Genomic DNA, 56409 nt, shown 5'->3' on the forward strand with positions numbered 1-56409 from the left:
ACATACAGATCTACCTGCGCTTTTACAAATTCGTAAACTTTTTTCAAAAAAGTGCTTGCACAGTTCTCGAATCATAGGTTATTATCTTCCTCGTTGAACGCGCGGGTCTAACAAAGCGAACCGCGGCTCAACAACATAGCATGTCGGAGTGGCGGAATTGGCAGACGCGCTAGCTTGAGGTGCTAGTGACCGCTTTTTGGTCATGCGGGTTCAAGTCCCGCCTCCGACACCATCGCATCTGAGAAGCCTCTTCGGAGGCTTTTTTGTTACCGATAGACGGTGGGGTCCACGATGGAAACGCTTGAACGCAACGAGTGGGCAGATGTTGCCCAACTAGTCGAGATCACGAGCGATGCTGTCATCATCTGCGAACTCGACGGAACCATTCTGCATGTGAATAATCGCTTACTTGGCTTGATGTGCGAGGAACGCGCCGATGTCATCGGTGGAGACGTTAAAGACGTCCTGTACTCGTCCGCTTTTGAACGTGCGACGGAACATCGTCTGCCATTTGAAACTGATGGCTCAGAGAACGAACTGATGCTCAAGCTGAGTGATGGCTCTTTTATCCCCGTCTTGGTTCGCGCGGGCTCCGTAACGCCTCCACGCATCTTTGGGCGCCGCGCAACACGTGTCCTAGTGGCGCTTCACAGTATCGAGGAACAGTATTCTCACGACCGTCAACTTAAGCGTGCGTTATCGGAGCTTAGAGTGGCGAACAAGCGTCTCTCTGGCACGCTCTCGGTCATTATGAGCACTGTGGGCTCCGATGAGTTGCCCAGCCTGCTTGATACCGTTTTGAACCAGCTTGTAGGAACGCTCGATGCTTCGGGTGCCGCTATCTATTTTTCTGAGAGCGGCGGTTTTAAGCTACGCGGTGTTTCCAAGGAGCTGTACGATAGCTACCTGCCCGAGTTTTTGCCGTATGGCGCTGGCATTCCGACGTATGTTCTTCGCGAGTCGCGTGCCTGTCGCTTGTCGATTCAACAGGACCTTGAGGGCGATAGGGCCGCCTCCGGTATGTTCATGGACTTGGATAATCGTTCAAAGCACCTGTTGCGCATGCAGGATATGCCTCCGTACCGCAGCGAGATCTGTCTTCCCGTTTTTTACGGTACGCAGATCCTCGGCGTGCTGGAAGTTGGTTGGAAACGCCCCCAGGCACCGCTCGCCTATGACGTTAATGTGCTCGAGGTCATTTGCGATTACCTGTCTATCCAGCTGGTCGGCATGGCATCGAGCCTTCGCTCCCGTCGCACGGCCGAGCTTGGCCGCTCGCTCAATGTCTTGCGTGATGAGTTGTTTACCTTTCTAGACGATTCCGCCGCGGCTACCCAGGCGGTATCGTCCGAGATCTGCAATATGCTCAACTGCCATTTTTGCCCTATTGAGTATGACGCCAGTCTGGATTCCTACGTCATAGATTTTGAAGGCGGCAGCCGCGTTGCTTTGCCGGACGATCCCGAGAAGCTTTTCTTTTCCACGACGGCGCCAGCAGCACGTCTGGGGGCTGGCCCTGATGGCTTTGAGGCATCTGTTTTGGGCGGCACGAGTGCCGAGGACCTTAAACACGTCCGTATAACTCGCGTTGACGAATCGATGCCTATGGGAGGCTGGCTTAGGGCGCATGGCTTGCCTTGCCAGGGTCTCTACGTCGACGCCGGCATCGAGGCGGGGCGTCCGCGCTCTAAGGGCGATGGCAAGCACAGTAACGACGCGATTGTTCCTGCTTCTGTTGCGAAGGGCCCGACGACGCGCGCGCTGCTGCTTCGTGATGGTAGCCAAGAGCCGATTGATGACCTCGAATATGACTACTTGGTGCACTTGGCGCATGACTTTGAACTGATCTACGAAGGCGAATCTCAAAAGCGCGAGGAGCGCCATATCGCTCAGACCCTTCAGATTGGCATGAGAAATTCCCTGGGGGATGTTCCGGGTATCGCAACCGATTCGGTGTACCTGTCGGCCACGAACTCGGCGTTGGTCGGCGGCGATTTCTATACGCTCATCCGTCTTCCCGACGACTGCGCCGTCATGATTCTGGGTGATGTGTCTGGCAAAGGCATTGAGGCCGCATCGATGTCCGCGCTCGTCAAGACGGCCCTGACGGCATATGCTTGGGAGGGCGCTGGACCGGCCCGCATGGCACGCTCCCTTAACAGCATGCTCATGGGCTTTTCGAGGGTCGAGACGTTCGTGACGGCCTTTATCGCCAAGATTGACCTTAAAGCCGGACGCGCAACGTATTGTTCGGCGGGACATCCTCCGACCATGGTCATCAGGCCAGAGTCGATGCCGCTGGGTGGCGGCGAGGCCCGTGGGGGAGAGGTCGAGCTGCTTGGATGCCAATCGGGCGTAATCGGTGCCTTTGAGAGCATGGTGTACGAGACAGGCGTGTTTACGTTCGCCCCCGGCGACATGCTCTTCATGTATACGGATGGAACGATTGAGGCCCGCGACCGCACCGGAGCGTTCTTTGGCGAGCAGCGCTTGCGCGACCTTCTGCTTTCTGTTTCGGGGGAGGGCGTGTCGGGCATTTGCGGCAAGGTCTTGGGCGAGCTTGACCGATTTACCGAATCGGCGCTGGACGATGACATTGCATTGGTGTCCCTTGAGTTTTTACGGGGTCGTTCATAGACGACGCTGGGCGGGCTGAATCCGTACGGTTGGGGAAACGAATGCATCGAGTGGGCTTTTTTGGGGAACCATGGTCGTATGAATGAGTGGAATGACATAGCGGTTTTGACGCCACCAGGCGATATCGACATCGCCACGGTGCCTGCGTTGCGTCGGCGGTTGGATGCTTTGATTGGCCGCGGCGTGCGTCGTGTCGTCATCAACTGTCAGGCTGTTAGCTTTATCGATTCGACGGGCTTGGCATTCCTGCTTACGCGCGCTCGTGAGCTCATGAGGCGAGAAGGCTTGCTTTCGCTCGTCAATGCATCAGGTGAAGTTGTTCGCTTTTTGGAGATTGCTCGTCTTGTCGATATCCTTCATGTCGCGGGGCCGGCACGGGAGTCTATTCCCGCTATTCCGGTGGGGGAGCTGCCTCGCTGGAGTAAGAGCGTCGAGGTCCGTCAGGGTATCGAGAATCTTCCGTACTACCGACATCGCATCGCCGAACTCCTTGAATCGCTTCCGTTGCGCCGTGACGAGCGCTACGATGTCGCATTGGCGTCGGGGGAGGCGCTGGGTAATGCCTATGACCATGCGGGCGGTATCGGGTGCGTCCTGACGGTTCAGGCCTATGGCGATCGCGTTGTGGTTGAGGTGCTTGATCGAGGTGCCGGCTATTCTATCGATGAAACGAGCGAGCCGGTTGCATCTGAGGAACGCGGCCGTGGTATCAAGCTTATGCGTATGCTCGTCGATAACGTGGAGGTTGCTCGTCGTACGGACGGCGCCGGCACGCGCGTGCAGATGGTGAAGCTGTTTAGCGGAGCGCTGGAATCGTGTGCCTAGCCAATCGCTTTAGCGCGTTTAGCTACTAAGAACATGCGGCAGACAAGTTTTTTGAAAAAAGTACTTGCGTCTTTTGGACAACTCGCGTAAATTAATAACCCGCAAGCGGACATGGCTCAGTTGGTAGAGCACAACCTTGCCAAGGTTGGGGTCGCGGGTTCGAGCCCCGTTGTCCGCTCCATTGCATTTCCGGACCGTTTAGGCGGTCCTTTTCCGGCGAAGTGGCCAAGTGGTAAGGCAGAGGCCTGCAAAGCCTTTACCCCCGGTTCGAATCCGGGCTTCGCCTCCAGGCAACATCCGGGCGCTCCGGCGCCCGTTTTGTTTTACATATGCGGACATGGCTCAGTTGGTAGAGCACAACCTTGCCAAGGTTGGGGTCGCGGGTTCGAGCCCCGTTGTCCGCTCCAAGCACAACAGCCCGGCTACTACGGTAGCCGGGCTTTTTTGTATCAATCGCATGGGTTCGAACCTGAGAGGGAGCGAGCGTTTTGGGGCGTGGCCGTGGCGCTGTTTGCCGCGAATGTTCGCTTTGGGCGTATCATCGTGGGCATCTCGCAAAACCTCGTTGCAAGGGAGACTCGTCCCATGGCTACAGAAAAGTCTTCTTCGCGCTCATGGATGTCCGACGCCGCGATCTATCAGATCTACCCGCGCTCGTTTAAGGATTCGACTGGTTCGGGTCTGGGCGATATCGCGGGCATTACCCAGCAGATGGACTATCTTGAGCAGCTGGGTATCGAGGCCATCTGGCTGAGCCCGTTTTACCCATCGCCTCTTGTCGATGGTGGCTATGATGTGGCGGACTACTGCGATGTCGACCCACGTCTCGGCTCGCTTGACGACTTCGATGACATGATCGCTGCGGCTCATGCGCGCGGCATCAAGGTCATCGTCGACATCGTGCCTAACCATTCATCCAACCAGCACCCCTGGTTCAAAGCCGCTCTTGCCGCCGGCCCCGGATCGCCCGAGCGCGCCCGTTATATCTTCCGCGATGGTCGCGGCGAGCACGGCGAGCTGCCTCCCACCAATTGGAATGCCAACTTTGGCGGCCCCGCCTGGACGCGTGTTGCGGACGGTCAGTGGTATCTGCACATGTTTACGCCCGAGCAGCCGGACTTTGACTGGTCATGCCCCGAGGTTCACACGTTCTTTTGCGACGTCCTGACATTTTGGAGCGATCGAGGCGTCGATGGCTTTCGCATTGATGTGGCGCACGGTCTTGCCAAGGATCTCGACCGCGATGACCTCGACCGGTGGCATCTCGCCGAGGGCGATGACATGGTTGACGACGGCACTCATCCGCTGTGGGACCGCAACGAGGTCCACGAGATCTATCGCGAGTGGCGCCGCGTGTTCGACCGCTATAATCCGCCGCGCAGCGCCGTTGCCGAGGCGTGGGTGCTGCCCGAGCGCCAGTATCTCTACGCGCGTCCCAACGAGCTTGGCCAGACATTCAACTTTGAGTTCGCCAAGGCCACTTGGACCTATGATGACATGCGCGCTGCAATCGAGGAGGGCTTGAAGGCAGCCATCGAATCCGATTCCGCCTCGACCTGGGTACTCTCCAACCACGACGTGCCGCGCGTGGCGACGCGCTATGCCCTGCCGCAGATCAAGGCGACGCGCTACCACCAGATTGCGCTCGACTGGCTCTTACGCGACGGGTCGTCTTATTACGAGGACCGTGAACTCGGCGAGCGCCGCGCGCGGGCGGCCCTTTTGCTTGAACTGGCGCTTCCGGGCTCGGCATACGTGTATCAGGGTGAGGAGCTCGGTCTTTTTGAGGTGGCTGACATTCCGTGGGCTGCACTCGAAGATCCTACTGCGACCAATACGCACGGACCGAAGCGCGAGAAGGGGCGCGACGGCTGTCGTGTGCCCCTGCCATGGGTAGCGGCGGACGATCCCGCGCAGGGCGGATCGTTTGGGTTTTCGCCTGCGGACGCCGATGCGGCGCCCCATCTGCCGCAGCCTGCATGGTTTTCCGATTACGCTGCCGATAGGGAAGAAGCGGATCCGACATCGATGCTTGCGCTCTATCGCGACGCCCTCTGGCTGCGGCGCAAGCTGCGCGGGTGCGCCAACGATCTTGCGTGGCTCGATCTTGACGGGCGCACCGGCCTTGCGGATGGTGCCGAGGGCGCTGAGGGTGGCGTCATCGCCTATCGCCGCGACAACGGCTGGGCGTGTGTGACGAACTTCGGCGCAGCACCCGTGGAGCTGCCGGCGGGTAGGGTCCTGCTCACCTCATCACCGCTTGTAGACGGTGGGCTCGCGCAGGACAGCTCTGCCTGGATCATGCTCGGTGAGATGTAAGGGCCTCTTGCGGCGAGCTTGCGTTTGCCTACACCTTCCGTGGTGGCTGATGTCTTCGCGAGGTTCGCGAGGGTATCGCAAAACTTTTCAAAAAAGTTCTTGCATAGGATGCGGGCATCACGTAAGATTAATCCTCGTAAGCGGACATGGCTCAGTTGGTAGAGCACAACCTTGCCAAGGTTGGGGTCGCGGGTTCGAGCCCCGTTGTCCGCTCCATTTGGGCGTTTAGCTCAGGGGGAGAGCGCTTCCCTGACACGGAAGAGGTCAGAAGTTCAAATCTTCTAACGCCCACCAAATGTTCGCAGCCCAGAGGCTTAGCCTCTGGGCTGTTTTGTTTTGCCACCAAGCACGCCGCCAAATAAGCCGCCAAATATTGATCCAAGGTCTGTACGCGATGGTCTTCGCATCCCGTGGGGACGCCGACAGATTGCATGTGTTCTGGTCCATCGTGACCGCAACATGTTGGTCAAGCATAATCTTTTGGATTCTTTTGGCGTGAGCGGCTTGGTTTTGGTAGGATTTGTCAGCGGCTTGACTAAGGGGGTTTTATAACTGCCATGCAGGTAGCCGTGTTGGTAACGTTTTACCGACTTGTCCAATGCCCCTCATTTTTAATGCGTCTGCAAAATGACCAATTGCTTTGACCTGCTGAAACACTATATGTTGTGTTTGACCTAAAAAAAGAATACAGGATATAGATGCGTCTTTGTCGTATGATAGATGGCGGACAGAGAACGAAGACCTTAATCGTCCCATTTGGACACGCCTTTGAGCCGCTTGATCGGCCGCGAGGATTGTCCGCATGAGGACCTATGGTTTATCGAGAACACAGATTGCGCGACGGCGCCGCAAGACAGGGGCAAGCCCTGCCGGGCATCGTTTGGCTCTGAAGCGCAATGAGGCTACGACCCGAAAGAGGCAAGAGGATGAAGATCATCAAGCGCAGCGGCACCGAGGTTGTCTTTGACATCGATAAGATCGTCAATGCCATCCGCGCCGCAAACTTGGAGGTCGAGGAGAGCTCTCGTCTAACCGACCGTCAGGTGGTTTATGCGGCACAAAACGTTGCCGAGGCATGTGAGAATGCCGGACACACCGTTTCGGTCGAGGAGATCCAGGATTTGGTCGAGGACGAGATCATGCGTCTCGACTGCTACGAGGTTGCCCGCCACTACATCATCTATCGCTATGTTCAGAGCCTGAAGCGCCAGAAGAACACGACCGACGACAAGATTCTGTCGCTGATCGAGTGCAACAACGAAGAGGTCAAGCAAGAGAACTCCAACAAGAACCCGACCGTCAATTCCGTTCAGCGTGACTACATGGCCGGCGAGATCTCCAAGGACCTGACTCAGCGTGTGCTGCTGCCCCAAGAGATCGTGGATGCCCATAATGAGGGCCTGATTCATTTCCACGATTCGGATTACTTTGCCCAGCACATGCACAACTGCGATCTGGTGAACCTGGAGGACATGCTCCAGAACGGCACTGTTATCTCGGGTACGCTGATTGAGAAGCCGCACAGCTTCTCGACCGCCTGCAACATCGCGACGCAGATCATCGCCCAGGTTGCTTCCTCCCAGTACGGTGGCCAGTCGATTTCGCTGACCCATCTTGCCCCGTTCGTCGAGGTGAGCCGTCAAAAGATTCGCGGCGAGGTCGCCCGCGAGCTCGAGGAGCTCGGCGTTTCCGCATCTCCCGAAAAGGCCCGCGAGGTCGTTGAGGACCGTCTGCGTGACGAGATTCGTCGCGGCGTCCAGACGATCCAGTATCAGGTCGTGACGCTTATGACCACGAACGGCCAGGCGCCGTTCGTGACGGTCTTTATGTATCTTAACGAGGCTCGTACGCCTCAGGAGAAGCACGACCTTGCCATGATCGTGGAGGAGACGCTTCGCCAGCGCTACGAGGGCGTTAAGAACGAGGCCGGCGTGTGGATTACCCCGGCATTCCCCAAGCTCATCTATGTACTCGAGGACGATAACGTTCACGAGAATTCCCCGTACTTCTACCTGACCCAGCTGGCCGCTAAGTGCACCGCCAAGCGCATGGTGCCCGACTACATCTCCGAGAAGAAGATGCGCGAGCTCAAGCTGTCGAAGGGCGAGACCGCGGGCAACGGCGACTGCTATACCTGCATGGGCTGCCGCAGCTTCCTGACGCCTGACCGTTCCGGTAACGGATTTAACAACGTGGCCAACGCGCTGAACTATGATCCGAACAAGCCCAAGTACTATGGTCGCTTTAACCAGGGCGTCGTGACCATCAACCTGCCTGATGTCGCACTGAGCTCGCATCAGGATATGGACAAGTTCTGGAAGATCTTCGATGAGCGCCTTGAGCTGTGCCACCGTGCCCTGCTGTGCCGTCATGAGCGCCTGATGGGTACGCTTTCGGATGCCGCACCGATTCTTTGGCAGTACGGTGCCCTCGCTCGTCTGAAGAAGGGCGAGACAATCGACAAGCTGCTCGTGGGCGGATACTCCACCATCAGCCTGGGCTATGCCGGCCTGTATGAGTGCGTCAAGTACATGACGGGCCACAGCCACACCGAGAAGGAGGGCACGCCCTTTGCCATGGCCGTCATGCAGCGCATGAACGACAAGTGCGCGGAGTGGAAGGCCGAAAGCGATATTGACTTCTCGCTGTACGGTACCCCGCTTGAGTCGACGACCTACAAGTTCGCCAAGTGCCTGCAGCGTCGTTTTGGCATCATCCCGGGCGTGACGGACAAGGGCTACATCACCAACAGCTACCACGTCCACGTGTCCGAGGAGATCGACGCATTCGACAAGCTCAAGTTCGAGGGTATGTTCCAGCAACTTTCGCCGGGCGGTGCCATCTCCTACGTCGAGGTTCCCAACATGCAGGACAACCTCAAGGCTGTCATTCGCGTGATGCAGTACATCTACGACAACATCATGTACGCCGAGCTCAACACCAAGAGCGACTACTGCCAGGTGTGCGGCTACGATGGCGAGATCCGCATTGTCGAGGACGATGGCAAGCTGGTGTGGGAGTGCCCCAACTGCGGCAACCGCGACCAGGAGAAGATGAATGTCGCCCGTCGCACGTGCGGCTACATCGGTACCCAGTTCTGGAACCAGGGCCGAACCGAGGAGATCCGCGACCGCGTTCTGCATCTCTAATAGTCATCCCAGGCCGCCCCGTAGCGAGGCCCCGGACCTTTACTCGCTATTTCGGACAGTCCTGGCTCACGACGGAGGTGCCACTGGCGCCTCCTGTTCGTGCGGAACTCATATCGAGCAAAGGTCCGGGGCCTCGCTATGGGGCGGCCAAGTTGATGTAGCTGAGATGCAGCATGTGGTCTGCTCACTCCTCGAAGTTCTTAGCGGAAATGAGTCGACCTGCAACAACGGTTTGCTTGGAACGACGGTTGAGCTGCAACAGAGTTTTTATTGGACCTCGAACCCTATGCTCGATGTTCGCTTCGTTCATTGAGTGTCGCTCGCGAGGGGTCTGGAGTATATCGTCCCGCCCGCAGTTTCGCAGGCCGCAGGCCGAGAATGTTTGAGGACGGGATGATATGCTCCAGACCCCCAGGAAGGTTACTTATGAACTACGCGAACATTAAGTATTTCGACATTGCCGATGGGGAAGGTGTTCGTACTTCTCTGTTTGTGAGCGGGTGCCGTCGTGGGTGCAAGAATTGCTTTAACTCTGTTGCGTGGGACTTTGCTGCGGGCGAGCCCTTTGATCGTGCCGTCGAGGACAAGATTATCGAGAGCCTCGATCATCCCTTTATTGACGGCCTGACGATTCTGGGTGGGGAGCCCATGGAACCCGAGAACCAGGCGGGGCTCGTTGAGTTTGTCGAGCGTGTTCGTGCCGCTTATCCTGCGGGGTCAGGAAAGACCATTTGGTGTTTTACCGGCGACGTGCTCGAGGAGCTTATGCCGGGTGGTCGTCACCATACTGAGGTGACGGACCGTATCCTTGCCTGCCTCGACATGTTGGTGGATGGCCCGTTTGTTCAGGATCTTTATGATATCTCGTTGCGCTTTAGGGGCTCGAGTAACCAGCGTGTGATCGATATGAACGCTACGCGCGACCGCGCTGTGCGTGAGGGCGTTGCGCTTTGCGACGCTGTGCAGCTTTGGCGGGACGATCCAGTCTATTCGACCCATACTATGTAGCTTGTGGTCGATGCCGGAGGGCGTGGTACCATAGCGCGAACGTGAAATCGGAAAAGTGAGGCCCAGATGGTCGATCAGGAAAAAGTCGAGGCCGCCATTAAGCTGTTGCTTGAGGGCATAGGCGAGGACCCAACTCGTGAGGGCCTGCTGGAGACCCCGGCGCGCGTTGCCCGTATGTATGGTGAGATCGCCGGCGGCATGGACCAGAGTGCCGAGGAGCACCTGTCCAAAACCTTTGCCGTCGCTTCGAACGATTTGGTTATCGAGCGCGACATTACGTTCTACTCGCTGTGCGAACATCATCTGCTGCCGTTTTATGGCAAGGCCGCCATTGGTTATATCCCTAACGGTCGGGTGGCTGGGCTTTCCAAGCTCGCCCGCACGGTTGAGGTTTATGCCCGCCGTCTTCAGCTGCAGGAGCAACTGTGCACACAGGTTGCCGATGCCCTCATGGATTATCTCGCTCCCCAGGGAGCGATTGTGTTGATGGAGGCCGAGCATATGTGCATGACGATGCGTGGCGTGCAAAAGCCCGGCACCAAGACCGTGACGCTTGCTCGCCGCGGCGTCTTTGAGACCGATCCCGCGCTCGAGGAGCGTTTCTTTAGGATGCTGGGCCGCTAACCATGAGAGTCGTCAACGACTTTACATCGAAGACCGATGAGGGGACGTCGCGTCGCGGCTTTATGGCTTCGGGCCTGGCCCCCTTTGGTGCCATGCCTCGCATTGATTACATTTGTGCCAACGGACTGTTCCGGCGGCACCTGGGCAACATTGCACAGTTGGAATCGGGGCGCATCTTCTGCCGCCACGGTATTGACCATCTGCTCGATGTCGCTCGCATTATGTGGATCAAGAATCTCGAGGAACAGCTCGAATTTGACCGCGAGGTCATCTACGCCACGGCACTTCTTCACGATATCGGCAAAGATGAACAGTATGAATCGGGTATATCCCATGATGTTGCAAGCGAACGCGTCGCTGATGCGATTCTCGGCGGCATGCCCGATGACGTGGCGTTTGAGCCGGCCGATGCCGCAGCCATTAAGACGGCCATTCTGGGCCATCGAAAGCTGCGCGTGAACAGCCAACCGCTCGAGCGTCTGCTCTATGCAGCCGACAAAGCGTCGCGCGCCTGCTTTGCATGCCCCGCGCGCAATGCTTGCAACTGGAGCGATGATAAAAAGAACCTGTCGATTCGCGTGTAGTTAGTTTGCGCGGTCGGGGTTCTAAACGAAGGAGACGATCGCGTTGAGTAACAAAAAACTGCCCGAGAATGCAACCAAGACTGAAGGTACTGAGCTCGCCCGCCGTGGAAGGGGCGAAATATCCACCGCAACGGCGGTGCCTCACGTGAGCTATGACGATCTGCGCCATGCCGATCGTATTGTTATTGACGGCCTTGAGGTTTTTGCCAACCATGGCGTGTATCCCGAGGAGAACGCGCTGGGTCAGAAGTTCATCGTTTCTCTGGTGCTCTATGCCGACCTGCGCGCGGCGGGGGAGCACGATAACCTGGACGCCTCGATTGACTACGGCTCGGTGTGCCACGATGTCGATGGCTATCTGCGCGAGCACACGTTTAAGCTCATCGAGGCGGCAGCCGAGGGGACAGCCCAGATGCTGCTGCGCCGTTATCCCTCGCTGCTTGGTGTGCGCATAAAGCTCGATAAGCCGTGGGCTCCTGTTGGCCTGCCCCTGGCAAGCTGCGGCGTCGAGATCGAGCGCGTGCGCTAGTCGACGCTAGAGCTTGTTGAGGGGTGGCTGCTTGAGCCGCTGCGACAGAGCTCTATTGTTAGGGCAGTACGTGTCGAGCAGGGCGTGAAACCGCTGATTGTGGCTTGGCTCGAGCAAGTGGACGAGCTCGTGGGCGACAACCATGTCGAGGCATTCGATGGGATAGGCGGCGAGCTCGCGCGCGATGCGAATGGCGCCGGTTTTGGGTGTGCAGGAGCCCCAACGCGTTTTCATGCTGCGCACGGAGACGCGGGCCACGGTGACGTCCATTGCGATTTCGTACGCGTGCACGATGTCGCGTAGCGCTGCGGTGACCTCGGTCGTATAAAGCTGGTCGATGTGGGCTTGGAGCTCGTCGGACGTTAGGCCGTCGAGGATTGCGCGCCGCTTAGCCTGTGGGCTTTCGTCCGATTCGTCGGTACCCATAAAACTTGCGAAGGTGGCCAGCTTGGGTCGCGGTGCGGGCGATGCAAAGTTGTGATCGAGTGCGTCCTGTACCGTGATGGGCTTGCCCCAAAGTGCAATGATGGACGAGGGACTGAGCGGCTCTCGCGCCGTCGCCTGACGTTGCTCGCGCCGGGCAAGTCGGCTGATAATCCAGGCGCTGTTGCGCTTCACAAACGCTTCGATACGCTCGCGGCTGGCGCCGAGCGGTGCGCTAGTGTGGACCTCACCGCTCGATGTGACGCGTAGGTTGAAGTTCTTGACGCGCTTTTTGGTAACGACGACGGGGATGGGCATCCCATCCGGTCGGGGTACGGAAATCGTGAATTGCTGCGTCAAAAGCGGTCCTTCAGATTGGGGACGGGCCGGCATGTCGCCCGTTCGGCATGCCGGCCCGTTCAAGGGATGTGAAATTAATAACGCTCAAAGAAGGCAAGCGCGTTGTCGCTGCAGAGCTTCTGCATCACGGTCTTGCCAAAGTGCTTGGAGAGCATGTTCTGGAATTCGGGCATCTTGCTGGCATCGGAGAGGAAGGCGGGTACCTTGGCGCCGTCCCAGTCGCCGCCGAGTGCGATGACATCTTCGCCACCCAGGTCGAGCCAGTGCTCGATATGTGCCGCCAGCTGGTCGAAGGTGACGTCTGCGGCGGTTTTGTCGGTTGCGTCGTTGGAAAGGAACTCGCTGCAGTAGTTGAGGCCGACGATGCCGCCCATGTCGCGAATGGTGCGGAACTGGTCGTCGGTAAGGTTGCGCTTGACACCGCAAACCGCACGGGAGTTGGAGTGGCTGGCGACGAAGGGGCGCGTGGCGTGGGCGACAACCTCGTCAAAGCACTCATCGTTGAGGTGGGAGACGTCGAGCACCATACCGGCGTGCTCCATCTGCGTAAGCGCCTCGATGCCGGCGGCGGTGAGGCCGGCGTGGGTGTCGTGGCCACTCGCGAGCGGTCCCTGCGCATTCCAGCTGAGTGACGACATAAGCACGCCCAAGCTCTTGAGCACCTCGATCAGCGCGGGGTCCTCGGCAAAGAACGTGGCGTTTTCGATGGTGTGGATGCAGGCGACCTTGCCGTCTTTGAGCGCAGGGCGAATGTCAGCGGCGCTGCGTACGTTGACCATGCGGTCGTGGTTGAGCATTGCCTGGCCGCTCATGTGCGCCATGATCTGCGCCTGGAAGCGCGCGGCGTGAGCGGTGGGAATCTCGTCGGGGACAAACGTGGCGAAGCACTGTGCCCACGGCGTGTTGCCGATCTTTGCGAGCGAGATGGCGCAGGCGTTGCCCTCGATGAGGTCGAAATCTTGCGGATGCGTTTCGTCGCCGGGGAAATAACCATCGGTGCCGGCGGTAAAGCGCAGGTCGAGATCGAGCGTGGCCCAGCCGATGCGGTCGGCGGTGTCGCAGTGTAGGTCAAATACGGGATATGCCATGGTTCCTCCGGTTGCAGCGTTTCTTTGCAAACTGTCTTTGAATTGTATGACTAGGGTATAGTTAGCGCCATATGTTCATGGCGGCCCGCGTTGTGCGCCGCCCTTATCACGGAGGTTTCCATGTCCAACCAGGGCAAGAAGGTCAAGACTCATTATCGCGGCACGCTCGACGACGGCACGCAGTTCGATAGCTCCTACGATCGCGGCGAGCCGCTGGAGTTCACCTGCGGCGCCGGTCAGATGATCAAGGGCTTCGATGCCGCTGTTGTCGACATGCAGGTGGGCGAGAAGAAGACCGTACACATCCCGGCCGCCGATGCCTACGGCGAGCACAACCCCGAGATGGTCCTGACCTTCCCGGCCGAACAGGTTCCCAACATCGAGCAGATCGAGAAGGGCATGAAGCTCTTCCTGTCCACGCCGAGCGGTATGCCCGTTCCCGCCGTGGTCATCGACGTAACGCCCGAGGCCGTGACGCTCGACGCCAACCACGAGCTGGCCGGCAAGGACCTCAACTTTGATATCGAGCTCGTTGAGGTCGAGGGTTAGAGTATGCCTGAACGCTTGGTTTCGACGACATGCTTGGGAAATCTCAACGATCCGTCCTATGAACTCCTGCTTCGCCGGAAGTTAGGCGGCGTCTTTGAAATTGACGAGTTGCTGCTCGATTGGGACCAGGCTGATGTATGCGCGTTTGCGGGCGTGACGGAGCGGGGGCGCACGGTCGATGTTCGGTTGGATGCTGCCGACGGCGGTCGTCTTGCCGACGGCGACGTGCTCGCCATTGACCGTTCGGGCATGGTGCCCGTGGCGGTTGTCGTGCGCCTGCGCAGCGCCGAGGTTTATTTGGTCGAAGTTGACCGCATGGACCCGATTGCGCTCGCGCATGCGTGCTGGGAGATCGGCAATATGCACGCACCGCTTTTCCGAGGCGACTCGGACGAGCATACCGTGCGCATGTATACGCCGGTGCAGCCTGTTTTGGGCCGCATGCTCCGGGGCGTCGAGGGCGTTCGGCTCTCGACGGTTACCCGTGAACTCGATGCGGACCGGCGCTTTGCGTCGAGTGCGGCGGATGCCGTTGTGAGTATGGCTCCAGACTTTACGATCGTAAAGAAGGCGCGCGGCTAACGTGCGTATGAGTAAGACGGACTTTGAGAGGCAACTATTCAAAGCCCGTCTTTCTGTTGATGAGATGCTGTGGGGGAAAGCATATGGGTCTTGAGGGAATCAAGCTGATTGCATGCGATTTGGATGGCACGTTGCTGCATCCGGGGGAGCGCGAGCCGCGTTCCGAGGCCTTTGAGCTCATCGATGAGCTGCATCGTCGCGGTATCGTGTTTATGCCGGCGAGCGGCCGTCAATATGCGAGCTTGCGCTACCTGTTTGCCCCGGTGGCCGATGAGCTCGCCTACGTATGCGAAAACGGAGCCCTGGTGATGAGCGAGGGGCGTGCCGTTGTCAAGCGTTCCATGGAGCGTTGCCTTGCTATGGATATCGCGAATGCCGTGGTTGCGTATCCCCATGCCGACGTGACCCTTTCGTGTGAGGGGCGCCTCTACACCATGAGCGGCAACGACGCGTTTGTTGAACACCTGCGTTATGAGGTCCACTGCGATGTGGCGGTGGTCGACCGTCCCGAGGACATCGACGAGGACGTCATTAAGATTGCCTTCCAGACGCCCGAGGTGGATCAGCCGGCGGCCCTGGAGTATTTCGAGTGCCTCTTTAGCGACCGTGTCGACGTGATGACGTCGGGAACCGAATGGACGGACTTTATCGGTTTCGGTTCGGGCAAGGGCTCCGCGCTTGCCGATTACGGTCGTGCCCTGGGTATTTCGCCCGATGAGATGATGGCGTTTGGCGATAACGAAAACGACCGCGACATGCTCAACGTCGTAGGCCATCCTTATCTAATGGAGAGCTGCAATCCCTCTATGCGTGGCATCAACGACCGCGTCCGTTACGTGCGCACGGTCGAAGAGGAATTGCATCGCCTGCTTGCTGAGTAGATATTTGGGACATGCCTAGAAATCTATTTTTTGCTGCAAAGCGCGGAAAGGTGGATTTTAAGGCATGTCCCAAACATCTACCGGCAGTCGGGGCAGAGACCCTCGAAGATGGTGTAGTGCGACGTGACGTGCCAGCCGATTTGCTCGGACGCCTTGGCGTCGAGCTGGGCATCGAAGGGGAGCGGTACGTCGATGACGCGGCTGCATGAGGTGCAGATGATATGCGCATGCGGCTCGATCGTGCGATCGAAGCGGCTGCCGCCCGGCGTCTTGATGGAGAGGATTTCGCCGGCGTCGGCCAAGAGATTGAGATTGCGGTAGACCGTACCGCGGCTGATTTTGTCATCCTGCGCGCGCACGACGTTGTAGATTTCGTCGGCGGTGGGATGGTTATAGCTTTGGCGCACGGCGTCAAGAACCAGCTTTCGCTGCCTGGTATTCCTTCTTTGCACCGCCATGCGCCTCGCCTCTTTTCTATTAACGGTCGTAGGTAAATGATACCGTATTTAGCACACAATACTAATAATGAGGACTGAAACCGTCTTCATTGGCAAGTGGGGCTCGGGCCTGGGCGTCTACGAGGCGAAAACGCGTTCCCATGCGCTCGTAGGAGGCATGAAGCGCCTCAAGATGAGATAGGACGTTTGCCGGAGCTCCCTGTATCTCCATCTCGACTGAGCCGTCTTCCATATTACGCACCCAGCCGGTGAGGGAGCGTGCCTGCGCGAGGTTGGTGTTGGTAAAGCGAAAACCAACGCCTTGGACTTGCCCCGCCCAGCGCAGAAAATAGCGCAGGGGAGTGTCTTGAGTGGCCTCGTCGCTTGCGAGCACGGTAAGCCTGCGGCGCAGCTCGAGCTCGACGTTTGATGGTTTTTGAGGCTCTCGACTGCCTCCGGTGACGCTGGAGAAGAACGTATCGAAGAAGCCCATCGCTATGCCTGCTTGCCTGCGTCAGCCGGGAAGGTTATGCCGGCCTGCTGGCGCACGGCATCCATGATGCGCAGTGAGACGAGCGTGACATCGCGGTAGTGTCCGAGCTCGTGGCGTCCCGCCGGGGTCTCCCAAATCTCTTCCTTAACGTTATCGATGCCGCCGATGGCGGTGATAAAGTCTGTGAGTTCGTATTCCATAGTGTTGCTCGATTTGGGCAGGTCGAGCACGCGGCCGTTGTCTCCCTGTTCGCGCGGTGCCTCGGTCGCCGAGCCGCGTACGACGTCGCCGCGATAGTCGATGCGGACGTTGCGGGGCGTGGACAGATGGTCGATCTGGATAGTGCCACGCTCGCCTTCGATCTGCGAGGGCAGCAGGTCATTCGTAATTTTGGAGTGCGCGAGCTCGACGGAGATGCTGCCTCCGCCATAGCTGGCGAGGATGGAACCGCAGCCGTCGATGGGGCCGTGCGTGAGCTGTCGCGTGGTGGGGTCGAGTAGAGTAGTCATGCTCGTAAGGCCGGAGGGCATGCCGAAAATCTCGACCATGGGCTCGACGGCGTAGACGCCAATGTCCATGAGGGAACCCGATGCCATATTGCAGTCGAAGATATTGGTGGCGCGTCCCGCGAGAATCTCGTTGTAGCGCGAGGAATACTTGCCAAAGCGCAATGAGGCGCGGCGGATGGGGGCGATCTCGCCCAGGGCGTCCTCGATGGCGTGGAAGGCGGGATCGTGGAGGGGACGCATGGCCTCGAGGGCCACGACACCTGCTGCCTCGGCAGCGCGGAAGACTTCCAGCGCCTGCGCTTCGGTGGCGCAGAAGGGTTTCTCGACGATGACGTGCTTGCCACCGGCGATGCAGGCAAGAGCCTGCTCGTAGTGAAGTGCGTTAGGGCTGCCGATATAGACGGCGTCGACGTCGGCGGCTGCCGCAAGCTCATCGAGCGACGTAAAGTTTCGCTCGCCACCGCGCTCGGCGGTAAAGGCAGTACCGCGATTGGCGTCGCGTGAAAGCGTGCCCACAAACGCGGCTTGGTCGTTGGCGTTGACGACTTGGATAAAGTCGTCGGTGATCATGGATGTACCGATGGTCGCGATGCGCAGCATACGTCTCCCTTGCGTTGTTTGATCTACAGGATGAGTGTAGCGCGTGGGGATATAAAGCTGCGCGAAAACGCTATTACAGGTCGCTCTCGTTAAAGCCGGTGTCGATATCGAGGTTGCTGCCGTCGGCCGCCGTGGTGGCGAGCTCATCACAGCGCTCGTTGAGCTCGTGACCGGCGTGACCCTTAACCCAGATGAACTCAACCTTGTGCTTGCTTTTGGCGGTGAGTAGGCGCTCCCACAGGTCGCGGTTCTTGACGGGTTGCTTGTTGGCGGTTTTCCATCCGCGCTTTTTCCAGCCGTCGATCCAGTGCTTGTTAAAGGCGTTGACGACATACTGCGAATCGGAATGGACTTCGACCTCGCAAGGGCGGTTGAGCGCCTCGAGCGCCACGATGACCGCCATGAGTTCCATGCGGTTGTTGGTGGTCTTGGCGTAGCCGCGCGAAAGCTCGGAGGTGAAGGTCTTGCCGGCGGGGTTGGTGTATTTGAGCACGGCGCCGTAGCCGCCGCGTCCCGGATTTGATCGGGCCGAGCCGTCGGTATAGATGATGACCTTCACGGGCTTCCTTTCGTTGGGTACGTTTCGTGTGAGTGACCATTGTAGCGCCATGCCCGCCGGGGGCCAGCAATCTACGATTTCTACCCCGTCTTCGGACTGTTAGTTGGCATGGATGATGCGGTTGAGCTCGTCGAGGTATTGCTGCAAGAGGAGAGAGGGCTTGCGCTCGTCGTGCATGATGTAGCCAACGTGCATCGTTGGGGCGTCTGCTAGCGGGATCGATGCCATGCCCCATTGCATTTCATTGGAGAGGACACCGGTCGACAGGGTGTAACCGTTCGACGTGATAAGTAAGTTAGTAAGTGTTCCGCGGTCCGAGATTCGTATGTTGCGGTCGCAAGGGATATAGCTAAAAGGTTCCTCGGCGTAATAGAAGGAGTTTGAGGTTCCCTGCTCAAAGCTGTAGCGCGTATAGGGCGTGAGGTCGGCAAGGGACAGCTGCGGGCGGCGTGCGAGCGGGTGGCGCTCGCTAACGAAGACGTGGACCGTCGCGTCGAATAGGGGATGGAAGCTTGCGCGGGCATCGGCGAAGGCCTTCTGCAGAACGCGGGCGTTAAAGTCATCCAGATACAGAATGCCGATATCGCTGCGAAACGCACGGACGTCATCGATGATCTGCGATGTGGTGGTCTCGCGCATGATGAACTCGAACTTGCTGTCGCGGCAGCGCTCGACTACGTTGACAAAGGCCTCGACCGAAAAGGCGTAGTGCTGGGCGGAAATGGCGAGGCGGGCTTGCGGGGTGCCACCGTCCTCGTAGCGTGCCTCGAGCATGTCGGCCTGCTCTACGACCTGGCGCGCATAGCCCAAAAGCTCGGTGCCGTCGTTGGTGAGCGTGACGCCGCGGCTGGAGCGCGTAAAGATCTCCAGATGGAGCTCTTGTTCTAGGCTTTTGACGGCGTTTGAGATGTTGGACTGAGCGGTATAGAGGCGCTGAGCTGCGGCGTTGATTGAGCCGGACTCTGCCACGGCGATAAGAAAACGAAGCTGCTGGAGTGTCATCGGTGCCCGTCCTTTCGATAGCTATCTAAAAAACCGATAACAGGTTAGCGCTTTTAAGTGATTGACCGAGCGAAACAATGCTCGTACTATTCAAAACACACAAAGGCGGTAGGTAATTAAGCCGACCACGGAACCGGGATGTCAAAAGGAGGACCGCATATGAACTGCTTACCAAGACGAATGCCGGGCTCCTGTTTGCGCCCGTCGGCGTGATCAGGAGACAGCGACTTACTTCTCTCTTATTTATTTACTTTCGTTCGATCAAGGAGATCATCATGAGCCAGTTCATCAACAACCCCGAGCACACCTTTGGTTTCGATACCCTGCAGCTTCATGTTGGCCAGGAGAGCGCCGACCCCGCATCCGACTCCCGCGCCGTGCCTATCTACCAGACCGCGAGCTATGTGTTCCGCAACTCCCAGCACGCCGCCGATCGCTTTGGTCTTGCCGACGCCGGTAACATCTACGGCCGTCTGACCAACTCCACCCAGGGCGTCTTTGAGGACCGTATCGCCGCGCTCGAGGATGGCGTGGCCGGTCTTGCCGTCGCCTCCGGTGCCGCTGCCATCACCTATACCCTGCAGGCTCTTGCCCAGGCTGGTGACCACGTGGTGGCTCAGAAGACCATCTACGGCGGTTCCTACAACCTGCTCGAGCATACGCTCTCCCAGTTTGGCGTCGAGACCACGTTTGTCGATGCTCATAACCTGGAAGAGGTTGAGGGTGCCATCAAGGACAACACCACGGTCATCTATCTCGAGACGCTCGGCAACCCCAACTCTGACATCCCCAACATCGACGCCATCTCCGAGATCGCCAAGAAGCACGGTCTGCCGGTTGTCGTCGACAACACTTTCGGCACCCCGTATCTGTTCCGTCCGCTGGAGCATGGCGCCAACATCGTTGTCCACTCCGCAACCAAGTTCATCGGCGGCCACGGCACCTCGCTGGGCGGTGTGATCGTCGACGGCGGTAACTTCGATTGGAAGGCGAGCGGAAAGTACGCCCAGATCGCTGAGCCCAACCCCTCCTACCATGGCGTCTCGTTTGCCGAGGCTGCCGGTCCCGCCGCCTTCGCAACCTATGTCCGCGCCATCCTGCTGCGTGACGAGGGTGCCTGCATCAGCCCGTTCAACGCCTGGGTCCTGCTCCAGGGCACCGAGACCCTGTCGCTGCGCGTTGACCGTCATGTCGAGAACACCAAGAAGGTCGTTGAGTTCCTTGCCGGCGACAGCCACGTTGCCAAGGTGAACCACCCGAGCCTGCCTGAGCACCCCGATCACGAGCTCTATCAGAAGTACTTCCCCAACGGCGGCGCTTCGATCTTCACCTTTGAGATTAAGGGTGGCCAGGAGGCTGCCTGGAAGTTCATCGATCATCTGCGGGTGTTCTCGCTGCTCGCCAACGTGGCCGACGTCAAGTCGCTCGTCGTGCACCCGGCTACCACCACGCACTCCCAGCTCTCTGCCGAGGAGCTCGCCGAGCAGAACATCACGCCCTCCACGATCCGTCTTTCCATCGGTACCGAGAACGCCGAGGACATCATTTGGGATCTGAAGCAGGCCTTCGCCGTGCTGGACGAGTAAGGCGACTTGTGCAAGGACCCCTTGCGACTCGATAGGTATAACTGCATAAATGCCTGCTCAAGGCGCCTGCGCAAGCAATGGTTGCGCAGGCGTCTTTTTTGCATAGGAAGGGCGCTATTACAGGGTTTTTGGCATGCTTTATGCATTTGAGTTGTGGAAAACTCCTGTTGAGAGGATGTGAGTTTTACGCAATTGACGTGCGCCTTTTGAGTAAAACCGCAGGTCGCGATTTGCTCGAGGTACTATGCAGCGCGATCGAATCACACGCAGCTCAAACGCAGCAAAAACGCACTACGGAGGTTTCCAGCTACATGAGGATCGATTCACGAAAACCGAAAGCCGCTGCCCTTTCCGCCGCTCTGACCGTGGCACTTTTGGCAGGCGCCGGCGCAACTGATGCCCACGCGGCAACACTGTCCGATACGGTTGGATCTACGCCGTCCGAGGCGACGCTGGTACAGCCCGTTGATTATCGCGGCGATGGTTATGGTTCCATGCAGGAGTGGAACGCCTCGATGGAGGCCAAGCGCGATTCCCTTGAGATGCGCGCTCAGATCATTATGAATATGTATGGCGACTATGCTACCGATGACGAGCGCGCTGTGCTGCAGGGTTGTATCGACGGTGCGGGTAGTCTGTTGACGATGGGGGAGGTCGACACGAAGTCGACCGAGCTCGATGAGCTGCGCACTGCGCTTGAGAATGCCAAGCGCGAAGCGCTCGAGGCCGCCGCAGCCGAGGCCGAGGCCGCCGAGGCCGCCCAGGCTTCGTATTACAACGCCTGCTCCGGCTTGTCTTACACGTCTGCTGCGTATTACGCGAACGGCTCGGGTCTGACGCGCTCGAGCGGCGTCAATAACTATAACGGCCGCCGCGAGACTTATTACAGCAGCAACGTGTTGTATCACCACCGCACGGGCGAATGGACGCAGGATTCCGAGGGCTTTTGGCGCGATTCCGATGGCTACTACGTCGTTGCCGCGGGCGATAAGGCCCAAGGCTCCACGTTTACCGGTTCCAAGGGCGAGTGCAAGGTCTATGACTCCGGCTGTGCTGCCGGAACCACCGACTACTATACCGGTTGGTAATCTGCCATCAGAGCAAAATAGGCACATGATGGGCGGGCGTCTTTGCTGAGCTTTTAGGCAACGTAAAGCTGCCCTTTCTTTATGTGCGTTTGAGTTAACAGAGCCCTTACCGTGGCGGTACGCTGGGCGTATGCATGCGGGGCACACTGGTTCATGAGAAATAAGGTCTTTCTCGTGGAGGAAGTGGTCTCATGAACGCTCGAGATATCGCTATCGCCGCCGTCGCATTGGTACTTGGCTGTCTTGGCCCTACAGCTGCGTTTGTCGCAGGCATGCAGGGCTCGTGCGGGGCTGCTCCTATTGTGGTCGGCGCGCTCATCGCAGCAGCGCTGCTGGGAAGTGCGGGCGTGACCCTTTGCCGCGATGACGAGGATGAGACGCCGCAGGTGCGGCGCTAGCCGTTGTGAAGCTGGTTTTGCCCATAGATGAAGAAGGAAGCCGCCGCAAGGGGAGTGCCCTTTGCGGCGGTTTTTGCTATTGAGACTGTTGGATGCGGTACGGCGGCGTTACCAGCTGGCCTCGATTTCGCGGATGCGCGAATAGAGCCATTCGTTTTGTGGCGCCTGGATATCGTGCTTGGCCGCGAGGCGGCGGACGGTGCCCGCGAACTCCTCGACCTCTGTTTTGCGCTGCGCGACGCGGTCCTGCGCCATCGAGGGCATGCCGGCGGGGTCGAGCCCCTCGATGAGATGCACCATCTGCGTTAGGTCTGCCTCGGTGAGCTCGATACCCTCGGCGTTGGCGACCGCAAGCGTCTCGCGCATGGCGGAGACAAAGCAACGACGCTGCTCGGAGCCCTGCTCCGTAGCGCTTCCGTAGGTGCCGCCGTAGGCCATACAGGTCTGGTTGATGCCGTCGTTGAGCATGAGTTTGGCCCACATGCGATGTGCGATGTCGTGCTCGACGGTATGGGCGATGCCGCAACGCGTGTAGAGCTCGTCGATGGCGATAACGGTTGCGGGGTCGGTGCCCGCTGCCGCACCAAAGCGGATCTCGCCGGCATTGGTATAGGTGAGCTCCCCGTTGAGGAATACGGCGTCCATGCCCTGGCAGATACCAAGGACGGTGTGCTCCCAGCCAAAGCGCTCGGCAATCTTCTGCTCGCTCGTGATGCCGTTGCACAGCGACGCGATCAGCGTGTCGGGTCCCACGACGCTTTCCAGGGTTTTGAGCACCACATCGAGCCCGGTTGTCTTGACCGTGAGGATGACCAGATCGGCGGGTGTCGCCTCGCTCGCGCGGACGGACTTGAGCGCGCAGGGCTTGCCGTTGACGGTGAGCGCATCACCCGCGTGGCGCTCAAAGCGCGCGTCGTCCATAACGTATTCGACGGCGTCGTTGCCGAGCGCTTGGGCGATCATGCTGCCGTAGAGCAGGCCCACGCCGCCCTTGCCGATGAAGGCGACCTTGTTGATCTGCATGTGAATCATCTCCCCATAAAAAGGCGCCCGCGTATGGGGCGCCTGATGGATTGTATGCCGCCGGGCCATGTCGCGTGCACCGGATGGCCGTATTTAGAAGAACAAACGCATGGGAACTTATGACGCGGGGCAGACCGCAAAGACACGTGCGGGATATCCGACGCCATCACGCACCTTGGGGAAGGTGCAGAAGATGACGGCGCCCGTGGCGGGAAGCTCGTCTAGATGGTCCATGACCTCGATCTGATAGCGGTCGACCGAGAGGATGTACTGCTCGCCGGGGTAGGGGTAGGCGTCCTCACGCGTGGTCACGCTCGCCGGGTCGGTGTCAGCCGGCTCGTGGCCGATGGCGCCGATGTTGCGCTCTTCTACAAGCCATTTGATGGCGTCGAGGTCCCAGCCGGGGTAGTGGGGCTGGCCGTCCTCGTCCTTGTTTTCGAGGTCGGTGAGCTTGGACCAGTCGGAGCGGAAGGCGACGAAAGCGTCTTTGGGAATGCGACCGTGCTCATCCTCCCATGCTTTGAGGTCCTCGGCGGTCAGGACGTAGTCGGGATTTGTGGCGCACTCCTCGTGTTTGTCGATCACACAGAGCGGATGCATAAACTCGATGGGTTCAATCTCTCCAAGGGAACGGCCGTCAACATGGAAGTGGCGCGGTGCGTCGACATGCGTGCCGTACTGCGAAGCAACCGAATACTGGAAGCAGCGCATGGGCGCGAGCATGTCCTCGGGCGTGCCGGGCAGGTAGTCGAAGAGCTTGGTGGACTCAAAAGGCTTAAAGCCAAACCAGTGCGGGGTGTCGCATGAGAGCGTGTGGGTGAGGTCGACCCAGCGATAATCGTTGCTTTTGAGCTGGGAGGCGAGGTTCCAAAGGTCGAGCGCGGGCATGGGCGGCTCCTTTCATCGGGCTTTTTGCTGATGTTAAAGCGGTGCCGTGACAGCTCGATTTCTGCTGCGTTACGATACGTTCTCGATTGCGATTCCACGATGTTTCGGCCGCGTGACCATTGTGTTTCGCCTTGCCGGGGCGCTGATGGCGAAAGGAGGGGCCGTGCAATATCGCGTTGACCCCAAAAGTGGTAACCGAATATCCGCTCTGGGTCTGGGCTGCATGAGATTTCCCGGTGCGCCGGGACACCCCGATGCGAAGACAGCCGATGCCATCATTTCCCGTGCGGTGGAGCAGGGGATTAATTATCTGGATACCGCGTATCTCTATCCCGGTAACGAGGTGTGCGTGGGCGCCTCACTTGAGCGCCTGGGTCTGCGCGACCGCGTGTTGCTCGCGACTAAGTTGCCGCACGCTTCGTGCAAGTGCGCGGAGGATTTCGACCGGTTCTTCGACGAGCAACTGCGCCGCCTGCGGACCGACCATATCGACTATTACCTTATGCACAACATCACTTCGCCCGCCCAGTGGGAGCGCGTGGTGGCGTTGGGCATCGAAGACTGGATTGCGCACCAAAAGGCTGCGGGGCGTATTCGCCAGATAGGTTTTTCGTATCACGGCAGTGCGGCGGACTTCCTGACGATGCTCGACGCGTATGACTGGGATTTTTGCCAGATTCAGTACAACTACGCTGGAGAGCGCTACCAAGCGGGAACGGCGGGACTTATAGCAGCCGCCGAGTGCGGGCTCGCGGTGTTTGTGATGGAACCGCTTTTGGGCGGACGCCTGGCGGGCAAGCTGCCTCCGCGGGCCCGCGCCGTGCTCGATGACGTACGCGATCCGTACCTGAAGACGCCGGCTGCTTGGGGCCTTTCGTGGGTGTGGAACCATCCTCAAGTCACGATGCTGCTTTCGGGCATGACCGATACCGCGCAGGTGGACGAGAACGCGGTGCTGGCCGATCGGGCCCTGCCGGATTCGATGACAGCCGCTCAGCTCGATACCATCGCACGCGTGCTGGCGGAGTTTGAAAAATCGAATCGCGTGCCCTGCACGGGATGCGGCTACTGCATGCCATGTCCCAAGGGTATTAACATTCCCGGCTGCTTTGCCGCTTACAACGCGAGCTATGCGCACAGCTGGTTTACGGGGCTGTCGCAATACTTTACGGCGAGCGCGGTGCGCACGAGCGAGCCCAAGCTCGTGAGCAATTGCGTCAAGTGTGGCAAATGTGCGCGTCACTGCCCGCAACACATCGATATCCCCGAGCGTCTCGACGACGCGCGCCGACGTTTCCAGCCTGGCCCCGTAACGGCCGCGCTTAAAGTCCTCAGCAAAACTCGCTCCTCATGACCCTTTTATATCTTGTGATGGAATAGTTCCTGTTTGCGGCAGAATAGGGCGATAGCAGGAACTATTTCGTCGCAACTGAAGGGGGGGGGGGCTGTCGTGGGCCATCGGGATTCATGTGATGATTTGCGTGAGGTTCGTTGGGGCGTTTTGGGCGCTGGGCACATTTCGCATCGATTTGCATCGTCGCTCAAGAAGGTCGACGAGGCACGGCTGGTGGCTGCGGCCGGCCGCACTCCTGCACATGTCGAGGAATTTTGTCGAGCGTTTTCGATTGATGCCGCGCACAGTTATGCCACGGCTGACGATAGCGGCGATGCGGCTTATGATGCGTTGATTGCCGATCCCGATGTCGATGCAATCTACTTGGCTATTCCGCATGGCATGCATGCGCATTGGGCTTGTCGGGCACTGCGCGCGGGAAAGGCCGTGCTGTGCGAAAAGCCGGCCGTTTTGAATGAAGAAGAGGCCCATGCGATCGCCTCTGTTTCCCGTGAGTGCGGTGTGCCGTTTATGGAGGCGATGAAAAATCGGTTTTGTCCGATGCATACTCGCGTGAAGGGTTTGCTTGCGTCGGGCGAGCTCGGCTGTATCGTCTCGATCGAAAGCGTGCAAAAACTCGATTATGGTGAGTCCCCTTCGAGTTATCTGCTCGATCCGTTGCAGGGTGGCTGTCTATATGACATGGGCTGCTATGCGGTCGGGTGGTTTGAGGATCTGCTTGCGGGTGCGTGCGATGTTTCGTCTCGTGAAGTTCGCTGGCGTGACGTATTAGGCGGCCGCGTGGATTGGGCCGATGAGATCCATATGAGTGTCGGCGGTATACCCATTCATATGGTGTGCGACGGCAAAGCAGCATATGAAAGCCGCTTAATGATTGCTTGCGAACGGGGTTCGGTGGAAATCGAGCGCCTCCATCGCCCCGAGCTCGCCCATGTGAAGTACTCCGACGGACGAATGCTCGAAATTAATGCCCCGTTTGATGTCGATGATTTCTACGGCGAAATTCAGCATGCGACGCAGCTCGTCCAGACGGGAGAGCTTGAAAGCCCCGTTATGCCTCTTGCCGCCACGCAGCGCTGCGCGCAGATAATCGATGCGATTCGCTTGACGCTCTAGGCTGCGGTGCTGGTGCTCAAGGGGGCTCGGCGGACCTTGCCCCTGATGCCCCTTTTATATCTTGCGGTGGAATACGGTCTGTTTGCGCCAAAATAAGGCACCAATAGACCGTATTTCACCGCAACTGATGAGGGGGAGTTGGAGATGCTAACGATCGGGTGTCATCTTTCGACGACGAAGGGCTATCGGGCAATGGGGGAGACGGCGTTGTCCATTGGTGCCAATACCTTTGCGTTCTTTACGCGCAACCCGCGCGGTGGCAAGGCAAAAGACCTTGACATGGATGACGTGGCGGCTCTGCGCGAGCTTATGGCGCAAAACGACTTTGGACCGCTAGTGGCGCATGCCCCGTATACCTATAACCCCTGCTCCGCTAAGGAGCGGGCGCGGGAGTTTGCCTTGGAGGCTATGGCGGAAGATTTGCAGCGTCTGGAAGCACTGCCCGGCAACTACTACAACTTCCATCCCGGTGCGCATGTGGGACAGGGGGCAGACGCCGGCATTCAGATGATTGTCGACACGCTGTGCCAGGTGATGTTTGAGGGACAGCAGACGACGGTATTGCTTGAGACCATGGCGGGCAAGGGCACCGAGGTGGGCCGTAGCTTTGAAGAGCTGGCGCGCATTATCGAGGGCGTTGCCGCCAAGTGCCCGGAGCTGTCCGATAAGCTGGGCGTTTGTTTGGACACCTGCCATGTGAGCGATGCTGGCTACGACATCATCCATGACCTGGACGGCGTACTCGACGAGTTCGACCGCGTGGTGGGTATCGAGCGCTTGCGCGCCGTGCATATCAATGACTCCAAGAACCCCTGCGGCGCCCATAAGGATCGCCACGAGTGCATCGGCAAGGGCTACCTGGGTAGTGAAGAGTTTGGCGGCGGTATGCAGGTTATGCAGAATATTGTATCGAATAGCCGCTTGCGCGCATTGCCATTCATCTTGGAGACACCGAACGAACTTGCAGGTTATGCGGCTGAAATCAAACTGTTAAGGTCATTGCAGCAGTAATGACTGTTGCTAAGTGGAGTATTCCATTCACGTTATGGGTTTGTTTCAATCAGTTTTCTCATTGCAGATTCGTAATTCCGGGTGCATAATAGCCAACAGTTTTTGCAGACCTCTGAATCAAACGGGGTCACTGGAAGGAGACTGATTATGAAGCTCAAGAAGCTTGGCGCGTTTGCAGCCACGGGCGCCATGGCGCTCGCTCTTGCACTGACGGGCTGTGGTTCGTCCAACGCCACCTCTGGTTCCGATGCCGGTTCCAGCAGCTCTGACAACGCGAAGGTCGAGAAGGTCGACGGCTCCAAGGAGTATGCACTCGTCAAAGACGGTACGCTCACCGTCGGCACCTCTGCCGAGTACGCTCCGTTTGAGTACAAGGATGACAACGGCGATTATCAGGGCTTTGACCTTGAGCTCATCAAGGCTATCGGCGACAAGCTGGGCCTGGATGTCGAGTATGTCAACAATGACTTTGACACGCTGGTTCCGGGCGTCGCTTCGGGCGCCAAGTATGATGTTTCCATCGCGGCTATCACCGACACGCCCGAGCGTGAGAAGGAAGTCACTTTCTCTGATTCCTACTACATGGACGATCAGGCTATCGTGACCAAGGTCGATAACACCGACATCACGGCCGACAACTACAGCGAGAAGCTCAACAACGCCGACGCTACCATCATCGTCCAGTCTGGCTCGACCGCCGAGGCCTTTGCCCAGGAGAACTTCCCGAAGGCCAAGATCGTCCCCTACAAGGACGCTACCGAGTGCTTCAGCGCCCTGCAGTCCGATAAGGGCGACGCCGTAGTCACCAACCGCTCCGTTGCCAGCCAGCTGACCGCCGAGCAGTTCAACACCTGCCAGACCATCAAGCAGATCAGCACCGGCGAGGAGTACGCCATTGCCATCAACCAGGGCAACACCAAGCTCAAGGATGACATCAACCAGGCCATCAAGGACCTGACCGACGACGGTACCGTCGACGCCCTCATGGCTAAGTACAACATCAAGTAAAATAACTACTTGATTGCGCGCGGGCCCTTTCCGTTTTGCGGAGAGGGCCTTTGCGCTTCTCTTGACGGAGAGCGTTTCCGTCTCGTTTTGCCGGCAACTTCTACGATAGGAGCCACCTTGTCTCGACTGAACAAAGGGGCCGCTGAGCAGCGTTTTCCACTGCCCGTCCTGCTCCAAAAGCTAGCCTGCGTCATGGCCGTGGCGCTCGCGCTGGTGTGCGCGGGGGCATATGCGCCCACGACCGCCCAGGCGCTTGAGACCGCAAAGATTACCGCCCGACCCAACACCGGTTCGGGCAGCGATGTGGTCGGCGGCACCGAGACGCGCATTACCTGGGAAGTTCAGGCCGATGCCGACGAGGAGCTGAGCGGTCTTTCTTTGACGTTTGTCGACGGCACGACGTTTGGTACCGATGACACGCGATTGACGATGCTCTCGGGCGAGGACCTCATGGATCGTACGCCCATGAAACCCACGTGCAAGGCTGACGGCCAGACGCTCAAGATTGACTTTGGCGAGACGGCGCCTGCCGGCGGCTTTTTCCGTGTCGAGGTTTACGGCGTGACCTTCCCCGTCGAGGGCGGTGACGAGGCCTTTAGCGGCACCTACACTTTGGCCGATGGTTCGACCAAGAAGATCTCCAAGATTCCGTCGGTGGAGATCAAGGGCGTGACGGCATTCGATAACTTCCTGGCCGACCTTAAGGAGCAGCCGTGGGTCGAGGCATGGAATTCCAACATGTTCCTTCGCCTGTTCCTGAACCCGGTCATTTTGGTCCAGAGCCTGCCGATCGTCTTCAAAGGCTTCCTCATGTCGCTCTCGATCGTGCTCGTGGCGTTTCCGCTGGCAATTCCCTTCGGTTTCGCCCTGTCGCTCATGCGCATCTCCAAGTCGCGCATCCTGCGTTGCCTTGCCGGTATCTATGTGAATATCATTCGCGGTACGCCGGCGTTCCTGCAGATCTACATCGCGTTCTTTGGCCTGCCGCTGGCCGGCGTCAAGGTTGACGACTATGTGCTGGGCGTCATCGTCATGGCCATGAACTCGTCCGCCTACCTGTGCGAGATCTTCCGTGCCGGTATTCAGTCGATCCCCAAGGGCCAGAACGAGGCTGCGCGCTCGCTGGGCATGAACGCCTTCCAGACACTGCTCTACGTTATGATTCCGCAGACGTTCCGCAATGTCCTGCCAACGTTGACCAGTGAGTTCATCCTGCTTTACAAGGATACGTCGCTGCTCGCGGCCGTGGGCGTGGTCGAGATCGTCATGAACGCCCGCACCATCGTGGCCACGACGGGCTCTATTACACCGTACGTGGTTGCCGCCCTGTTCTATCTGGTCATCACCCTGCCGCTCGCTCGCTTGGTGAGCGGCCTTGAGGCGAGGCTTTTGGGCACGGCCGAAACTAAGAAGAAGCGTCCCGCCAAGAGCGCCGGACAGGTCGTCGCGACGCCCGCCGATCACATCGCCGGTCTGTAAGGAGGTCCTATCATGAGCGAAACCAATAACTCGAACGAGGTCGTCGTCAGCATCAAGAACCTCCAGAAGGCCTTTGGCGATAACGTGGTCCTGCGCGATATCGATCTGGATGTGCACAAGGGCGAGGTTGTCGTAGTTCTGGGTCCCTCGGGCTCGGGTAAGTCGACGATGCTTCGCTGCATCAACCGTCTTGAGCATCCCACGAGTGGCTCGATTGTCGTTGAGGGTGTGGACGTGTGCGCCAAGGGCGTCGATCTTAACAAGGTGCGCACGCATCTGGGTATGGTGTTCCAGCAGTTCAATTTGTTCCCGCACCTCTCAGTCAAAAAGAACGTCATGCTCGCGCAGCAGAAGGTGCTCAAGCGCAGCAAGGAAGAGGCCGAGAAAATCGCTATCGAGGAGCTGACCAAGGTCGGTCTTGCCGAGCGCATCGACTTTATGCCGAGCCAGCTCTCGGGTGGCCAGCAGCAGCGCGTTGCCATCGCCCGCGCCCTGTCGATGAACCCTCACGTCATGCTCTTTGACGAGGCCACGTCGGCGCTCGACCCCGAGCTGGTTCGCGACGTTCTTGGCGTTATGCGCGATCTTGCACGTGACGGTATGACCATGATCGTCGTGACGCATGAGATGGGCTTTGCCCGCGACGTCGCCGACCGCGTCGTCTTTATGGACGGCGGCGTTATCGTGGAAGAGGGTACGCCGAGCGAGGTCTTCGACCACCCCAAGAGCGAGCGCACCAAGGCGTTCTTGGGAAATATCTCGTAGCCGCTTTATATGACTGACATAACAGAAAACGGGAGCCGGATGTGATCCGGCTCCCGTTTTTGTTGGGATGCGAATGTGTTTTGGTGCAGAGCTCGTTATGGGCGGAGCTCATTGCCGCTAGGCGAGCTCGGCTCCAAGGGCGCGGCAGGCCGCCTCGCCCTCATCGTCGGGAGCGTCGTAGCAGATGACGGAATCGACGACGTTGACGCCCGCCTCGTCGGCGTCGGCCTTCCAGTTGTCCATCCACTCGCCCTCGGCCCACGAATAGGAGCCAAAGAGGACGACCTTCTTGTCGCCGAGAACCTCCTTGACCTCGTCCCACATCGGCTGGAACTCATCGTACTCGAGTTCCTCGGAGCCCATGGCGGGGCAGCCGAAGGCGAAGGCGTCGTAGTCGGCGGCCCTGTCGGCAGAGAAGTCGGCGCAGGGGATGACCTCAGTCTCGGCACCCGCGGACGTGGCGCCTTCGGCGACGAGGTTTGCCATGGCCTCGGTATTGCCCGTGCCACTCCAATAGACGACGGCGATCTTGCTCATATGTTTTCCTTTCGGTTGTGCGGCGTGCGGCCGCGTTTTGTATGCTCTATCGGGTTGCCTGGACAAGTTGTCCCAGGGTGCAGCCCTGTTGATAGATGTACGTAAGGTATTGCGTGCATGCGCGATAGGAATCGAAGGTCGTGAGCGCCTGCTCAACGTTTGTGTATACCTTCCATGCGCCAAAGACCTTATAGTTTTCGCCGTGCTGGACGATAAACTGATGGACATCTTCGTAGGGATAGCCCAAAAAATAGCCAATTTCGTGGGGGAACTCGCACATGCACCCCGTATCGCAGTGCCTATTTCGCGCGAGTGCGCAGACGCTGCTGTCATAGGCGCTTTCTGCGGCATTGCTGCTTGCCAGCGTGATGCGCGCGGCGAGATGCACCAGGGATGCGGGCAGGTTGTGGACATCGTAACCTTCGGCGGTAAGCGCCGTCGTGGCGCGGGGGTCGGAGAGGTATCGCATGAGGTCCGCAGGGCGGTACACATAGATGAGCGCTCCGCAGGGGCGCCAGACCAAAACGCTCATATGGATCCCGAGTGGCTGGAGCTCGCGGTTGCATTGGGCAATGACCGCGAGCAGGCGAGAGCGTCGCTCTTCGATATGGGCGGCGCCGGGTTTTCCGCCTTGGTTGGCGTAAACGCCGGGATAGGTAAAGAGCGAGGCCGGCTTGATACCTGCGAGCGTAGGGGAGCAGTTGCGCACGACAGCCGTTTGGTATGTTGGGATGTCAATGGTTCGAGTCACGATGCTCCTTTCGGGTCCTCAGTTGTTAGCCTAGGAAAACTTATACACGAAAGTAAGCCAAGGTCAACAAAAAAGTTTGAAGCGGGAAACTAATTGACCGAACCGACACGAGTTTGGAGTAAGATGGGAACACCCCATGGGGGTATAGGTATAAGAGTTTGGAGAAAGGGGATCGCATGGAAGACTTGCTAAACCCTGCAAATATCATCGTGCTTGCCGCGATTGTCGTCGGCATGTTCTTTGGCCTGCGGCGTATTGTCGCTTCGACACACGGAAAGAGCTGCTGCAGCGATGGCACGAGCGGTAAGAAGGCCAAGAAGGTAGTGGTTGCGGATACCGATCCGTCCCACTACCCCTATAGCGATGAGCTGCTCATCGGCGGCATGAGCTGCGATGGCTGCGCTCAGAATGTGGCCAATGCCCTCAATGCGCTGAATGGTGTGTGGGCAACGGTAACGTACGCGGACCACACGGCGCGCGTGCGCTCCAAGCGGCCAATCGATCGCGGTGCTCTCGTGGCGGCCGTGAAGGATGCGGGTTACTACGTCATGACGCTGTAAGCGCCGCCTTGGATGCACTTCCTTGTCTAGGCTCGTCCGCGCAGTTCGATGTCAAGAATGTCATCGAAATCGATGGCGATGTCTTTGAGCTTGAGGAGCTTGAAGGCAGGGAGTACCTCGTCGAGGATGCCGGTGCGGGAGCGATAGCCGTACGTATCGTAATAGGTGACGCGGACTAGGTCGCCACGTTTGAGGCCCTCGAGCTTTTTCGAAAGCTCGAGGGCTTTTTCTTCCGTGAGTTCACATTTTGGTTCGGCGGTGATTTCCTGCTTGCGCACGAGTTCGTAATATCCCGTGAGGGCGGCAAAGGGCATAAACTGCGCGGCACGGCCGGCACGGACGGCGCCGTTAGCGGTGAGCTTGGGGTCGGCGGAGCGACGTCTTCCCTCGGGGTCCGCTAGGCGTTCAAAAGGTGTCGGTGGCCGCATCGGCTGCTGTTGGGGCTTAGGCACGGTGCCCTCCTACCTGATCGTTGCGTTCGCGTGCGGTGGCACCGGCGGTAAAGCTCAGTCCCTTAACCAGCGCGTTCTTGCCGTATTTGCCTTTTACAGCCAGCACGGCACGGGCCAGCTCGCGCTCGCGCTCATCGGCCTCGACATCGCTAAATAGATCGATGGTGGCAAACTCCTCCGGCATGAGGTTGCCAAATCCCAGGTTGATGCGCTTGACTGGTCGTTTGGGATCGACGGTCTGCGCCCAGAGCTCATCGAAATAGCCCATGATCTTCTTAAACGAATTGGTGCGCTCGGGCAGCTTGCGCGAGGCGTTGGAGTGCGCTAAGAGTGCGGCATAGCCACCGCGCGGTTTGCCGCCATGCTCTCCCACAAAGATGCCATCGATAGCCTGCGCCTCCCGCACCAGGCGGCGCCGTTCGTCATCGCGCTGGACGGGCTTGGGCGCACGGGGCGCGAGCTCAGGGCCGGCGGTCGTTGCGGGCTCGATGCCCGAGGTGCTCGAGCGCAGGTGTCCGCAGCCGTCTATATACTGCGCCGTGCCGCTGGCGTCGAGGCGGCGTATGTCAGCTCGTTCGCTCGCATAACCCACAAAGAGCGAGATGCTGTCGCAGACCACGTGCTTATCGACTAGGTCCAACACGGCGTTGTCGACCATCTCGCGCAAGACGGTGTAGGCCTGCTCATAGGCATAGCCCTTCGAGAGCACCTGCCCTGTGGTGGTCGAGGTCGCTTGCGGGCGATAAGCTTGGATATCGGCGATGGTTGTCGGCTCACGCCCGAAGGCGTGGTCGATAAGATATTCGGCATTGACGCCGAGTTCGTCGTAGAGCAGGTTCTCGTCGAGCGCTGCGACCCCCATCAGGTCGTAGACACCGTATTTCTCGAGACGGGCCGCCACGCCGGGGCCGATGCCCCAGATGTCGGTGATGGGGCGATGGGGCCAGATCTCCTTGCGAAAGGTCTCGTCGTCGAGTGTGCCGATGCGACTGGGCACATGCTTGGCAGTGATGTCGAGTGCTACCTTGGCCTGGAATAGGTTGGGGCCGATGCCGACCGTCGCCGTGATGCCGGTGCGCGCGAGGACCTCGTCGCGCAACATGCAGGCGAAGCCTTCCGCATCGGTGTGATAGAGGTCCAGATATGGCGTCACGTCGATAAAGCACTCGTCAATTGAGTAGACGTGAATGTCTTGCGGACTGACGTATTCCAGGTAGATACCGTAGATCCGCGCCGACACCTCCATGTAGTGCTGCATGCGCGGTACGGCCTTAATGTAGTCGATGCCATCGGGTATTTCGAACAGGCGACAGCGGTTGTGAATCCCTAGGTCCTTCATAGCCTGCGTGATAGCGAGACAGATAGTCGTGCGTCCGCGCGATTCGTCGGCAACGACCAGGTTGGTGGTGAGCGGATCGAGCCCACGATCGACGCACTCGACGCTGGCATAAAACGTCTTGAGGTCGATGCAGATGTAGGTGTGCTGCTCGTGCGCCATCCGAGCCCTCCCATCAAACACATGTTCTTATCGAATACCTGTTCGATAATACCTGCTCGACCGGACACCGTCAAAATCTGTCCCTTTTTGGCAGGTATGGTCGTGCGGTTGCATCGGGTTTTTAACGCAGCCCTAAAGAGCGCGAAACAGCTCGGAAAAGCTCGCTTCGTAGCATGAGGCTAACGATTGATGCCACCATAAAGCACGGAAGGGTTGTGGGGATAATGGTTAACTATGGGTTTGGTATGCCGACGCGCTTGGTTGCGGATGGGGACGTGGCTCGCTGGTGCGGGCGATTGGTTGCCCACTATGGCGGCACCAAGACACTGGTCGTGCTGGGAGGCGACAAGCACACGCGTGATGAGCTCGTTTCGGCGGCGCTGGGCTCGCTCGATCGCGCCCTGCTCGAACGCGTGCTCTTTCGTTGCGGCTTGGTCGGGGGCGACGGGGGAGACGATTTGGTCGATGAGGCCGTAGCCCTGGCGACCGATGAGGGCGTGGACTTTGTCCTGGCGATCGGCGATGCCGATACGGCGGGCTTTGCGCGCGAACTCGCTCGTCGCATGGCCGTGCTCGATGCCGGCGAGGACGGCTTTGTTCCCTACGGATGCATCGTCTCCGAGGGAAAAGTGCCCGCCGTTGTGGGTGCCGGCGAGGTTCCCGTTTTCGCCATCATCGCTCCCGAACTGCTGGAGGGTATCGGCTCGCCCTTGCGCGAGCTGCTCGGCAGTGTGTGCGCCGCGGCCTAATATTTACCATAAAGGGATAGGTTATTTTTGGTTGGTAAAGCGTTTGACCTGCCAAAATAAACCTGTCCCTTTTTGGTCGGTTGCCGTTGGGGGGGCGGATTGGCAACGCTCGCTGATTGTAGTCTTGACCTGCGCTAGAATAGGACTATCTGATTATCCGGGCGCATGGAGGCTTGCGCCCGTATGCTGAGGAGGACTTTATGGCAACTGTTGCCGCACCTATCGACGCTACGTCGACCGCCGCTTGGAAGGCGCTCGAGGCTCATCAGGAGAAGCTCGAGGCCGAGGGTATCGACCTCAAGGCCTGGTTCGCCGCTGACGCCGACCGCGTGAACAAGCTGAGCTTTGACGCCGGCGACCTTCACTTCGATCTGTCCAAGAACCTGGTGACCGATGAGACCGTCAAGCTGCTGTGCGATCTTGCCCGCGAGGTGAAGCTCGAGGAGCGCCGCGACGCCATGTTCTCCGGCGAGCACATCAACACCACCGAGGACCGCGCCGTCCTGCACACCGCGCTGCGCCGTCCGGCAAGCGAGAAAGGCCAGCTTATCGTCGACGGCCAGGATGTCGTCGCCGACGTGCACGAGGTCCTCGATCGCATGTATGCCTTCGCCGAGCGCGTGCGCTCCGGTGAGTGGAAGGGCGTTACCGGCAAGAAGATTGAGCACCTGGTGTCCATCGGCATCGGCGGCTCCGATCTGGGCCCGGTCATGGCTTACGAGGCCCTGCGTCCCTATGCCGACGCCGGTATCGACTGCCGCTATATCTCCAACATCGACCCCAACGACCAGGCCGAGAAGCTCAAGGGTTTGGATCCCGAGACCACGCTCGTGATCATCGTCTCTAAGACCTTCACCACGCTCGAGACCCTCACCAACGCCCGCGAGGTCAAGACCTGGATGCTCGAGCAGCTCAAGGCTCAGGGCGCCATCGATGGCTCCGATGAGCAGAACGCCGAGGCTGTGGCAAAGCACTTCGTCGCCGTTTCCACCGCACTCGAGAAGGTCGAGGCTTTCGGTATCGACCCGGCTAACGCCTTTGGTTTCTGGAACTGGGTCGGCGGCCGCTACTCCGTCGACTCCGCCGTGGGCCTGTCGCTGATCGTCGTGCTCGGCCCCGAGCGTTTCCAGCAGTTCCTTGAGGGCTTCCACGCCATCGACGAGTACTTCTGCAACACGCCGCTCGAGAACAATGCCGTCGCGCTGATGGGTTTGTTCAACGTCTGGTACGTCAACTTCTTCGGTTCCAAGAGCCACGCCGTGCTTCCGTACTGCCAGTATCTGCACCGTTTCCCGGCCTACCTGCAGCAGCTCACCATGGAGTCCAACGGCAAGCATGTCCGCTGGGACGGCAGCGCTGTGACCTCCGATACCGGCGAGATCTTCTGGGGCGAGCCCGGCACCAACGGTCAGCACGCCTTCTACCAGCTGCTGCACCAGGGCACCGTGGTGGTCCCGGCCGATTTCATCGCCTTTGCCAATACCGCCAACCCTGCGACCGACAGCGGTCAGGACGTGCACGAGCTGTTCCTGGGCAACTTCCTGGCCCAGACCAAGGCGCTCGCCTTTGGTAAGACGGCCGATGAGGTGCGTGCCGAGGGCACGCCCGAGCAGATCGTCCCGGCCCGCTGCTTTGAGGGCAACCGTCCGACGACCTCGATTTTTGGCGACACGCTGACCCCGTTCGCGCTTGGTGAGCTCATCGCCCTGTACGAGCACATCACGTTTGTCGAGGGCACGGTCTGGGGCATCGACTCCTACGACCAGTGGGGCGTCGAGCTGGGCAAGCAGCTTGCCAAGCAGATCACCCCGGCCTTCCACGACGACGCCGCCAAGGCCGAGCAGGACGCTTCGACTCAGGCGCTCATCGAGTTCTACCGCGCTCATCGTAAGTAGGATTCGCTGCGATAAGTAACGCATAGTAGACAAGGGCCCGTATCCGTTGGGATGCGGGCCCTTTGCTATTTGGATAGGATGGAATGTATCGGGAGGCGCCTCGACGGGCATCGCAATCGTCGAAGGCGCGCCGTTCATGTTTGGGACAATATGACATTTTCCCGTTGCAAACAGCGCCGCCGTGGGTGTTCTGTATGATGACTCAGACAAGGTTGTTCAATGACAGGGAGACATATATGGCAATCAAAGCCATCGCAATGGATATCGACGGTACGCTCACCAACGACCAAAAGGTCATCAGCCCGCGTACGCGCGAGAAACTGCTCGCGGCGCAGGAGTCGGGCATTAAGCTCGTCTTGGCTTCGGGCCGTCCCGCATGGGGGCTGCACGCCTTGGCGCAGGAGCTCGACCTTCAAAACCATGACGGTCTGCTAGTTGCCTTTAATGGCGCGCACGTGGTCGACGCTCAGACCGATGAGGTCCTTTTTGACCAGGCCATGCCGGCTGACGAACTGCACCGTCTGATTGATCATCTGCGCAATTTCGACGTGATTCCCATGATCTCGCTCGGTCGGGACCTGCACGTCGTTGACTCGTATCGCTGCATGATCACACTGCCGGACGGTTCGCAGAAGAATATCGTCAAGTATGAGCGCGATGCGTGCGACCTTAAGATCCGTGAGGTCGAGAGCTTGCATGAGGTCGTGGACGCTTGTCCCGTGGACAAGCTGCTGACGGCGGGCGATCCAGCCTACCTGCAGGCGCATTACGAGGAGATGTATGCGCCCTTTAAGCAGACGCTTTCGGGCATGTTTACGGCCGACTGGTATTTTGAGTACACGGCGCCCGGTATCGACAAGGCCCGCGCACTGGAGGGTGCCCTGCCCAAGCTCGGCATCGATGCCAGCGAGGTCGTTTCGTTTGGTGACGGCCAGAATGACAAGTCCATGATTGAGTGGGCGGGTACCGGTGTTGCCATGGGTAACGCCGTCGACGAGGTCAAGGCTGTGGCCCAGATGGTGACCGCCAATAACAACGAAGACGGTATCGCGGTGACGCTGGATAAGCTGCTGGGCTAGAATCGCCAATAATGCATAGTTCGGGCGCCTGCTTACAGGCGCCCTTTTGTTAGGGAGGGTGCCGTGTCCGCATTTCCGTTCGACGCCGTTATCTTTGACATGGACGGCGTCATTGTCGATACCGAGTATTACTACCTGGGCGAGACTGCCGCGTTTGCCAAGGAGCTTGGGCTTAACCTAACCCAAGAGGAGCTGAACGGGCAGGTCGGTACCTCGCATCAGTTCTTTCTCCGCATGCTGGTCGATTGGTTTGAGCGTGCCGGTAAGGGGCATTTTACTGGCGAGGAAGCGTTGGCCCGTTGGGATGAGTGGGCGCATAAACGTCCGCGCGACTATCAGACTTTGATTAACCCAGGCGCCGTGGATACGATTCGAGAGCTGCCGCGCCGCGGCGTTCGCGTGGCGCTTGCTAGCTCGTCGCCCATGGATAGCATCGAGGAAGTACTCAATGCGTGCGGGCTGTCGGATGCCTTTGAGTATGTGGTGAGCGGCGAGCAGTTTAAGGAGAGCAAGCCCGAGCCCGACATCTACCTGCATGCGCTTGACCTACTGGGGCTGCCCGCGAATCGCTGCTGCTGCGTTGAGGATTCGGTGCCTGGCATCACCGCTGGCAAGCGAGCCGGCCTGACGGTCGTTGCCAAGCGCGAGGAACGCTTTGGCTTTAGCCAAGATGCCGCGGATAAGATTATCGATCAGCTGCCGGAGCTGCTCACGCTTTCTTAGGAGCGCGGTAGTTGCGCGTTTTTCGGGTCTGATGAGTAAATAGCCAACATTTTGGTGCGACACCTAGCATACTTTAAGCTAATGCGGGCTTAAGGGCTTGTTGAATGCCCTTAAGCCCGTTTTAGAATTAATTGTGCTGGGAGAGGGTATATGCCACCGACTGAAGGGCCGACTGACGGTAAAGCAGCGATACCGCTGTACCAACAGGTCATTGATATCATTAAAAACGAAATCAACTCCGGCGCCTACAAGGCAGGCGCGCGGATACCCAACGAATTCGAATTGGCTGAGAGCTATAAAGTTGGCCGCGTTACCGTGCGACGCGCTATTGAGGAGCTCGTCCAGCAGGGCTATCTAACGAAGCGACAGGGGAAAGGCACGTTTGTCAATGCCCCCAAGCTCAAGCGCAAGATTCGCCAGAAGGATGACGTTCAGAGTTTTTCGGACGCATGCCGCGTTAACGGAATGGAACCGGGGGCGTGTGTCATTTCGAGAAAGATACTGCCGGCGGATTCCACCGAAGCACAGTTCTTTGGTGTTCCCGTTGGAACTGACTTGATTTGCGTTGAGCGCGTGCGCACTGCCGATGGCGTCCCTGTCATGCTCGAGAACAACATATATGTTTACGAGGACAACGCCTATCTATCAACGGCACCTCTATCTAACCAATCCATTTTTGAGTTCGTGCGCAACCGGACGGGCCGCACGCCCGCGTTTACCGACCCGTGCACGCTCGAGATCGCCTGCGCGTCGCCCGAGGTCGCTCGACTGTTGGCAGTTCCCGTTGGCGAACCCTTGTTTTATATGGAAGCCTTCTTTTTCGATGAGCAGCGGCGGCCGTTTATCATCGGTCGTCAGCGAATCGTTGGGTCTCGCTACGTTTTTGACATCTAGGACATTGCGAATGGAAGCGCCCGGTGGATCATCTCACCGGGCGTTTCCATACCGTTCACGGCGCAAACGCAACCGTTCAACCGCGTTGCGGCAATCAGTTTGAAATTATCTTGATGAAGGAAAAAGCTGCTGGTAATCTATAGAACGTCATAGAACGTTTGCCTTGTGCAAACGTTGAAGCGAGATGCGATGCAGTCTCGAGTTCTTTGGAGGTATCTATGTCAGATACGAAGGCGAAGAAGACAAACAGACGTTTTAAGTTCAAATTACCGCATGTCTATACGATCATGTTCTTGCTGATCGTTGTCTTTGCGGTCCTGACTTGGATCGTTCCCTCTGGTCAGTATCAGCGCAAGACGATTTCGACAGCGGCGGGCGAGCGTGAAGTCGCCGTTGCCGGAACCTATGAACAGGTCGATAAGAACTACACCGATTCCGAGACCGGTGAGACCATCAATCTGGGCCAGGATATCTTCGCGGTCCTGCAAGCGCCCACCAAGGGTATCCAAGAGGCTGCCGACGTCGTTGCGTTCGTCTTATTGATTGGCGGATCGTTCGCAATCATCACCAAGACCAACGCTTTGAATGCCGGCATGAGCCGTGTGATTAAAAAGCTCAAGAACAAGGACATCCTCATCATTCCCATCACGATGACGTTGCTGTCCATTTGCGGCACTACGTTTGGTATGTCTGAGGAAGCCCTGCCGTTCTATGCCATCTTCATTCCCATCATGATGGGTATCGGTTATGACTCGATGACGGCATTCATCATCTGCTTCCTTGGCCCTAACCTGGGATATTGTGCCTCGACCATCGACCCGTTTAATGTTTTGATCGCCCAAGGCATCATTGGCATCGAGGGCAATCCGCAACTGTGGCTGCGCGCCGTTTCTTGGGTCATCTTCACTGCCGTCGGTATCGCATGGGCCATGCGCTACGCCATGCGCGTCAAGAAAAACCCCGAGTCGTCCATTACGTATGAGGACGATAAGCTCAAGCGTATCGAGTTTTCCGTGACCGATGCCTCCATTGAGGAAGAGTTCACTATCCGTCAGAAGCTCGTGCTTATCGATTTTGCTTGCGGTATGGGCATTATCGTCTGGGGTCTTGTTACCCAGGGCTGGTACATGAATGAGATTTCCGCCGTGTTCCTTGGCATGGGCTTGCTTGCCGGTATCCTGGGCGGTCTTGACCAGCAGACGATCGCTGAGGAGTTCGTTAAGGGTCTCGCCGACTTTGCGTACGCTGCCATCGTTATCGGTATCGCTCGCGGTATTCTGGTCATCGCCGAGGGCGGCATGATCATCGACACCATCCTCCAGGCGCTCGCTACTGCGCTCGCCGGTGCACCCGCCGCCGTCTACACCACGTTTATGTATATCGTCCTTGGCCTGCTCTCTTTGCTGGTTCCCTCGAGTTCTGGCCTGGCGGCGCTCACCATGCCTGTTATGGGCCCCCTGACCGAGCTTATGGGCCTCAATCCCGAGGCAGCCGTTACCGCGCTCCAGTTTGCTAATCAGACCATCAACACCATCAGTCCCGTGGCGGGCATGACGGTCGCTGGCCTTGCCGTGGCTAAGATTTCGTTTGGCCAATGGTGGAAGACCATTTGGAAGTTCTTCATTTTCATGGTCGTCTTTGGCCTGATCGTAACGGCAATCTCTGGCATGCTTCCGATGTAGGTGGTTGTGATGTCTGATCGTTTGACGGTCCTGACGTCTAAGAGCGTCTTTACTGGTACGGGGGACCTGCCGTTTGAAGGTTTCGTAGCGGTCCGTGGCAATCGAATTGAGGCTGTTGGCGCCAAGTGTGAGGTAGCTTCGTATTTGACCCAAGCGGACGAGGTAGTTGACCTGGGCGACCGCACCGTCATGCCTGGCCTGATCGATGTGCATACCTTCTATACGGGCTGGGCGCTGCGGACGTTGGGGTCTGATCTATCCGGCGTCGCCGATGCCAAAGAGGCCGTGTCGCTCTTGCGTGCATGGAAAGATGATCATCCGGATTGTGCGGCGGCTTTTGGCCACAACATGCCCGAAACGTTGGCATCGGATGCCGAGAACGCAAATACGGCAGCTGTGTTTGACGATTGTTTTGGCGATATCCCTGTCGTCTGCTTTACACCGGGTGCGGAGACCTGCGTTCTCAATGCTGCCGCCAGTGCGCGATACGGCTTTACACCCCAGGCGTGCTATGCCGAGAAGATCTGGCGCATGATGAGCGATTTCCTCGCGCTACCCGAGGTGCGCGCCGGGTATTCGGACTACATGAGCATGCTTAACGAGCGCGGCGTTACCGCCATCAAGGAGATGGCGTTTGATGACTACTACGGCTTTGCCGACGAAATGGCTCGCCGTGAGGAATCTGGTGAGCTGACGGTTCGTGTCTCTATGATGTCGCAGCCGGTGGGTGCCGGTGCAAATCTGGCATATGCCCGCGAGGCGCGAGAGCGCTTCCGGGGACCGTTCGTTCGTTTTTCTGGCTTCAACCGTATGACCGATCGCGGCGTATGGGCGGGGCTTGCCGAGATGATAGACCCCTATGAGGACACGGCCGATGCGGGAGCTGCCGGCAAGACGGTTGTCGAAGAGCCCGAGTGGGATCTGATTGAGAACGAGCTGCGTGCAATTGATGCTGACGGCTTCCGATATTCCTTGCATTGCCAGGGCGATGGCGCCGTTCGCCGCACCGTGGCGCTCTATGCCTCGCTGCCTCGAGACGAGCATGGACGGATGCTTCGCCGCCATGCGATTACCGATCTCGAGAACTCTGACCCGACCGATCTTGTCGAGTTTGGCAAGTTAGGTGGAATTTGCGAGGTCTATCCGCAGATTTTGACGCTAGACAGGCGCGAGGACTGCCTGTCGATGATGCGTCGACAAATTGGCGAGACGCGACTTTTGCATAGCTGGAATCGCCGCAGCATGGAAGATTCCGGATGCACAGTGTGCTGTGGCACGGATTTACCGCTGTTGATTCCGAGCTTGGGCGAGTCAATCTACAGTGCGTGCGGCGGATACTTCGACGACGGACTGCCCGTGAATGAGGTCAACGCGCTGACGCTTGTCGAGCTCTTGCGCGCTTGGACTGCCGGGGGCGCGTACGACCTGATGCGCGAAGACGAACTGGGTACGCTTGAGGTCGGCAAGCTTGCCGATATCTGCGTGCTCGATCGGGATGTGTTCGACCTCGATTATCGCGACGCACGCGATCTTTCGGTTGATATGACGATGTCGGACGGACAAATCGTGTTCGATCGAAATAAGGAGGCATAAGATGTCTGAATCCAAACCGACGCTGCGCCGCGAACAGATTGCGGGCATGAATATCCACTACATCATGTGGTCGCTCGATTACTTCCTTGATGTGCAGCAGCGTTTGGGCTTTGAGTCCATTGAGCTGTGGTGTGCGGAGCCGCATGTGACGCTCGACCACACGGGCTACTTTGAGGCTGAGGTCCTGGCGAAAAAGGCTGCAGACCGTGGGCTTAGGTATCGTACTCTGTGCCCCGAGAATGTTGTCTATCCTTGGCAGTACTGCGCACGCAAACCGCTGCATGAACAGCGCAGCCTGGCGTACTTTAAGCACGGCATTGAGCTTGCCGAGGTACTTGGGTGCGACCGTATGTCCGTCAACTCGGGCTGGGGCGACTGGGACGAGGACCGCGAGGAAGCCTGGAAGCGCAGCCGCGAGCACTTGTCCATTCTGGCGGAGTATGCCGGTGAGCACGGTCTGGTGCTTACGATGGAAAGCCTGCGTCCCGAGGAGAGCAACCTTGTAACGACGGTTTCCGATGCGAAGCGCATGATTGACGAGGTCGCGAGCCCGTACTTACAGCCCATGGTTGATACAACCGCGATGGGCGTTGCGGGCGAGACGCTCGAGGACTGGTTTGCCGCCTTTGGTGATGGGGCAATTCACGAGATGCACTTTATCGACGGTGACCCGTATGGCCATCTGGTGTGGGGCGATGGCAAGCACGATATGGACGCCTTCGTCGCCACGCTTAATGCCCATGGTTTCGATGGCATGCTGGGCCAGGAAATCACGGACGGGCGTTACTACGATGACCCGGCGGCGGCAGATGCCAAGAACATGGCCGCATTCGAGAAATATCTGATTGACTAAAACAACTATCGGCCACGCAGCCAACGTCATTGATTGCGGACCAAACAAGAAAGGAACTGGATATGAACGCACACGATCTGATCAAAGAGGCAATTGCCGAGAAGGGCAAGTTCGACAGCGTCTACTGGATTGCTTGCGGTGGCTCCATGATCGATTTGATCCCGGCTCATGAGCTTCTGCAGCGCGAGGCAACCACCTTCACTTCGTATATCTATACGGCTCGCGAGTTTGATATCATGCGCCCGCGCCGCTTGGGTGAGAAATCCCTGGTCATTGCTTGCAGCCACAGTGGCAACACCCCCGAGGTCGTCGAGGGCTGCGAGATTGCCCTTGCTGCCGGCGCTACGGTGATCGCCCAGACCGACAACGCTGGATCCAAGATTGACTCCGGCAAGTGGACCACGTGGGTCTACCCGTGGGGCGAGGGCGTGCCGCAGGCCGAGGTCCCCGCTGGCATTTCGCTGTCGCTTGCGGCCGAGCTGCTCGATCAGCAGGAGGGCTACGCCGATCTTGCCGATATGTATGCCGGTATCGCCGAGATGGATAAGATTCTTCCCCCGGCACGTGAGAAGGTAAATGCCGAGCTAGGTGATCGTTTTGCCAAGCTTTGCCAGGAGCACGAGTTCTTCTACATTCTGGGCAGCGGTCCCAACTTTAGCCAGACCTACGGTTTCGCTATCTGCTCTCTTATGGAGATGCAGTGGCAGCACTGCAGCTACATCCACTCTGCCGAGTACTTCCACGGCCCCTTCGAGGCTACTCAGGATGGCGTTTTTTACTTCCTGCAGATGGGCTCCAGCGAGTGCCGTGCTATGGACGAGCGCGCCCTTGCGTTCCTTAAGACGCATACCGATACGCTGATGGTGCTCGATGCCAAGGAGTACGGTATGGAAGCCGTGCCGGCGAGTGTCCGTGCCTATCTGGACCCGGTGCTGTTCTACGCCATGAACTGCGAGCTGCGTGCTGCACGCGGCAAGGTGTTTGATCACGATCCCGATTTCCGTCGCTATATGGGTGTTGTCGAGTACTAGAAGGGGCAAAGGCCATGGCATTTAACGTTAACGCGCTCGGATTTGGCGACAACGTCGTCGATCGCTACGAGCATATCCACACCATGTATCCCGGCGGCAATGCGGTGAACTTCGCCGTTTATGCCAAGAAATGCGGTGCCGCACGCTCTGCATACATGGGCATTTTTGGCAATGACGCCGCTGCCGAGCATGTCATTGCAAGCCTCGAGGATGAGGGTATCGAGCTTGACAAGTGCGAGCAGATGATTGGCGAGAACGGAGCGGCTCGCGTGACCGTCGTTGACGGTGACCGTGTCTTCCTCGGCTCCAACGAGGGCGGTATCCGTGGCGATGCGCGCTATGTTCTCGATCGCTTTGACCTTTCGTACATGGAGCAGTTCGATGTGGTTCATTCGGGCAACTATTGCTTCACCGAGCGCGAGCTGCCCAAGTTGAAGGCTGCGGGCGTCACGGTCTCTTTTGACTTTTCGGACGACTCCACCGACGAGTACTACGAGCAGATTGCGCCCTATGTCGATTTTGCTTTCTTTAGTGCGGCGGATGCCGCGAGTGAGGACGAGATTCGCGAGCGTCTGGCATGGGTGAAGGGTCTGGGTCCGCGTTTTGTGTCGGCTACGGCGGGCGCCGAGGGCTGCATCGCTTACGACGGCGAGCGTTATTACCGCCAGCTGGCTAAACCGGTAACGGACATGAAGGACACCATGGGGGCGGGCGACTCGTTCCTCACCTCGTTTTTGATGTGCTATCTCGATTCCGCCAAGCGTGGTGAGGGTGGCGCCGAGGCCATCGAGCGCGCGCTCGACTTTGCTGCCGGATTTGCCTCGACCGTGTGCGGCATGGAAGGTTCTTGGGGCCACGGAGCACCAATCGTCGAATAGCTTAAGAAAGCGTACGGCGGTCTGGCTATGAGGCCTTGGACAGCCGATGCAAAACAATAAGCGAAACGCGAAAAGGGGGCTCGCCATGTGGTGGGTCCCCTTTTGAACATTGGAGAAGACCATGGGTATTAAAGCGTGTGCGGCTGGTTTTTGCTGTGCGGACGTCTATCAAAACATCGGCGTGTTCTATCCGACTGGTAATGGCATTGACTGGGGTATCCATCTTGCACGAATGGGCGTTTCGGTATCCGCCGTGTCGGTTGTCGGCAAGGACGAGTACGGAGACAAGATGAGAGAGGCGCTGGCCGCCGAGGGGTTTGATATCTCTCATCTGCGGGTGGAGGATGGCGACACCTCGGTGATGCTCATGGCATTGAAAGACGGCGTCGATCGCGTGCATCTCGAGGCAATCGATGGCGTAATGGAGACATATCGTCCGAATGAAGATGACCGGGCGTTTATCCTAGAGCATGACATCATTCATACCGACCTGTTTGGCAATTGTTTGGACCTCCTGCCCGAGTGGCATGATGCGGGCAAGACGGTGGTTATGGACTTCTCGGTGTTCAGCCAGGATCCCGAATATGCCTGCGAGAATCATTTTCCCTACGTTGACTACGCATTTATGTCGTTTGAAGATGACACTCCGGAGCTGCGGGACTGGGTACGTCACGCGCAGGAATTGGGGCCGCGCGTTGCGGTTGCCACGCTTGGCGAGAAGGGAAGCATTGCCTATGACGGTGAGCGCTTCTATGAGTGCGGGATCGTGCCGGCGGAGAAGGTCGTTAATACCGTGGGTGCCGGCGACTCGTATATCGCCGGGTTTACCAAGGGCGTGATCGATGGCCTTGATATTCCGGCGTGTATGAAGGCAGGCGCTGAGCTGTCGTCCCGAGTGATTGGTTCGTTTGAGCCGTACTAGGGTCAAATGCCTGGAAAGGAGTACGAAATGGTTATCGACATGTTGGTCCATCCTATGCTCTACGGCGAGATCTGTACGCCGGGTGATGAGCCTGATGGATTCGGTTTTTGGTCACGAGAATTTGGTATGGGGCATATGGGCCCCATGGATTGGGATGAGCTTCAAGTCGAGATGGACGTCTGCGATGTGCAGAAGAGCGTGCTCATGCCGCTCGATGTAACCACGGCATGCGGAGGGCACTTTGGCACCAATGACCAGATTGCCATGCTGGTTGCCGCACATCCCGATCGTCTGTGGGGATTTGCGAGCGTAGACCCGCAGGTGAGCGGTGCCGCAGACGAATTGGAGCGCGCCTTTACCGAGTTGGGGGCAAAGGGGCTTTGCCTGCATCCTGCAAAGCAGGGTTTTGCCCCCGATGATGCTGTGGCCGAGCCGCTTTACGAACTGTGCGAGCGCTATAACAAGCCGGTGGTTTTCCATGCCGGTATGTCTTGGGAGCCGGGCGCAGAGCTCTCGCGCAGTAACCCGCTTGCATTTGAGCACACAATCGCAACGCATCCAAATGTGCGTTTTAGTTTGACCCATTTTGGCTGGCCCTGGGTGCGCGAGACCGTGGCGATGCTGCTCAAGTATCCCAACTGCTACGTGGACACCTCTATCACTTACATCGATTCGCCCGAGGAGATGATGCAGCGTCTTTTCACGGTCGATATGGGGCCGCTGTGGTATGAGCGCGCGCTATCGCACCAAGTGATGTTCGCCAGCAATACGCCGCGCTTCCGTGCATTCAAACTCAAGCGGGCGCTCGATACCGTGCCCATGCGCGATGATGCGCGAGAAAGGCTCTACTGGGGCAATGCCCTGCGTTTTCTTGAAGGGGATGAGTGAACATGGTGACGCTCGAGACATTGAGCTATCTATCGACTGCTCCGGACCAGTTCATCGATATTACCGAGGACGTGCACGCTGCCATCGAACGCAGCTCGGTGACCAATGGCTTGGCGGCGATTATTTTGTCGCATACGACCTGCGGAATCGTGGTAAACGAGGGGCTGCCCTGCGTGGAGACGGATCTTATGGAGACGCTTGATCGCATCGCCCCACTCGATGCCCCCTATGCGCATGCACACTTCCTGCCGAGCTACGGAGCCACCGGTAACAACTCCTGTGGGCATATCAAGAGCATGATTTGTGGAAACAGTTGCTTCTTTCCCGTCCAAGATGGCCACATCGTGTGCGGAAGTGCCCAGAACATCTATCTTGCGGAGTTTGACGGTCCGCAGAAGCGAAAAGTGTACGTCGAGGTGCTGGGGGAGTAACGTCCCTGCAATAACCCTATGAAGGAGCACGTTATGTCGTTTCTAACTTCGATGTTCAAGAACGAAAAGCCGGTTATCGGAATGCTGCACCTGCGTCCTCTGCCGGGCGATCCGCTGTATTACCCGGGCGGAAGCGTATCGCAGGTCGTGGAAGCCGCCAAGCGCGATCTCGAGGCGTTGCAGCAGGGCGGTGTCGATGGCATTTTGATTACCAATGAGCTCTCGATGCCCTATGAGCAGCATGTTTCTCCCTCAACCCTTGCATCGATGGGCTATGTAATCGGGGCTCTGTCCCATGATCTGTCGACTCCTTGGGGAGCTGAGGCAATTTACGATGGTGATGCCACAATCGAGCTGTGCGCTGCCGTCGACGCGCAGTTCACGCGCTGCAATTTTTGCGGTGCCTGGGCCGGTGATCTCGGGCTGATTAACCGAGATTTCGCTCACACCATGCGTCGCAAGGCGGCGCTGCGCTTGGACGACCTCAAGCTTTTTCACTTCATCACGAGCGAGGGCGAGGTTTATCTCAACGACCGCACGACCGCGGACATTGCCGATTCACTTCTCTTTAATTGCCTACCGGATGCGATGGTCATCGGCGGTTCGGCTGCCGGTCGTGGCGCTTCGGGCGAGCTTGCCGACGAGGTCCGCGAGCGTGTTGGCGAAGTGCCCGTGGTATGTGGCACCGGTTGTCGCGAAAATACCGTGGCTGACGTATTTGCTCACTACGATGGCGCGTTTGTCGGCACGTGCTTAAAGCGCGACGGAAAGCTGGATGCCCCGATTGATGTTGAGCGAGTGGTTCGTTTTATGGCTGCCGCTCGTACGGCGCGAGGGGAGTAGGCACCTATGGCGCTCTATCTGGGTATTGATATTGGGACAAGCGCCTCTAAAGGCGTTTTAATCGATGATCGATGCAACATCGTTTGCCAAGCCTCTTGTGGACATGAGACGGACAACCCGTGTGATGGATGGTACCAGCATGATGCTGAGGCAGTTTGGTGGGGCGATTTTTGCCGCTTGTCGCGCGAGCTGGTGATGCGATCGGGGGTTAACGCGGCGCAGATCGGATGCGTGGGCCTTTCCGCATTGGGTTGCGACTGTGTGCCGGTCGATACCGAGTGCAACGCGCTGGCGCCCGCGATTTTGTATGGAGTCGATGCACGTTCGAAGCCGCAGATTGACGAGCTCCTTTCCGAATATGGGTCAGGTCGCGCACGCGAACTTTTCGGGCACGATCCCTGCTCATCAGATATTGCTCCTAAGATCTTATGGTTTAAGGAGAATATGCCCGAGGTGCACGAACGTGCCGCGAAGTTCCTGACGGCATCATCGTTTCTATGCGCAAAGTTGACGGGGCGTTTTACGGTGGACCGTTACTTGGCGGAGGATTTTCTTCCCCTATACGACCGCTACACTTGGAGGGTTGATGCTCGGGAATGTGCTCGTTTCTGCCGGCCTGACCAGATGGCGGAGGTAATGTCGGCTACCGATATTGCCGGGGCGATTACGCAGCGCGCGGCTGAGGCGACAGGGCTCGCGGCAGGGACACCTGTCTTAGTGGGAACGGGCGACTCTGGTGCCGAGGCCATTTCGACGGGTGTATTTCGTCCCGGCGATATGATGGTTCAGTTGGGGAGCACGGCGTATTTCATCTACCTAGCTGATCATATGGTCGATGATGCCCGCCTGTGGCCAGGGACGTTTATCATTCCCGGAACTTACGGGATCTGCGCGGGGACCAATACGGCGGGTGCACTCACATCGTGGCTGCGCCAAGAGCTGTATCGCGACGCCGTGGAGGCCGAGGGCCACGGTGGCCCCGATGCATATTCGGTCATGGCGCATGATGCCGCCGATGTGGCGCCGGGTGCCGATGGGCTCCTGTGCCTGCCGTACTTTGCGGGGGAGCGTACTCCGCTCAACGATCCCGAGGCACGTGGCGTCTTCTTTGGCCTGACCGGAAGGCATACGCGAGCCCATATGGTTCGCGCCGCCTTGGAAGGCGTCGCGTATACCGTTGCATCCCATGTCGACATTATCGAGCGAGAGCATGGACTGCCAATTGGGCGCATTATGCTTGTCGGAGGTGGAACCAAGAATCCAGTTTGGATGCAGGCTATCGCCGACGTATGCGGGCGCGAGGTCTCGGTTGCCAAGGTTACGGTGGGCGCATGCTTCGGTGATGCCATCATGGCAGCTCTCGCAGGTGGCGCCTATGCATCATGGGATGAACTCGCCCAAGTCCTTGGCGTTGCACAAACAATCGTGCCCGATATGGATGCCCACGAGCTATATGCGTCGCGTCGTCATATCTTTGACGAATTGTATGCACGCAACCGTGATCTCATGCACGAATTGGTGTAATGCTGCCGAATTGTACTGCCTGCCAATAGGGACTGCGTTGTGCGATTCGCATGTCCCTTGGCATTTTTGCCCACAGGGGTTAGCGAAGGTCAAAAACAGAGTGCGCATTTGCTAAAACTACCGACTCGATGCGCTTTGCGTCACAGTTTTTGAGTGAGGCAATGTGCATCGAGGTCCTTGCGAGCGATCTGATGAGCGATTGCACACTTGTTTCTGTGTTTGGCTCGGCCGGCGCATCGGTCTCGAGCAGTAGACGGTCGAGTGGAATCTGTCGGGCATATTCGCGACCGCGCTTGGTGGCGAGCATACGCTCGTTCACGGAAAAATAGCAGCCTGCGTTTCGCGCACGGACGAACTCGTTCGAGGTACCGCTAAACCAGTGAAAGATGACGGCGGGGGAGTTGGGGCTTGGGGTGAGCAATCCATATGACTCAAGGGCGTCCAGTACGGTTCCTGCCGAACGAACAGCGTGAATTGATATCACGCGCCCGGCAAGAGGGTGCTGCACGAGTGCATCGCAGAGCCGGTCAAATGCCTGTACTTGTAGCGGCTCGCTTCCGGAAAAACGAGCGGAAAAGTCGAGCCCGACCTCGCCGATCAAGCGTTCTTGTGCAGCGACTTCGCAAAGCAGATTGATTTCAGCGTTGCCACATCGTCCGTCGGCGAGCCACCAGGGATGGAGGCCGATGCCGGCAAAGATATTTGAACGGCCGCAGGCGCGCTTCTTGGCGCGTGCAAAGTCGTGCGGATCGACGCCGCAGTCAAATAGAATCAGGCCCAGCGCCGTTGCCTCATCGGCAACGGCGTCCGGGTGAGCCATTAGATCAAGATGGCAGTGTGCATCAAATAACCGGGGCTCCATCTCGGCGCGCTCCGCTAGTCTAGGCGCTGGCCATCGGCGCGCACGCGCTCGGTGCCGCGGCCACTGATCTGACGGATAACCTCGCCGGCGATCATCTGGCCCATGATGGGCGGCATAAAGCTGGCGGTTCCCAGCTCGGTGCGCTCGTGGATGTTGGAAGGATCGCGGGGCTGTGTCTTAACCGATTCCTCGCAGCTAAACAGTACGTGTAGGCTCTTGATTCCGCGCTTCTTACATTCTTTGCGCATAATGCGGCTCATGGGGTCACGTACCGTATCGAAGATGTCGGCAAAGCGGAGGCACTCGGGATGGAGTTTGTTGGCCCCGCCCATGGAGCTAACCAAACGGATGTCATGGTCCTGAGCATATTTGGCAATGGTGAGCTTGGCCGAGATGGTGTCGATGGCGTCGACGACGTAGTCGAGCTTGCCGCCCGTCTGCTCCAAAACGCTCGCGAAGAAATCATCGATGTTGTCGCTCAGCAGGTATTCGGTACGTTTGATAACGGTGGCGGCAGGATTGATATCGTGGATCATGGCTTCCATCACGTCAACCTTGCGCTTGCCGACGGTGCTATGAAAGGCGATGGCCTGGCGATTGATATTGCTGGGCGCGATGATGTCCTTGTCCAGAATGACGAAATGACCGATGCCGCCGCGGGCGAGTGCCTCGCAGCAGTTGGAGCCCACGCCTCCGCAGCCGAGCACCAACACCGTAGCATCGGCGAGCTTATCGAGTGCCTCGCGGCCCATGATGATCTCGAGCTTGGTGTCGCGTGTCTCGATGGCGGCTGCGGCAGTGGTTTCGGTCATAAATATCCTCCGATGGGGAAGCAGGTCGTGTTTTAGCTATCGCCATTATAGGTATTATTACGATTCCATTTGAACCCTTGGGGTTTGTTGAAATGGGATCGGGATTCGCATAAGATAAAGCAAATGGCACCCGTTGCAGCGGGTTGGCCAACTCCCAAACACGTTTGTAGCGTGAGAAGTGGCCGTCTTCGCATTACGCGGAGGCGGCTATTTTTTTGAGTACAAGATTAGACAGTTAGACAAACATCTAAATATCGAGTATAGTGTGCGCGTCATGAGAGATGATGAGAGGAGGTCTTATGCCGGGAGAGGGTTTTAAGGCGCTTGCCGATCCAACGCGACGGCGCATTTTGGAGTTGCTGCGCGAGGGCAATTGCACGGCGGGGGAGCTTGCCGAGCATTTCGATATCAGTAAGCCGTCGCTAAGCCATCACTTGGCGACGCTCAAAAATGCCGGGTTGGTGACCGACGAGCGCCATGGCCAAAACATCGTATACAGCTTAAACACCACCGTCATGCAGGATTTAATTGGCTGGTTTATGGGCTTTACAAACACTGAAGGTGATAAGGATGAATAACGAAAACAAGGGCATTCACCCCACGGGGGTATCGTCGCGCGTGTGGATTGCGCTGGTCGCTCTGTGTGTCGCCAATGTCGTAGCGCACCTCATGGTGATGCCGAGCTTGCCTGCGCAGATTCCCGCGCACTGGGGCGCGAACGGCGCCGTCGACGGTTGGGGTCCTAGCTGGATGGCCTCCGCGCTCGGCGCGCTGCCTCTGGCGCTTCTCGCAATGTTCTGCGTGGTGCCGCGCATCGACCCCAAAGGCGAGGCATATCGAACCTCGGGCAAGTTCTATCAGGGCTTCGTAATCGCCTTCACCTTGTTCATGTGCGCCATAAGCTGGCTGGGAGAGCTTACGGTCTGGGGCGTGGTGCCGGCGGTCGGTTCGGTTAACGTGCTGATTTCCGGTGTTGTCGGTTTGCTGTTCATCGGCGTAGGCAACTACTTGCCGCGTGTGAAGCAGAACTATACGCTCGGTATCAAGACACCTTGGGCGCTTGCCGATCCCGAGAACTGGCGCCGTACGCAGCGTTTTGGCGGCGCCTGCGTTATGGTGCTGGGTATTGGCCTGATTGTGATGGGCGTGGCAGGCAGCGTGCTTTCGAGTGAAGTCGTCGCCGCGGTGATTGCGGTTCTGGCGTTTGGTTCGGTTGGAGCCGTCTACGTCTACTCGTATCTGTTGTGGCGCAAATCGCAGCGAGCCGCTCGTTAAGGTTGCGGAAAACTAGCGTACGCAGTTCATAGTATGTTCCGGGGGACTTTTCCCAGGTAGTATTAGGGGGTGTGGGCAACCATGCCCCTTTTTCGTTTAGTTTCAGAGCTGGTTACCTCATTTCGTTTCCACTAAAACGAAAACAAGAATAGGGAAACAGCAGGTAGAAAGGATAAAACAGGCAAATGGCGGAGTTTATCTACCAGATGTATCAGGCTCGCAAGGCTCATGGCGACAAGGTGATCCTTGACGACGTGACCTTGAGCTTCTATCCCGGTGCCAAGATCGGCGTCGTGGGCCCCAACGGTATGGGCAAGTCGACCCTGCTCAAGATCATGGCCGGTATCGAGGAGGTCTCCAACGGCGATGCCAGGCTCACTCCCGGCTACACCGTGGGCATTCTGCAGCAGGAGCCGCCTCTCGACAACGACAAGACCGTCACCGAGAACGTGCGCATGGCGTTTGGCGACATGATCGCAAAGGTCGATCGCTTCAACAAGATCGGCGAGGAGATGTGCGACCCGGATTGCGACATGGACGCCCTCATGGCCGAGATGGGCAAGCTCCAGGACGAGATCGATGCCGCCGACGGCTGGGATATCGATTCCAAGCTCGGCCAGGCCATGGACGCCCTGCAGCTGCCCGATTCCGACATGCCGGTCAACGTGCTTTCCGGCGGCGAGCGCCGCCGCGTGGCCCTGTGCAAGCTGCTGCTCGAGGCTCCCGATCTGCTGCTGCTCGACGAGCCCACGAACCACCTGGACGCCGAGTCGATCCTGTGGCTCGAGCACTTCCTGCACAACTACCAGGGCGCGGTGCTTGCCGTCACACACGATCGGTACTTCCTGGATAACGTTGCCGAGTGGATCTGCGAGGTCGACCGCGGTCACCTTTATCCCTACAAGGGCAACTACTCCACGTATCTGGAGACCAAGGCCGCCCGTATCGAGGCTCAGGGTAACCGCGACGCCAAGCTCGCCAAGCGCATGGAGGCCGAGCTCGAGTGGGTGCGCAGCTCGCCCAAGGCCCGTCAGGCAAAGAACAAGGCCCGTCTGGCTCGCTACGAGGAGATGGAGGCCGAGGCACGCGCAAGCCAGAAGCTCGATTGGACCGACATCCGTATTCCTGTGGGCCCGCGTCTGGGCAATAAGGTACTCGAGGCTCATCACCTGCACAAGGAGTTCGACGGTCGCGTGCTCATCGACGACCTCTCGTTCACCCTGCCGCGCAACGGCATCGTGGGCGTGATCGGCCCCAACGGTGTCGGTAAGACCACGCTGTTCAAGACCATCGTGGGCCTGGAGCCGCTGACTTCGGGCGAGCTCGAAGTGGGCGAGACCGTCAAGATCAGCTACGTCGACCAGAACCGCTCCGGCATCGACTCCGACAAGAACCTGTGGGAGGTCGTCTCGGACGGCCTGGACCACATGATGGTCGGCGAGACCGAGGTCCCGAGCCGCGCCTATGTGGCGAGCTTTGGCTTTAAGGGTCAGGACCAGCAGAAGCGCGCCGGCGTGCTCTCCGGTGGCGAGCGCAACCGTCTGAACTTGGCGCTTACGCTCAAGCAGGGCGGCAACCTGCTGCTCCTCGACGAGCCCACGAACGACCTCGACGTCGAGACGCTGTCCTCGCTCGAGGCGGCGCTGCTCGAGTTCCCGGGCTGCTCGGTGGTCATTAGCCACGATCGTATGTTCCTGGACCGCGTTGCCACGCACATCCTGGCGTGGGAGGGCACCGATGAGAACCCGGGCAACTGGTATTGGTTTGAGGGTAACTTCGAGGCCTATCAGGCCAACCGCATCGAGCGCCTGGGCGAGGACGCAGCCCAGCCGCATCGTATTCACCGCAAGCTCACGCGTGACTAGTAGCAAGTAGAAAGGCCGCCAGCAAGGGCGGCCTTTCTTGTAGCAATTGCACTGCAGCTATGCCCTGGCTGCTGGTTTGATTCATAATCAAAGTCATCTCTTTGGGATTAAAGCCCGTTTTTGCTATGAGTGATTTTCTAATTCCGTTTAAAACGTAAAGACGTATTGGGTTACAAGGACATAAGCAAATCGAATTGAAATATAACCAGTGCTGTAACGTTACAAAAAAGGTTATAGAATAGGAGTATCTTATAAGTCGCTCCTCTATCCTCTAGAAAGAAGAACATATGCTTTCGCGTCGTCGTTTTCTGCAACTTGTCGCGTCTTCAATTGTCGCCTTGGCCGCACGTCCGAAAGAGGTTTTTGCTTCGACGGGCAATATTGATGGTGAGCAGATACAATTTACTTCAGAAATTGCGCAAGAGCTTGCCGATAAATATATAAAGGGACTCCTCGGCTCTTCGTATACGCCTTCTGACCCTATTCCTTTTGTAGACGTTGATGGGTCCCCGCTTGGCTACATTGTTCCGGTTGTGACATTCAATAGAGCCGCGGGCTATTTGGTTTTAGATGCTTCAGATGATGAAATACTTACGGGATATCGTTTTGGAGATGGCTTAGTCAGCCCTATGGATCGGGGAGGAGATCTTGGTGTTGAGTCTTATTCTTTCAATAACCCAGTCGTAATGATCAATCCATTCGAATTCGGTGTGCAATCTTTGGACGGTTCAATAACAACAAATTGCGGACGAACAATCCCGGCTGTTTCCATAGAAGGACGGCCTGTCGTTTTATCGAATAAACCTTCAAGCTGGAACGATGTCGTAATTTACGCAACTCAAATGCAGGATTACACAGTATCTGGATTTCGTTCCATTTCTCAGTTTATGTCATATGATGAAAGCGAGATTAAGAGGCTTACTGCCCACTATGCTTGT

55 protein-coding genes and 6 tRNA genes (1 of these 61 only partly in view) are annotated in these 56409 nt (G+C 58.2%); 46 read left to right on the plus strand and 15 right to left on the minus strand.

Annotated elements, in window-relative coordinates; translation table 11 throughout:
- The first annotated feature begins 142 nt into the window (after positions 1–142).
- The 14 genes from DXC67_RS03970 (at position 143) to folB (ending at position 11675) form a co-directional block, all read left to right on the plus strand.
- Positions 143–232: transfer RNA gene (locus DXC67_RS03970), tRNA-Leu, on the plus strand.
- A gap of 59 nt (positions 233–291) precedes the next feature.
- Positions 292–2637, plus strand: a complete 2346-nt coding sequence (locus tag DXC67_RS03975; protein ID WP_117637447.1) for a GAF domain-containing SpoIIE family protein phosphatase — start codon at positions 292–294, stop codon at positions 2635–2637.
- Between the two features lie 78 nt (positions 2638–2715).
- Positions 2716–3462: an anti-sigma factor antagonist gene (locus tag DXC67_RS03980; protein ID WP_055286928.1), complete on the plus strand. Its 747-nt coding sequence runs from the start codon at positions 2716–2718 to the stop codon at positions 3460–3462.
- A 105-nt stretch (positions 3463–3567) separates the two neighbouring features.
- Positions 3568–3643, plus strand: a tRNA-Gly gene (locus DXC67_RS03985).
- A gap of 34 nt (positions 3644–3677) precedes the next feature.
- A tRNA-Cys gene (locus tag DXC67_RS03990) sits at positions 3678–3751 on the plus strand.
- Positions 3752–3793: 42 nt separating this feature from the next.
- Positions 3794–3869: transfer RNA gene (locus DXC67_RS03995), tRNA-Gly, on the plus strand.
- Between the two features lie 178 nt (positions 3870–4047).
- Positions 4048–5781 carry a glycoside hydrolase family 13 protein gene (locus DXC67_RS04000; RefSeq protein WP_147327746.1) on the plus strand — a complete coding sequence of 578 codons (1734 nt, stop codon included), beginning with the start codon at positions 4048–4050 and terminating at the stop codon, positions 5779–5781.
- Between the two features lie 140 nt (positions 5782–5921).
- Positions 5922–5997 (plus strand) — tRNA-Gly (locus DXC67_RS04005).
- Positions 5998–6000: 3 nt separating this feature from the next.
- Positions 6001–6075, plus strand: a tRNA-Val gene (locus tag DXC67_RS04010).
- A gap of 632 nt (positions 6076–6707) precedes the next feature.
- Positions 6708–8930: an anaerobic ribonucleoside-triphosphate reductase gene (nrdD, locus tag DXC67_RS04020; protein WP_117637450.1), complete on the plus strand. Its 2223-nt coding sequence runs from the start codon at positions 6708–6710 to the stop codon at positions 8928–8930.
- Positions 8931–9356: 426 nt separating this feature from the next.
- Complete coding sequence (gene nrdG / locus DXC67_RS04025; RefSeq protein ID WP_117637451.1) at positions 9357–9938, plus strand: anaerobic ribonucleoside-triphosphate reductase activating protein; 582 nt, start codon at positions 9357–9359, stop codon at positions 9936–9938.
- A 66-nt stretch (positions 9939–10004) separates the two neighbouring features.
- Complete coding sequence (folE, locus tag DXC67_RS04030; protein ID WP_055251394.1) at positions 10005–10562, plus strand: GTP cyclohydrolase I FolE; 558 nt, start codon at positions 10005–10007, stop codon at positions 10560–10562.
- A 2-nt stretch (positions 10563–10564) separates the two neighbouring features.
- Positions 10565–11146 (plus strand): HD domain-containing protein, encoded by a 582-nt coding sequence (locus tag DXC67_RS04035; protein ID WP_171021502.1) that lies wholly within the window; start codon positions 10565–10567, stop codon positions 11144–11146.
- 43 nt (positions 11147–11189) lie between these two features.
- A complete protein-coding gene (gene folB / locus DXC67_RS04040) occupies positions 11190–11675 on the plus strand; it encodes a dihydroneopterin aldolase (protein ID WP_117637452.1) in 486 nt (161 codons plus the stop codon).
- A gap of 6 nt (positions 11676–11681) precedes the next feature.
- Here the strand turns inward: folB and DXC67_RS04045 are convergent, their stop codons facing one another.
- Both DXC67_RS04045 and DXC67_RS04050 read right to left on the minus strand, forming a co-directional pair.
- On the minus strand, positions 11682–12458 hold the full coding sequence (locus tag DXC67_RS04045; RefSeq protein WP_199410600.1) for a M48 family metallopeptidase: 777 nt from the start codon (positions 12456–12458) through the stop codon (positions 11682–11684).
- 74 nt (positions 12459–12532) lie between these two features.
- Entirely contained in the window at positions 12533–13546 is a 1014-nt protein-coding gene (locus DXC67_RS04050; RefSeq protein WP_117637454.1) for a dipeptidase, read from the minus strand.
- A 120-nt stretch (positions 13547–13666) separates the two neighbouring features.
- Here DXC67_RS04050 and DXC67_RS04055 point away from each other — a divergent pair, with 120 nt between their 5' ends.
- The 3 genes from DXC67_RS04055 to DXC67_RS04065 all read left to right on the plus strand — a co-directional run bounded on the left by DXC67_RS04055 (position 13667) and on the right by DXC67_RS04065 (position 15558).
- Positions 13667–14095 (plus strand): peptidylprolyl isomerase, encoded by a 429-nt coding sequence (locus tag DXC67_RS04055; RefSeq protein WP_035138874.1) that lies wholly within the window; start codon positions 13667–13669, stop codon positions 14093–14095.
- A 3-nt stretch (positions 14096–14098) separates the two neighbouring features.
- On the plus strand, positions 14099–14677 hold the full coding sequence (locus DXC67_RS04060; RefSeq protein ID WP_117637455.1) for an urease accessory protein UreE: 579 nt from the start codon (positions 14099–14101) through the stop codon (positions 14675–14677).
- 83 nt (positions 14678–14760) lie between these two features.
- The gene (locus DXC67_RS04065) at positions 14761–15558 is read left to right on the plus strand and encodes an HAD-IIB family hydrolase (protein ID WP_158551282.1); all 798 of its coding nucleotides are present in this window, start codon (positions 14761–14763) and stop codon (positions 15556–15558) included.
- Between the two features lie 77 nt (positions 15559–15635).
- Here DXC67_RS04065 and DXC67_RS04070 read toward each other — a convergent pair whose 3' ends face one another.
- The 5 genes from DXC67_RS04070 to DXC67_RS04090 form a co-directional block, all read right to left on the minus strand.
- The gene (locus DXC67_RS04070) at positions 15636–16016 is read right to left on the minus strand and encodes a Fur family transcriptional regulator (protein WP_172677978.1); all 381 of its coding nucleotides are present in this window, start codon (positions 16014–16016) and stop codon (positions 15636–15638) included.
- Between the two features lie 61 nt (positions 16017–16077).
- Positions 16078–16488: an acylphosphatase gene (locus DXC67_RS04075; RefSeq protein WP_117637457.1), complete on the minus strand. Its 411-nt coding sequence runs from the start codon at positions 16486–16488 to the stop codon at positions 16078–16080.
- Positions 16489–16490: 2 nt separating this feature from the next.
- The gene (locus DXC67_RS04080) at positions 16491–17597 is read right to left on the minus strand and encodes a Gfo/Idh/MocA family protein (protein WP_117637458.1); all 1107 of its coding nucleotides are present in this window, start codon (positions 17595–17597) and stop codon (positions 16491–16493) included.
- 73 nt (positions 17598–17670) lie between these two features.
- Positions 17671–18207, minus strand: a complete 537-nt coding sequence (rnhA, locus tag DXC67_RS04085; protein ID WP_117637459.1) for a ribonuclease HI — start codon at positions 18205–18207, stop codon at positions 17671–17673.
- Between the two features lie 48 nt (positions 18208–18255).
- Entirely contained in the window at positions 18256–19158 is a 903-nt protein-coding gene (locus tag DXC67_RS04090) for a LysR family transcriptional regulator (RefSeq protein WP_055251412.1), read from the minus strand.
- A gap of 275 nt (positions 19159–19433) precedes the next feature.
- Here DXC67_RS04090 and DXC67_RS04095 point away from each other — a divergent pair, with 275 nt between their 5' ends.
- From DXC67_RS04095 to DXC67_RS04105, 3 genes are all read left to right on the plus strand, one after another.
- On the plus strand, positions 19434–20744 hold the full coding sequence (locus tag DXC67_RS04095; protein WP_117637460.1) for an O-acetylhomoserine aminocarboxypropyltransferase/cysteine synthase family protein: 1311 nt from the start codon (positions 19434–19436) through the stop codon (positions 20742–20744).
- Between the two features lie 311 nt (positions 20745–21055).
- A complete protein-coding gene (locus tag DXC67_RS04100) occupies positions 21056–21832 on the plus strand; it encodes a hypothetical protein (protein WP_117637461.1) in 777 nt (258 codons plus the stop codon).
- Positions 21833–22023: 191 nt separating this feature from the next.
- Entirely contained in the window at positions 22024–22230 is a 207-nt protein-coding gene (locus tag DXC67_RS04105; RefSeq protein ID WP_117564436.1) for a hypothetical protein, read from the plus strand.
- 108 nt (positions 22231–22338) lie between these two features.
- On the opposite strand, the gene DXC67_RS04110 is transcribed toward DXC67_RS04105, so the two are convergent.
- Both DXC67_RS04110 and DXC67_RS04115 read right to left on the minus strand, forming a co-directional pair.
- A complete protein-coding gene (locus tag DXC67_RS04110) occupies positions 22339–23253 on the minus strand; it encodes a ketopantoate reductase family protein (protein ID WP_233503152.1) in 915 nt (304 codons plus the stop codon).
- Positions 23254–23370: 117 nt separating this feature from the next.
- On the minus strand, positions 23371–24141 hold the full coding sequence (locus DXC67_RS04115; protein ID WP_117637463.1) for a cyclase family protein: 771 nt from the start codon (positions 24139–24141) through the stop codon (positions 23371–23373).
- Between the two features lie 163 nt (positions 24142–24304).
- Between DXC67_RS04115 and DXC67_RS04120 the strand changes: the two genes are divergently transcribed.
- The 6 genes from DXC67_RS04120 (at position 24305) to DXC67_RS04145 (ending at position 30874) form a co-directional block, all read left to right on the plus strand.
- The gene (locus DXC67_RS04120; protein ID WP_117637464.1) at positions 24305–25495 is read left to right on the plus strand and encodes an aldo/keto reductase; all 1191 of its coding nucleotides are present in this window, start codon (positions 24305–24307) and stop codon (positions 25493–25495) included.
- Positions 25496–25591: 96 nt separating this feature from the next.
- Positions 25592–26611: a Gfo/Idh/MocA family protein gene (locus tag DXC67_RS04125; protein ID WP_233503158.1), complete on the plus strand. Its 1020-nt coding sequence runs from the start codon at positions 25592–25594 to the stop codon at positions 26609–26611.
- Between the two features lie 144 nt (positions 26612–26755).
- Entirely contained in the window at positions 26756–27622 is an 867-nt protein-coding gene (locus DXC67_RS04130; RefSeq protein ID WP_117637465.1) for a deoxyribonuclease IV, read from the plus strand.
- Positions 27623–27769: 147 nt separating this feature from the next.
- Complete coding sequence (locus DXC67_RS04135) at positions 27770–28630, plus strand: ABC transporter substrate-binding protein (protein ID WP_117637466.1); 861 nt, start codon at positions 27770–27772, stop codon at positions 28628–28630.
- Between the two features lie 117 nt (positions 28631–28747).
- Complete coding sequence (locus DXC67_RS04140) at positions 28748–30109, plus strand: ABC transporter permease subunit (protein ID WP_233503153.1); 1362 nt, start codon at positions 28748–28750, stop codon at positions 30107–30109.
- 12 nt (positions 30110–30121) lie between these two features.
- Positions 30122–30874 (plus strand): amino acid ABC transporter ATP-binding protein, encoded by a 753-nt coding sequence (locus tag DXC67_RS04145; RefSeq protein WP_117629740.1) that lies wholly within the window; start codon positions 30122–30124, stop codon positions 30872–30874.
- A gap of 117 nt (positions 30875–30991) precedes the next feature.
- Here DXC67_RS04145 and DXC67_RS04150 read toward each other — a convergent pair whose 3' ends face one another.
- Together DXC67_RS04150 and DXC67_RS04155 are read right to left on the minus strand one after the other, a co-directional pair.
- Positions 30992–31411, minus strand: a complete 420-nt coding sequence (locus DXC67_RS04150; protein WP_117637467.1) for a flavodoxin — start codon at positions 31409–31411, stop codon at positions 30992–30994.
- A 46-nt stretch (positions 31412–31457) separates the two neighbouring features.
- The gene (locus DXC67_RS04155; RefSeq protein ID WP_158551283.1) at positions 31458–32162 is read right to left on the minus strand and encodes a DUF3793 family protein; all 705 of its coding nucleotides are present in this window, start codon (positions 32160–32162) and stop codon (positions 31458–31460) included.
- 176 nt (positions 32163–32338) lie between these two features.
- Here DXC67_RS04155 and DXC67_RS04160 point away from each other — a divergent pair, with 176 nt between their 5' ends.
- Entirely contained in the window at positions 32339–32722 is a 384-nt protein-coding gene (locus DXC67_RS04160; protein WP_117637468.1) for a heavy-metal-associated domain-containing protein, read from the plus strand.
- Between the two features lie 26 nt (positions 32723–32748).
- On the opposite strand, the gene DXC67_RS04165 is transcribed toward DXC67_RS04160, so the two are convergent.
- Together DXC67_RS04165 and DXC67_RS04170 are read right to left on the minus strand one after the other, a co-directional pair.
- A complete protein-coding gene (locus DXC67_RS04165) occupies positions 32749–33174 on the minus strand; it encodes a YolD-like family protein (protein ID WP_233503154.1) in 426 nt (141 codons plus the stop codon).
- Positions 33167–34672, minus strand: a complete 1506-nt coding sequence (locus DXC67_RS04170) for a DNA repair protein (RefSeq protein ID WP_117637470.1) — start codon at positions 34670–34672, stop codon at positions 33167–33169. The genes DXC67_RS04165 and DXC67_RS04170 overlap by 8 nt, the downstream gene beginning before the upstream one ends.
- A gap of 224 nt (positions 34673–34896) precedes the next feature.
- Between DXC67_RS04170 and DXC67_RS04175 the strand changes: the two genes are divergently transcribed.
- The 15 genes from DXC67_RS04175 to DXC67_RS04245 all read left to right on the plus strand — a co-directional run bounded on the left by DXC67_RS04175 (position 34897) and on the right by DXC67_RS04245 (position 50657).
- Positions 34897–35421, plus strand: coding sequence for an iron-containing alcohol dehydrogenase (locus DXC67_RS04175; RefSeq protein ID WP_158551284.1), 525 nt, complete (start codon positions 34897–34899; stop codon positions 35419–35421).
- Positions 35422–35621: 200 nt separating this feature from the next.
- Complete coding sequence (gene pgi / locus DXC67_RS04180; protein WP_117637472.1) at positions 35622–37316, plus strand: glucose-6-phosphate isomerase; 1695 nt, start codon at positions 35622–35624, stop codon at positions 37314–37316.
- A 236-nt stretch (positions 37317–37552) separates the two neighbouring features.
- Positions 37553–38395: a Cof-type HAD-IIB family hydrolase gene (locus DXC67_RS04185; RefSeq protein WP_199410602.1), complete on the plus strand. Its 843-nt coding sequence runs from the start codon at positions 37553–37555 to the stop codon at positions 38393–38395.
- Between the two features lie 63 nt (positions 38396–38458).
- Positions 38459–39118 (plus strand): HAD family phosphatase, encoded by a 660-nt coding sequence (locus tag DXC67_RS04190; protein ID WP_255413347.1) that lies wholly within the window; start codon positions 38459–38461, stop codon positions 39116–39118.
- Positions 39119–39268: 150 nt separating this feature from the next.
- Positions 39269–40012, plus strand: coding sequence for a GntR family transcriptional regulator (locus DXC67_RS04195; protein ID WP_117629749.1), 744 nt, complete (start codon positions 39269–39271; stop codon positions 40010–40012).
- 218 nt (positions 40013–40230) lie between these two features.
- On the plus strand, positions 40231–41694 hold the full coding sequence (locus DXC67_RS04200) for a YfcC family protein (RefSeq protein ID WP_117629750.1): 1464 nt from the start codon (positions 40231–40233) through the stop codon (positions 41692–41694).
- A gap of 9 nt (positions 41695–41703) precedes the next feature.
- Positions 41704–43287: an amidohydrolase gene (locus DXC67_RS04205; RefSeq protein ID WP_117637475.1), complete on the plus strand. Its 1584-nt coding sequence runs from the start codon at positions 41704–41706 to the stop codon at positions 43285–43287.
- A 1-nt stretch (position 43288) separates the two neighbouring features.
- A complete protein-coding gene (locus DXC67_RS04210) occupies positions 43289–44140 on the plus strand; it encodes a sugar phosphate isomerase/epimerase (RefSeq protein WP_117629752.1) in 852 nt (283 codons plus the stop codon).
- A 62-nt stretch (positions 44141–44202) separates the two neighbouring features.
- On the plus strand, positions 44203–45171 hold the full coding sequence (locus DXC67_RS04215; protein WP_022094440.1) for an SIS domain-containing protein: 969 nt from the start codon (positions 44203–44205) through the stop codon (positions 45169–45171).
- A 14-nt stretch (positions 45172–45185) separates the two neighbouring features.
- Positions 45186–46049 carry a PfkB family carbohydrate kinase gene (locus tag DXC67_RS04220; protein WP_117637476.1) on the plus strand — a complete coding sequence of 288 codons (864 nt, stop codon included), beginning with the start codon at positions 45186–45188 and terminating at the stop codon, positions 46047–46049.
- Between the two features lie 121 nt (positions 46050–46170).
- Positions 46171–46971 (plus strand): fructoselysine 6-kinase, encoded by an 801-nt coding sequence (gene frlD / locus DXC67_RS04225; RefSeq protein ID WP_117637477.1) that lies wholly within the window; start codon positions 46171–46173, stop codon positions 46969–46971.
- A 27-nt stretch (positions 46972–46998) separates the two neighbouring features.
- Positions 46999–47859: an amidohydrolase family protein gene (locus DXC67_RS04230; RefSeq protein ID WP_233503155.1), complete on the plus strand. Its 861-nt coding sequence runs from the start codon at positions 46999–47001 to the stop codon at positions 47857–47859.
- A 2-nt stretch (positions 47860–47861) separates the two neighbouring features.
- A complete protein-coding gene (locus DXC67_RS04235; protein WP_006234356.1) occupies positions 47862–48290 on the plus strand; it encodes a secondary thiamine-phosphate synthase enzyme YjbQ in 429 nt (142 codons plus the stop codon).
- A gap of 33 nt (positions 48291–48323) precedes the next feature.
- The gene (locus DXC67_RS04240; RefSeq protein WP_233503156.1) at positions 48324–49133 is read left to right on the plus strand and encodes a BtpA/SgcQ family protein; all 810 of its coding nucleotides are present in this window, start codon (positions 48324–48326) and stop codon (positions 49131–49133) included.
- Between the two features lie 6 nt (positions 49134–49139).
- A complete protein-coding gene (locus DXC67_RS04245; protein ID WP_117637478.1) occupies positions 49140–50657 on the plus strand; it encodes an FGGY-family carbohydrate kinase in 1518 nt (505 codons plus the stop codon).
- Between the two features lie 79 nt (positions 50658–50736).
- Here the strand turns inward: DXC67_RS04245 and DXC67_RS04250 are convergent, their stop codons facing one another.
- On the minus strand, positions 50737–51519 hold the full coding sequence (locus DXC67_RS04250) for a TatD family hydrolase (RefSeq protein WP_117637479.1): 783 nt from the start codon (positions 51517–51519) through the stop codon (positions 50737–50739).
- Between the two features lie 14 nt (positions 51520–51533).
- Entirely contained in the window at positions 51534–52331 is a 798-nt protein-coding gene (locus tag DXC67_RS04255) for a ThiF family adenylyltransferase (RefSeq protein ID WP_117637480.1), read from the minus strand.
- Between the two features lie 299 nt (positions 52332–52630).
- Here DXC67_RS04255 and DXC67_RS04260 point away from each other — a divergent pair, with 299 nt between their 5' ends.
- From DXC67_RS04260 to DXC67_RS10290, 4 genes are all read left to right on the plus strand, one after another.
- Complete coding sequence (locus tag DXC67_RS04260) at positions 52631–52909, plus strand: autorepressor SdpR family transcription factor (RefSeq protein WP_022094448.1); 279 nt, start codon at positions 52631–52633, stop codon at positions 52907–52909.
- Positions 52902–53606: an SdpI family protein gene (locus DXC67_RS04265; protein WP_117637481.1), complete on the plus strand. Its 705-nt coding sequence runs from the start codon at positions 52902–52904 to the stop codon at positions 53604–53606. Before DXC67_RS04260 ends, DXC67_RS04265 begins: the two co-directional genes overlap by 8 nt.
- Before the next feature lie 185 nt (positions 53607–53791).
- Positions 53792–55471 (plus strand): energy-dependent translational throttle protein EttA, encoded by a 1680-nt coding sequence (ettA, locus tag DXC67_RS04270; RefSeq protein WP_117637482.1) that lies wholly within the window; start codon positions 53792–53794, stop codon positions 55469–55471.
- Between the two features lie 287 nt (positions 55472–55758).
- Positions 55759–56409, plus strand: the 5' portion of a protein-coding gene (locus DXC67_RS10290; RefSeq protein ID WP_147327747.1) for a hypothetical protein. Its footprint extends 477 nt past the window's final position; 651 of the gene's 1128 nt are visible here — the first part of the coding sequence; it begins with the start codon at positions 55759–55761; the stop codon falls past the right edge of the window.

It is taken from the genome of Collinsella sp. TF07-1 (assembly GCF_003437235.1).
GTDB lineage: Bacteria > Actinomycetota > Coriobacteriia > Coriobacteriales > Coriobacteriaceae > Collinsella.

Excerpts from the sequence above, each read along its gene's own strand:
- DXC67_RS04210 (WP_117629752.1), top strand. The coding sequence starts at position 43,289 with ATGTCTGAATCCAAACCGACGCTGCGCCGCGAACAGATTGCGGGCATG.
- DXC67_RS04175 (WP_158551284.1), top strand. The coding sequence starts at position 34,897 with ATGGTTAACTATGGGTTTGGTATGCCGACGCGCTTGGTTGCGGATGGG.
- DXC67_RS04195 (WP_117629749.1), top strand. The coding sequence starts at position 39,269 with ATGCCACCGACTGAAGGGCCGACTGACGGTAAAGCAGCGATACCGCTG.
- folE (WP_055251394.1), top strand. The coding sequence starts at position 10,005 with ATGGTCGATCAGGAAAAAGTCGAGGCCGCCATTAAGCTGTTGCTTGAG.
- DXC67_RS04255 (WP_117637480.1), bottom strand. The coding sequence starts at position 52,331 with ATGACCGAAACCACTGCCGCAGCCGCCATCGAGACACGCGACACCAAG.
- nrdG (WP_117637451.1), top strand. The coding sequence starts at position 9,357 with ATGAACTACGCGAACATTAAGTATTTCGACATTGCCGATGGGGAAGGT.
- DXC67_RS04240 (WP_233503156.1), top strand. The coding sequence starts at position 48,324 with ATGTCGTTTCTAACTTCGATGTTCAAGAACGAAAAGCCGGTTATCGGA.
- rnhA (WP_117637459.1), bottom strand. The coding sequence starts at position 18,207 with ATGGCGCTACAATGGTCACTCACACGAAACGTACCCAACGAAAGGAAG.
- DXC67_RS04170 (WP_117637470.1), bottom strand. The coding sequence starts at position 34,672 with ATGGCGCACGAGCAGCACACCTACATCTGCATCGACCTCAAGACGTTT.
- DXC67_RS04000 (WP_147327746.1), top strand. The coding sequence starts at position 4,048 with ATGGCTACAGAAAAGTCTTCTTCGCGCTCATGGATGTCCGACGCCGCG.
- DXC67_RS04215 (WP_022094440.1), top strand. The coding sequence starts at position 44,203 with ATGAACGCACACGATCTGATCAAAGAGGCAATTGCCGAGAAGGGCAAG.
- DXC67_RS04230 (WP_233503155.1), top strand. The coding sequence starts at position 46,999 with ATGGTTATCGACATGTTGGTCCATCCTATGCTCTACGGCGAGATCTGT.
- DXC67_RS04105 (WP_117564436.1), top strand. The coding sequence starts at position 22,024 with ATGAACGCTCGAGATATCGCTATCGCCGCCGTCGCATTGGTACTTGGC.
- DXC67_RS04100 (WP_117637461.1), top strand. The coding sequence starts at position 21,056 with ATGAGGATCGATTCACGAAAACCGAAAGCCGCTGCCCTTTCCGCCGCT.
- DXC67_RS04090 (WP_055251412.1), bottom strand. The coding sequence starts at position 19,158 with ATGACACTCCAGCAGCTTCGTTTTCTTATCGCCGTGGCAGAGTCCGGC.
- DXC67_RS04035 (WP_171021502.1), top strand. The coding sequence starts at position 10,565 with ATGAGAGTCGTCAACGACTTTACATCGAAGACCGATGAGGGGACGTCG.
- DXC67_RS04205 (WP_117637475.1), top strand. The coding sequence starts at position 41,704 with ATGTCTGATCGTTTGACGGTCCTGACGTCTAAGAGCGTCTTTACTGGT.
- DXC67_RS04160 (WP_117637468.1), top strand. The coding sequence starts at position 32,339 with ATGGAAGACTTGCTAAACCCTGCAAATATCATCGTGCTTGCCGCGATT.
- DXC67_RS04245 (WP_117637478.1), top strand. The coding sequence starts at position 49,140 with ATGGCGCTCTATCTGGGTATTGATATTGGGACAAGCGCCTCTAAAGGC.
- frlD (WP_117637477.1), top strand. The coding sequence starts at position 46,171 with ATGGGTATTAAAGCGTGTGCGGCTGGTTTTTGCTGTGCGGACGTCTAT.
- pgi (WP_117637472.1), top strand. The coding sequence starts at position 35,622 with ATGGCAACTGTTGCCGCACCTATCGACGCTACGTCGACCGCCGCTTGG.
- DXC67_RS04265 (WP_117637481.1), top strand. The coding sequence starts at position 52,902 with ATGAATAACGAAAACAAGGGCATTCACCCCACGGGGGTATCGTCGCGC.
- nrdD (WP_117637450.1), top strand. The coding sequence starts at position 6,708 with ATGAAGATCATCAAGCGCAGCGGCACCGAGGTTGTCTTTGACATCGAT.
- DXC67_RS04235 (WP_006234356.1), top strand. The coding sequence starts at position 47,862 with ATGGTGACGCTCGAGACATTGAGCTATCTATCGACTGCTCCGGACCAG.
- DXC67_RS04055 (WP_035138874.1), top strand. The coding sequence starts at position 13,667 with ATGTCCAACCAGGGCAAGAAGGTCAAGACTCATTATCGCGGCACGCTC.
- DXC67_RS04220 (WP_117637476.1), top strand. The coding sequence starts at position 45,186 with ATGGCATTTAACGTTAACGCGCTCGGATTTGGCGACAACGTCGTCGAT.
- DXC67_RS04250 (WP_117637479.1), bottom strand. The coding sequence starts at position 51,519 with ATGGAGCCCCGGTTATTTGATGCACACTGCCATCTTGATCTAATGGCT.
- DXC67_RS04110 (WP_233503152.1), bottom strand. The coding sequence starts at position 23,253 with ATGCAGATCAACAAGGTCGCCTTCATCGGCAAGGGCGGCGTGGGCCTG.
- DXC67_RS04080 (WP_117637458.1), bottom strand. The coding sequence starts at position 17,597 with ATGCTGCGCATCGCGACCATCGGTACATCCATGATCACCGACGACTTT.
- DXC67_RS04135 (WP_117637466.1), top strand. The coding sequence starts at position 27,770 with ATGAAGCTCAAGAAGCTTGGCGCGTTTGCAGCCACGGGCGCCATGGCG.
- DXC67_RS03980 (WP_055286928.1), top strand. The coding sequence starts at position 2,716 with ATGAATGAGTGGAATGACATAGCGGTTTTGACGCCACCAGGCGATATC.
- DXC67_RS04200 (WP_117629750.1), top strand. The coding sequence starts at position 40,231 with ATGTCAGATACGAAGGCGAAGAAGACAAACAGACGTTTTAAGTTCAAA.
- DXC67_RS04130 (WP_117637465.1), top strand. The coding sequence starts at position 26,756 with ATGCTAACGATCGGGTGTCATCTTTCGACGACGAAGGGCTATCGGGCA.
- DXC67_RS04075 (WP_117637457.1), bottom strand. The coding sequence starts at position 16,488 with ATGGGCTTCTTCGATACGTTCTTCTCCAGCGTCACCGGAGGCAGTCGA.
- DXC67_RS04070 (WP_172677978.1), bottom strand. The coding sequence starts at position 16,016 with ATGGCGGTGCAAAGAAGGAATACCAGGCAGCGAAAGCTGGTTCTTGAC.
- DXC67_RS04115 (WP_117637463.1), bottom strand. The coding sequence starts at position 24,141 with ATGCCCGCGCTCGACCTTTGGAACCTCGCCTCCCAGCTCAAAAGCAAC.
- DXC67_RS04095 (WP_117637460.1), top strand. The coding sequence starts at position 19,434 with ATGAGCCAGTTCATCAACAACCCCGAGCACACCTTTGGTTTCGATACC.
- DXC67_RS04260 (WP_022094448.1), top strand. The coding sequence starts at position 52,631 with ATGCCGGGAGAGGGTTTTAAGGCGCTTGCCGATCCAACGCGACGGCGC.
- DXC67_RS04145 (WP_117629740.1), top strand. The coding sequence starts at position 30,122 with ATGAGCGAAACCAATAACTCGAACGAGGTCGTCGTCAGCATCAAGAAC.
- DXC67_RS04150 (WP_117637467.1), bottom strand. The coding sequence starts at position 31,411 with ATGAGCAAGATCGCCGTCGTCTATTGGAGTGGCACGGGCAATACCGAG.
- DXC67_RS04060 (WP_117637455.1), top strand. The coding sequence starts at position 14,099 with ATGCCTGAACGCTTGGTTTCGACGACATGCTTGGGAAATCTCAACGAT.
- ettA (WP_117637482.1), top strand. The coding sequence starts at position 53,792 with ATGGCGGAGTTTATCTACCAGATGTATCAGGCTCGCAAGGCTCATGGC.
- DXC67_RS04050 (WP_117637454.1), bottom strand. The coding sequence starts at position 13,546 with ATGGCATATCCCGTATTTGACCTACACTGCGACACCGCCGACCGCATC.
- DXC67_RS04065 (WP_158551282.1), top strand. The coding sequence starts at position 14,761 with ATGGGTCTTGAGGGAATCAAGCTGATTGCATGCGATTTGGATGGCACG.
- DXC67_RS03975 (WP_117637447.1), top strand. The coding sequence starts at position 292 with ATGGAAACGCTTGAACGCAACGAGTGGGCAGATGTTGCCCAACTAGTC.
- DXC67_RS04185 (WP_199410602.1), top strand. The coding sequence starts at position 37,553 with ATGGCAATCAAAGCCATCGCAATGGATATCGACGGTACGCTCACCAAC.